Raw genomic sequence first — 57,671 nt, forward strand, 5'->3', positions numbered from 1 at the left:
GGCGAACTGGTCATGGTCGCCACCGGCCGCACTGCCGCACCGAAGACCGTCTACGCCTTCCCCGGCCAGGGCATTCAGCGCCCGGGCATGGGCCTCGACGCTCGCGCACGCTCCAAGGCCGCCCGCGACGTCTGGGAGCGCGCGGACAAGCACACTCGTAAGGCGCTCGGATTCTCGATTCTCGCTGTCGTGCGAGACAACCCGGTGACCGTCAAGGCCCGTGGTGTGGAGCACAGGCATCCCGACGGTGTCCTGCACCTGACTCAGTTCACCCAGGTGGCCATGGCCGTTCTCGGTGTTGCCCAGGTTGCCGAGCTGCGCGAATCCGGAACCTTCATCGAGGATTCCCTTCTGGCCGGTCACTCGGTCGGTGAGTACAACGCACTCGCTGCTGTCGCCGAGGTTTTCCCGCTCGAAGCACTTCTCGAGGTCGTCTTCCAGCGTGGCTCCGCCATGCACCAGCTCGTTCCCCGTGACGAAGCCGGACGCTCCGACTACCGCATGGCCGCTATTCGCCCGTCGCAGATCGGTGTTTCCGACGACGACGTGCAGGGCTTCGTCGCCGGTGTCGCCGAGACCTCCGGTGAGTTCCTCGAAATCGTCAACCTGAACCTGCGCGGCAGCCAGTACGCCATTGCCGGTTCGGTAGCCGGTCTCGACGCACTCGAGGTCGAAATCGATCGTCGCCGAGCAGAATTCGGTGGCAAGCGGGCATACATCCAGGTTCCCGGCATCGACGTGCCGTTCCACTCCACCGTCCTTCGCGGTGGCGTGGCGGACTTCCGCGTGTGCCTGCAGGACTTGCTCCCGCACGACATCGATCCGGACATCCTGATCGGCCGCTACATCCCGAACCTGGTTCCGAAGCCGTTCTCGCTGCGTCGTGACTTCGTTCAGGAAATCGCCGACCTGGTGCCGTCCGAGCCGCTGCAGGAAGTCCTCGCAGACTTCGACAGCTACGCAACGCGCACTCACGAGTTGTCCCGCATCATCCTGATCGAGCTGCTGGCTTGGCAGTTCGCCAGCCCGGTCCGTTGGATCGAGACGCAGGACCTGCTCTTCGGTGACGAGTCCGAAGGTGGACTCGGGGTCGAACGCTTCGTCGAGATCGGTCTCGGCGCTGCCCCGACCGTTGCAAACCTCGCGTCGCAGACCCTCAAGCTGCCGGGCCGCTTCGGCTACCCGGTCGAGGTTCTCAACGTCGAGCGCGAAGCCGCGATCGTCTACGGCACCGACGTCGACCCCGCTGTCGATGACGACGACGAGATCGAAGCGCCTGCCGCGCAGGCTGCTCCGGCCGCCGGGTGGACCGCGTCCGGACGACCTCACCTTCAAGGCGCCCGACGCCACGAAGGTCCTGATCAGCCTGTGGACCAAGCTCCGTCCCGATCAGGTCGGCCCCGCGGACACGATCGAGGCACTGTGCGACGGCGTTTCCTCGCGTCGCAACCAGCTTCTGGTCGACCTCGGCTCCGAGCTCTCCCTCGGTGCCATCGACGGGGCCGCAGACGCCGACATGGGCTCCCTGGGGGCAACCGTCGACAAGCTCGCCCGTACGTACAAGCCGTTCGGACCGGTGCTCTCCGATTCGATCAACGATCACCTGCGTAAGGTCTTCGGCCCCTCGGGCAAGCGTCCCGGCTACATCGCCGACCGCGTCAAGAAGGTCTGGGAACTGGGCGACGGCTGGGCACACCACGTCACCGCAGCAGTGGCTCTCGGTACCCGTGACGGCGCCAGCATCCGCGGCGGCGACCTCGGTGGCCTGAGCTCCGGCGCACTGGCCGACGCTGCAGCAGTGGACGCAGTCATCGACAGCGCAGTTGCCTCGGTCGGGTCTGCTCGCGGAGTCAGCGTCTCGTTGCCGGCTACCGGCGGCGGAAGCGGCGGAACCGTCGACGCAGCCGCTCTGGGTGAGTTCACCGAGAACATCACCGGTCGCAACGGCGTTCTGGCCTCGGCCGCACGCCTGGTACTCGAGCAGCTCGGACTGAACGAAGAAACGGCAGTCGCGACGGTCGAGGACACCGAACTGGTCGACCTGGTCTCGGCTGAACTCGGCTCCGACTGGCCGCGTCTGGTTGCTCCGGCATTCGACGCGCAGAAGGCCGTTCTGCTCGACGACCGCTGGGCAAGTGCGCGTGAGGATCTCGCTCGCATTTGGCTCGGTGACACCGCGTTGTCGGTCGAGAACTTCATCGGTGCCGGCTCCACCGTCGCCGCACAGGCAAAGTGGTGGGCCACCCGTGCAACCGACGAAGGCCGCACCGCACTCGCCGAGGTCTACACCCGCATCGCTGATGCGGCTGCTGCGGCAGAATCCGACGCACCCGAGTGGGCAGGCGAGGTCGCAGTAGTGACGGGCGCCAGCAAGGGTTCCATCGCGGCAGCGGTCACGGGCAAGCTCCTTGCCGGTGGCGCAACGGTATTCGTGACCACCTCGCGACTCGACGGTCAGCGTCTCGGCTTCTACCGCGACCTGTACCGCGAGAATGCTCGCGCCGGTGCCGCCCTCTGGGTGGTTCCCGCGAACATGGCGTCGTACACCGACGTCGACGCGCTGATCGACTGGATCGGCAACGAGGCCACCGAGAACGCAGGCGGCGCAAAGAAGCTCATCAAGCCGGCCATGACGCCGACGATGCTCTTCCCGTTCGCAGCTCCCCGTGTCGGCGGCGAACTCTCCGACGCCGGCGCTCGCGCCGAAATGGAAATGCGCGTGCTGCTCTGGTCGGTGGAGCGCCTCATCGGCGGTCTGTCGAAGATCGGTTACGACAGCGATGTCGACACGCACCTGCACGTGGTGCTGCCCGGTTCGCCGAACCGCGGAACGTTCGGCGGCGACGGTGCATACGGTGAGGCCAAGGCTTCGCTGATCGCCGTGGTCAACCGCTGGAAGGCCGAGCGCAACTGGGCCGAGCGGGTCACGTTGGCACACGCGGTCATCGGTTGGGTTCGCGGAACCGGACTCATGGGTCACAACGATCCGATCGTCGACGCGGTCGAAGCAGCGGGCGTCCGCACCTGGTCCACCCAGGAGATGGCGACCCAACTGCTGAAGACGGCAACCCGCGAGTCGCGGCGCGCTGCAGCAGAGGCCCCGCTCGAGGTCGACCTGACCGGCGGACTGTCCGAGGCCAACCTGGATCTGGGTGCTTTGGCCAAGGAAGCTGCCGAGGTTGCCGAGATCGCCGAAGCTGTCGACGAAGCAGTGGACGAGTCCAGCATCCTGGCGCTGCCCGCGCCGGCTCGCATCGACGACTCGGTCAAGGCTCCGAGCTGGCCCGAACTGGACGTCACCCCCGCGGACCTCGTGGTCATCGTGGGTGCCGGAGAGCTCGGACCCTACGGTTCCTCGCGTACCCGCTTCGAGATGGAGGTCGACGAGCAGCTCTCTGCCGCAGGCGTTCTCGAATTGGCGTGGAACACCGGACTCATCGTCTGGGAGAACGACCCCAAGCCGGGCTGGTACGACGTCGAATCCGGTGACCTGGTACCCGAGGCGGAAATCGCCGACAAGTACCACGACGCAGTCGTCGAGCGTTGCGGCATCCGTCGCTACGTCGACGAGGGCGCGATGATCGACAACACCGCTCCGCTGCTCACCTCCGTGTTCCTGGACAAGGATCTGAGCTTCGTGGTCGGCAGTGAGGCAGAGGCTCAGGCCTTCGTCGAATCCGATCCGGAGAACACGACGGCGACGGTTTCCGCCGAGTCCGGAGACTGGACGGTCACCCGCCGCGCAGGCACCGAGATCCGCGTCCCGCGCAAGATGAAGCTGACTCGTAGTGTGGGCGGTCAGATTCCGACCAACTTCGACGTCACCAAGTGGGGCATCCCCGCCGACATGGCAGATTCGGTCGACCGCGTCGGCCTCTGGAACATCGTCGCAACGGTGGACGCCTTCCTCACCGGCGGCTTCACTCCGAGCGAACTGCTCCGCTGGGTACACCCGAGCCTGGTCGCCAACACGCAGGGCACCGGCATGGGCGGCATGACCTCCATGAGGAGCCTGTACATCGACACGCTGCTCGGCGAGAACCGTCCGAACGACATCCTGCAGGAAGCGCTGCCGAACGTCATTGCAGCGCACGTCGTTCAGTCGTACGTCGGCGGTTACGGCGCGATGGTTCACCCCGTCGCCGCCTGCGCCACGGCAGCGGTATCCGTCGAAGAAGGCGTCGACAAGATCCGACTCGGCAAGGCGCAGTTGGTTGTTGCCGGCGGGTTCGACGATCTGAGCACGGAAGGCATCATCGGCTTCGGCGACATGTCGGCCACTGCCAAGACCGAGGACATGCATGCCAAGGGCATCGAGGATCGCCGCTTCTCGCGGGCCAACGATCGTCGCCGCGGCGGATTCGTCGAGTCGGCCGGTGGCGGAACGATTCTCCTCGCTCGCGGTGACCTGGCACTCGAGATGGGTCTTCCCGTCCTCGGTGTGGTCGCCTGGGCCGGATCGTTCGCCGACGGTGTCCACACCTCGATCCCGGCACCGGGACTCGGAGCACTGGGCGCCGGACGTGGGGGAGCGGATTCGCAGCTTGCACTCTCGCTCAACGCTCTCGGCGTGAGCGCCGACGACATCGCCGTGATCTCCAAGCACGACACCTCCACTGCCGCCAACGATCCCAACGAGGCGGAGCTGCACGAGCGCCTCGCCGGGGGATTGGGACGCAGTGAAGGCGCGCCGATGTTCGTGGTCTCGCAGAAGAGCCTGACCGGTCACGCCAAGGGTGGTGCCGCAGCCTTCCAGCTGATCGGGCTCTGCCAGGTACTGAGCCAGGGCATCGTCCCGCCGAACCGCAGCCTCGACTGCGTCGACGACAAGATGGCCGAGTTCGAGCACCTCGTGTGGGCACGTCAGCCGCTCAAGTTCGGTGAGCATCTTCCGCTGCGTGCCGGCCTGCTGACCAGCCTCGGCTTCGGTCACGTCTCCGGACTGATCGCAGTCGTGCACCCGCAGGCATTCGTCGAGTCGGTTCCGGCCGACAAGCGTGACGCCTATGTTGCTGCGGCCCAGCAGCGGACGATCGACGGTCAGCGTCGCCTCGCGAAGGCGATGTGCGGTGGCGACAGCCTCTACGAGCGCCCGGCGGATCGTCGCCTCGGTGCCGACGGAACGCCGGCCAAGGCGTCGCGTCAGCTCGAAGCGGACATGCTGCTGAGCGAGGACGCACGACTCGGCGCAGACCAGGTGTACCGCTCGAATCTGCCCGGCTGCAAGTAGTAGTCACGGTATGGGAGTTCTGGGTATCGGTTTCGACCTCGTGACGGTGTCGGAGTTCGCCGAGCAATTGAACAGGCCGGGAACGGCAATGCTCGACAACTTCACACCGGGCGAGCGTCGAGACGCCGTTACCCGGAGCACCGAACCGGCACGACATTTCGCCGCCCGGTGGGCTGCGAAGGAAGCAGTGATCAAGGCATGGTCAACTGCTCTCTTCGCCGGCCCACCGGTGCTGGGGGAAATGATCCACAATCAGATCGAGGTCGTCTCGGACGCCTGGGGGCGCCCCGGCATCCGGCTTCGCGGTGACGTGGCCAAACACCTGACCGGAGTGAAGATTCATATCTCGCTCACCCACGACGGGGACATGGCGGGCGCTTTCGCGGTCATCGAATCCGACCCGGAGTAGCACTGCCGGACACGAAAGAGCCGGTCTCCCAAGGGGAGACCGGCTCTTTGTCGCTCGACTAGTCCTTCGTGCGGGATTCCTTCTCGGCGACGAGGAGATACGCGATCATCAACCTTTTCAGTTCGGCGACGGCGTCGGCATGCGACTGACCGTCCTGAACCGAGAAATTGAGCATCGAATACACCACGTGGACAAGAACTTCCGCCATCATCAGGCGACGATCTCGCCGCGTACGAGGCGTCAACGGGCCGAGCATTTTCGCTACGGTCTCGGCGAACTGCTTTTCGTGAATGACTCCGGTTGCCCGCGTGGACGGCGTCGACTGCATCGCCAGCCAGACCTCGCGGCGCGACGGATCAGACGTCCACAGCCCGGCCATGTGATCGACGAAACTGTTCAGGAACCGCAACCAGTCGAGCGAGGGTACTTCGCCGCCGAACTGAGCAAGCTCGTGCTGGACCCCGACGAGGTCCTGGCGGTTCAATTCGCACACGATGACGTACTTGTTCGCGAAGAACTGGTAAAGCGTCCCAATCGGGACGTCAGCACGTGCCGCGACTTCTTCACAGGTGAACGATTCGAAACCGACATCGGTGAGGAGTTCCCGTGACGCAGCCAGGAGTGCGTCGAATTTACGCTGGCTGCGCTCTTGCGTCGGACGCTTGCGCGGCAGCAGTTCCTGCGGTTCTTCGAGGCTCTGGGGATTCTCCAGTGCTGGGTCGACTCGTCGCCGCGCGCGGTGACGAGTCGTGGGCTGCACGTCTTCCAGGCTATCGGTGTTTTCTGTCGAATTTGGGACTTGTGCATTATCCGGTGTCATCGGCCACCTACTTCGGCGGTCGTGATCGGTCGAAACGCACCGCGCAGGTGCGCGCACACGAGTCCCGATGCTGTTGCCACACCTCGATACTAGGTGACCAACTGTCCAGTAGCCGAAGAGGTTGCTGCGCGGTGTGGCGCAACGGCGATCCTGGCGCCTGCCTACGTCCGATTCGGGCAGACTGAGATTCTTCGGGCACACCGAGATTCGATGCCGAGGAGAGGGAGACGATGACGGAAGAACTGCGAACCGCGGTAGGTGAACTCATGCCGCGTGCCCGTGAGGATCTGAGTGCACTTGTGGCGATGAAGTCCGTTGCCGATGCACGGCAGTACCCGCCGGAAGAATGCGCGGCCGCTGCGCATTGGGTCCTGGAGGCATTCCGGGCTCAGGGTTTCGCCGATATCGAGGCGATCGAGACCTCCGACGGTTCGGCCGCGGTTGTCGGGCGTCGACCAGGCCCGGGCGGTGCTCCGACCGTTCTGCTGTACTGCCACTACGACGTTCAGCCGCCCGGAAACGAAGAGCTCTGGGGCTCCCCGCCTTTCACGCTCACCGAGCGCGACGGACGGTGGTACGGACGGGGCGCTTCCGACTGCAAGGGCAACGTCGTCATGCATCTGACAGCTCTGCGAGCGCTCGCCGCAGCCGGTGTGGATCCGAGCGTCCACCTGACGCTCGTCGCCGAAGGATCCGAGGAGATGGGCACTGGCGGTCTCGAGGATCTGGTGCGAGAGCGGCCCGAACTTTTTGCAGCCGACATGATCCTGATCGCCGATACCGGCAACACCGAAGTCGGGGAGCCGACGATCACGACGTCATTGCGCGGGATCGCGAACGTTGTGGTCCACGTGTCGACGCTCGAGGGTGAGATTCACTCCGGTGTCTTCGGTGGACCGGCGCCCGATGCGATCACCGCGCTGGTGCACATACTCTCGACGCTGCACGACAGCGCCGGAAACACCACTGTCGAAGGCTTGACCAACGACCAGGAGTGGGCGGGTGTCAGTTATGACGGCGATCAGTTCCGCTCCGACGCCGGGGTGCTCGAAGGGGTGCAGCTGACTGGTTCCGGTTCGGTCGCCGAGCAGGTGTGGGCTCGTCCGGCGCTGACCATCCTGGGTATCGACTGCCCGCCGGTCGTGGGTTCGGCGGCGGCGATCACGCCCCGCGCGTCGGCGCGCCTGAATCTTCGTGTCCCGCCTGGCACGGATCTGGCGCAGGCACAGAAGTTGTTGACGGACCACCTCCGCGCGGCGGCGCCGTGGGGCGTCCACATCGAGGTCGTTCCGGAATCGACGGGATCGCCGTTCTCGTCCTCGACGGAGGGTGCAGGTTTCGCGCAGCTGAAGTCCGCGCTCACCGATGCCTACGGCCGCGAAGTCGGATTTGCCGGCCAAGGGGGATCGATACCGCTGTGCAGTGCACTGGCCGAGCAGTTCCCCGACGCGGAGATCGCGTTGATCGGCGTCGAGGAACCGCAATGCCGCATTCATGCGCCCGACGAAAGCGTCGACCCGTCGGAGATCGAGAATCTCGCTTTCGCGGAGGCTCTGTTCTTGAGCCGGTACGGGAGTTAGACCGACAGATCGCGTCGTAGCTTGGCGACGTGGCCGGTGGCCCGGACGTTGTACTGGGCCACCTCGATCTTGCCTTCCTCGTCGACGAGGAACGTCGAGCGGATGACGCCCTGGACGGTCTTGCCGTACATCTTCTTCTCACCGAACGCGCCCCAGGCTTCGAGCGTCGCCTTCTCGGGATCGGAGAGCAGCGGGAAGGTCAACTCTTCGGTATCGCGGAACTTCGCGAGTTTTGCGGGCTTGTCCGGCGAGATTCCGATGACTTCGAGGCCGGCGCCGTTCAGCTCGGCGAGGCTGTCACGGAAGTCGCAGGCCTGCTTGGTGCACCCCGGGGTGCTGGCCGCCGGGTAGAAGTACACGATGACCTTGCGGCCGCGGTAATCGTGAAGGGAAACCTCGTTGCCATCGGCGTCTGGGAGCGTGAAATCCGGCGCGACGTCGCCGGCGGACAATCTACTGTTCTCGGTCACGGGAATCGAGGTTAGTCGAGAAATTGCGCGGCAGGTGGGCGCGAGGGCATTCTGCTCCTCTACGGTAGAGCGAAGTGTCGGCGCGCTGCGTCCGCACAGCAGACCCGCACACAGAGCAGCAGAACACAGACAAGTTGGAGGACACGTGCCCAGGGACACCGAGAGCATCGAACGCGAGATCGAGAAGGCGCGTAACCAGCTCGCGAGCACACTCGACGAACTGACGGTCCGCACCAACCCGAAGCGGCTGGTCGAGAACACCAAGAAGACGGTGCTCGCCAAGCTCAACGAGCCGGCAGTGAAGTACGCGCTGATCGCAGTCGGTTCAGTGGTGGGAATACTCGTGGTCCGGAAGATCATTCGCTGACCCGAGTTGTCGAAGACAGAACATGAAGAAGGCCCCCACCTGGTGAGGTGGGGGCCTTCTTGCAAGTGCGCCCACAGGGACTCGAACCCCGGACCCAGTGATTAAGAGTCACTTGCTCTACCAACTGAGCTATAGGCGCTCGCTCTTGCGAGACAGAACATTAGCCGACAGGCTCAGGAGTTTGCAAAACGCGTGTTCATCGTGGTGACGATGGTTACATCGCTTCCGGAATTCACGAGTGTGGAGGGTGCGAATCCGGCCAGCGGACGGTGCTTTCCAACTGCTGTGCGACGGCGAGAATGGTCGGTTCACCACCGCTGCGCCCGACCAGTTGGACGCTCAGGGGGAGTCCGCGTTCGGAGAACCCGGCGGGCACAGCGGCCGCCGGGTTGCCGCAGACATTCCAGATCGAACAGTAGGCGGCGATCGGCAACGCCTTGCGGACTGCTGACAGAAGGCCGGTTCCTTCGAGTTGTCCGATCGGGCGTGGCAGCGCGGGCGTGGTCGGCATCAGGACCAGGTCGAAGGTGTCGAAGACCTGGTTGACCGTCGCCGCGATTCGCTCACCTTTGCGGTAAGCGAATTTCCCGACGCGCGCGGGAGCGGCTATCCGGCCGATCGACGCGAGTGCTCGTGTGCGCTTCTCGAGTAACGCTGGATGATCGACGCGCAGTGCTTCGTCGCGGACGCCGCCGAGCACCTGGGGGAGAAATGCTGCAGTTGCGTCCGGGTACTCGGGATCGTGCTCTTCGACGTGATGTCCCAACGCGCTCAACATCTCTGCGATCGAATGCACCGCGGCAACGACCTCCGGGGACGGGCGGACGCCCCGGACCGGACTCCGGGTGGACACTGCAATGCGAAGCGGCCCGGGCGCCGACGCGGCTGACTCGGCAAAGCTGGTGCGGAGCGTTTCGGCTGTGTAGTCGTCGATCCCGGTGATACCGGTTATCACGTCGTACACGAGCGCGCTGTCCTCGACGGAACGAGTGAGAGGGCCTAGCGTGCCGAGTCCGCGCCAGAGGTTGCGGTTCGGCGCGGTGCTCACCCGACCGCGCTGCGGTTTGAGTCCGAACAACCCGCAGAACGCCGAAGGCAGTCGGATGGAACCGCCGCCGTCGCCGCCGATTGCCGCTGCGACCATGCCCGACGCGACGGCCGACGCAGATCCTCCGCTCGATCCGCCCGTTGATACGCCGGTGTCCCAAGGGTTTCTGGTGTAGCCGTTTGCAGCAGTCTCCGTGAAGGGCCAGATGCCGAACTCGGGCATCGTCGTCTTGCCGACGATCACCGCGCCGGCCTCGCGCAACCGCCGGACGACCTCTGAATCGGCCGATGCGATGCGAGTTGCTGCCGCACCGCCGTACGTCGTCGGCGTTCCGGCGACGTCGTTCTCGTCTTTGATCGCGATCGGGACTCCGTGCAGTGGGCCCAGGCTGTGGCCGTCGGCCTGGCGCTGATCGAGACGTGTCGCTTCGTCGAGCGCTTCGTCTGCGAGAACCCGCACAAAAGCATTGAGCGTCGAATCGAGGCGTTCGATACGGCGAAGTGTGTTCTCGGTGAGCTCGCGGGCCGATAATTCTCCGGACCGGATCAGAGCGGCCTGACCCGCAACCCCGGCAAATGCCAGCTCGCTGCCCGGTGTGGTTTCGCGCTCGGTCATCAATCCTCCAGGCCGTGGTTCCGATAACTGTGAAGTCTATTCACCACAACCTGTCCACCACGACACAAAGAAAAATCCCCACCTTCCGAAGAAGGTGGGGACCTTTGCAAGTGCGCCCACAGGGACTCGAACCCCGGACCCAGTGATTAAGAGTCACTTGCTCTACCAACTGAGCTATAGGCGCTCGCTCTTGCGAGACAGAACATTAGCCGAATCGCCGGTTCGGGAGCAAATCGCCAGGTGGAGGCGTCACCGCTGTAGTCCGATCGGAGGAAATCCGCTGAAAGCGGTAACAAAACGGACGGTTCGGAGCGATTGATACTTGAACGTTACTGACGGCGTGGGCTTTCATGACCGTTGGTAACGAGCGCGCCTGGCATCATTGGTGCAGCGCAGTCATACCGCAAGTCCCACTTGCCTTCCGGTAAGTGGGATTCGCATGTGACGCGGAAGTTAGTCGGAGAAATTGTGAAGCGGAGTCGAACGATGAGTCGTCAAAGGTGGGGTCTGTCCGTGCGCGGGGGGAACGGTCGAGCGTCGAAGGGCGCGGCGATGATCGCGGCGTCTCTCGGTGCTCTCGTTCTGATGACCGCGTGTACGTCGGGCGGCAAGGACGTCAGCACTGAAGGGTCGGCGCCGATCGATTCCAATCCGCTCACCGAACTCATCAAGCCGAAGCTCACCTCGACCGCTGCCGACGGCGCTGTCGGCTTTTCGCCGGGCGACCCGGTCAAGATCAACGTCGCTGACGGCGCTCTGTCCGACGTGACGATGGTCAATCAGGACGGCAAGGCAGTTGCCGGCGCGATTGCTGCCGACGGTGCGTCGTGGACGACCACCGAACCGCTCGGCTACAACCGCAAGTACAAAATCGAGGCCCGCGCATTCGGATTGGGTGGCGCCAGTACGACGGTCACGTCCTTCACCACCAGCGCGCCCGGCAACGTCACCAAGCCGTATGTCTTGCCCAACGAGGGTGACGTGGTCGGCATCGGTCAGCCCATCGCGGTGCAGTTCGACGAGAACATCCCCGATCGCAAGGCTGCCGAAGCTGCGATCACCGTCACCACGACTCCGGCCGTCGAAGGTGCGTTCTACTGGGTCAACAATCGTGAGGTCCGTTGGCGTCCGGAGAACTACTGGGCACCGGGCACCAAGGTCGACGTGAGCGTCAACGTGTACGGGCGCAATCTCGGCAAGGGAGTCTTCGGGCAGGAAGACGCGAAGAGTTCCTTCACCATCGGTGATGCCGTCATCGCCACGGCGGACGACAACACCAAGCAGGTCACTTTCCAGGTCAACGGTGAGACCGTCATGACCATGCCCACCTCCATGGGCAAGGACAGCACTCCCACCGACAACGGCGTCTACATCATCGGTGACCGCTTCGCGAACATGATCATGGACTCGTCCACGTACGGCGTCCCGGTCACCTCGGCGCAGGGTTACAAGACCCCCGTCGACTGGGCGACCCGAATGTCCTACAGCGGCATCTTCTTCCACTCGGCGCCGTGGTCGGTCGGGCAGCAGGGCTACTCCAACACCAGTCACGGCTGCCTCAACCTGAGCCCGTCCAACGCCAAGTGGGTCTACGACAACACCAAGCGTGGGGACATCGTCGTCGTCAAGAACACCGTCGGCGGCACTCTCTCCGGCACCGACGGCCTCGGTGACTGGAACATCCCCTGGAGCGTCTGGAAGACCGGCAACGCGGACGTCTGAGTGCGTTCCTGAAGCGCTGAACGCCAGAATGCCCCCGACCGTCCGGTTGGGGGCATTTCTGCATCTGCACACCTTTTGTGAGCGAAAGTGCCTCTCGGTCTATCTGAGGCGACGGGAGGTACGTTCGCTCGGTGTCAGCGTCGACCGAACGCGTCCACTCCGGTCATCTCAGCGGACAGTGTCCACAATCTGCGTGCGTCGGCGGGATCGGTAGCCCAAGGTTTCACTCCGCCGACGCTCATGTCATCAGTCTGCGCGACGTCCGCGATGTTGCAGTCCTGGAGGTACGCGCCGGAGTGATCGGCGAGTTTCGGTGCCGTCGCTGCCCACACCGTTGTAGCGGCGCCCTGGGAGGGAGTCTTGAACCCCGGCACGGCGTCGCCATTCGACGTCGTCCATCCGAGATCGTGTTTCTCTGATGCAGAGAAGTGACGTTGAAGGGGAGTGAGGATGCTCCCGGGATGGACGGAGAACGCACTGATACCGCGTGAAGCACCGGAGCTCGCCAGCTGTACAGCGAATAGAGCATTGGCAGTCTTGGCTTGACCGTACGCAAGCCAGCGGTCGTAACCGTTGCGGAAATGTATGTCATTCCAACGCACTCCCGACAGAAAATGTCCCGCCGACGAGACCGCTACGACGCGAGAGCCGTTTGCGGGCATGGCTGGCACAAGCAGGTTCACCAGTACAAAGTGCCCGAGGTGATTGATCGCGAATTGTGATTCCCATCCGGAGCCGACACGGAGTTCCGGGCAGGCCATGACCCCCGCATTGCAGATGATGATGTCCGGAGTGATCCGGGATTCGAGAATTTCTCGCGCACACGATCTGACACTGCTCGGGTCCGACAGGTCGCACGCTCGCACTTCGATACCCGGAAGGTCGGCCACCGCGCTCCGTGCCTGTTCTGGTCGGCGGGCAAGAACTACAACTCGCGCGCCGACCGAAGAAAGTGACTGCGAAACCTCATATCCCAGTCCGGAGTACCCGCCGGTGACCAAAACCGTAGTGCCTGTTAAATCTTGTCCGGCAAGTACGTCGTCGGCAGTGGAGACTCGGGAGTATCCGGTGTTGATTTTGCGCTGGATGGAATTCATGGCTGCGACCGTAAAATCTGGAGTGCACTCCAGGTCAAGGAAAGGTCGCCAGGCAATGCGCGAACTGTCAATCGGTGACGTCGCTGTCCAGACCGGAATCAGTATCGATTCCCTTCGATACTTCGAACGTGAGGAATTGCTCGTTCACGAGGTTGCGCGCTCGGCAGGTGGGCGTCGGGTGTACTCCGAAAGCGATGTCGCTTGGTTGAAGCTGTGTAATCGCTTCCGAGACTCGGGTATGCCGATCGCCACGATCCGCGAATTCGCCGCTCTGGTCAGGTCAGGTCCAGGAAACGAGAAGGAGCGGCTTTCACTTTTACAGTCGCATGAGGAGTTGATTCGATCCAGGATCTCTGCGCTGCAGGACAACCTGACCGTCATCCACGACAAGGTTTCGGCATACGAGCGACACGTTCGCGAGGGGACCGTCGCAGGCGTCTGGGAGCCGCAACCGTCGCCCGAGTGATCTCGGGTGGGTGATTTGCGGCCATTCCGGCCGCCCCGATGTGAGCGAAAGTGGCTTTCGGTCTATCTGAGGCGACCAGAGGTACGTTCGCTCAGCTCGGGCACGGGTTGCTCGGGAGCGCGCGATTTGTCGCGGTCGCCACCCCACCCACTTCGGGTGAACGTATCGCTGCCCCCGTCAGAGAAGGGGAGCGATACGTTCACCCGGCTGTGGAAGGGGAGATTGGGGCTGGCGCACAAACCAAAAGAACCCCCGAAAATGTCTTTCGACATCTTCGGGGGTTCCGCTTGGGTGAGCGACGGGACTCGAACCCGCGACAGCCAGGATCACAACCTGGTGCTCTACCAACTGAACTACGCCCACCATTGCCTCGGCCACCGGTTTGACCCGGCTGCTTTGACGAAAGAGATACTAGCGCGAAAGTCGGTCAGGAAGCCAATCGGCAGGTCAGGCGGGACCCAAGCCCTCTACGACGGCTGCAATCTCCGCGCTCGACGGTCCGGGCGCCGCGACGAATGCAGTGCCGCGGTAGTACTTGAGTTCGCGGATGGATTCCTTGATGTCGGCGAGTGCCCGGTGGGCGAGACCTTTTTCGGGCTGGCCGAAGTAGATTCGCGGGTACCAGCGGCGGGAGAGTTCTTTGATGGAGCTGACGTCGATCATCCGGTAGTGCAGGTATGTGTCCAGTGCCGTCATGTCCCGTGAGATGAATCCGCGGTCGGTGGCGATTGAATTGCCTGCCAAGGGAGCCGTACCGGCGACGGGAACATGCTTGCGGATGTACGCGAGCACCTCTTTCTCCGCCTCGGCGAGGGTGACCGTCGACTTACGAACCTCTTCGGTCAGTCCCGACTTCGCGTGCATCTTCTTCACGACGTCGGGCATTGCAGCCAACGCGTCGTCGTCGGCGTGGATGACGATGTCCACACCTTCGCCCAAGATGTTCAAGTCGCTGTCGGTCACCAGAGCCGCAATCTCGATGAGTTTGTCCGACTCGAGTCGCAGCCCGGTCATTTCACAATCGATCCATACCAATTTGTCCTGCACCAGGAACACAGTAGTGCGCGCGGGCGCGGGATAAGGTCTGCGGTGGAAACTCGACGTGTGTGAGACGGCGTTCGGGTGATGACAAGAACTTCGCCGCATTGCAACGAGGAGGGCTTTTCGATGACCGTGGATCCGAAGGACGGAGCAGCGCCGCTGACGCCGGCGGAGAAGGCGAAAGCTGCCAAGGCTGCCGCTGCCGAAGCCGCTCGGATTGCAGCTGAAGCCGCTGCAGCAGCTGAGGAAGCCGAGAAGGAAGCGGCTGCCGCTGAGGCCGAAGCATCGGCCGGAGCCACCCCCGCTGCTCAGGCGCCCTCGGGTGCTGCCGCTGAAATCGCGGCGGGCTATTCATCCGAGGGGCGGGGACTCGAGCTCGGCTCGGTGGTGATCGACGGTGTGGCAGATCCCACCGCGCGGGTGCGGATTCCGTTGGCGACGATCAACCGTCACGGTCTGATCGCCGGTGCGACGGGTACCGGCAAGACCAAGACGTTGCAGGGGATCGCCGAGCAGCTGTCCGCCGCGGGTGTGCCGGTTGTGATGGCCGACGTCAAGGGCGATCTCTCGGGTCTGTCGAAGGCGGGGGATCCGAGCGAGAAGATGAAGTCTCGCGCAGTCGAGACGGGCGACGATTCGTGGACTCCCGCTGGGATGCCAGTCGAGTTCTTGTCGTTGGGAACGGACGGAATCGGTATCCCGGTGCGCGCGACCATCACCAGTTTCGGGCCGATCCTGCTCAGTAAAGTGTTGGGCCTCAACGAGACCCAGGAGTCGACTCTAGGGCTGATCTTCCACTGGGCCGACACTCAGGGCCTGGCCCTGCTGGACCTCAAGGATCTGCGTTCGGTCATCGCGCACCTGACGAGCGCTGAGGGCAAGGCCGATCTGAAGGGTATCGGCGGAGTTTCCTCGGCGACGGCGGGAGTGATTCTGCGCGCGTTGGTCAACCTCGAAGCAGATGGCGGTGACACCTTCTTCGGCGAACCGGAACTCGAAACCGAGGATCTGCTGCGTGTCGTCGGCGGTGCCGGTGTGATCACGCTGTTCGAACTCGGTGCCCAGGCGGCGCGCCCGGCAATGTTCTCCACCTTCCTGATGTGGGTGCTCGCGGACCTGTTCCAGACGCTGCCCGAAGAGGGAGATCTGGACAAGCCGAAGCTCGTGTTCATCTTCGACGAGGCGCACCTTCTGTTCGCGGACGCGTCGAAGGCCTTCCTTCAGCAGGTGGAACAGACGGTCAAGCTCATTCGTTCCAAGGGCGTCGGCGTGTTCTTCTGCACACAACTTCCGACCGACATTCCGAATTCGGTGCTGTCACAGTTGGGTGCGCGGGTTCAGCACGCCCTGCGTGCCTTCACGCCCGACGATCAGAAAGCCCTCAACAAGACCGTCCGCACGTACCCGAAAACCGAGCACTACGACCTGGAAAAGGCACTGACTTCACTCGGCATCGGTGAAGCCATCGTGACCGTACTCTCGGAAAAGGGTGCGCCGACGCCGGTGGCCTGGACCAAGATTCGTCCTCCGAGGTCGCTGATGGACACCATCGGCAACGACGCGATCAAGGCGGCCGCGTCGTCGAGTCCGCTGAATCAGAAGTACGGCCAGACCATCGACCGCGAGTCGGCGTACGAGAAGCTGACGGCCAAGGTGGCCGGTGCTCCGACAGCGGATCAGTCCCTGGATCTTCCGTCGCTGCCCGATCTGCCGCCACCGCCGCCGGCCGAGCCGGAGGGCCCCAACATCGCCGAGCAGATCTTGGGCAACTCGGCTGTCAAGAGTTTCCTGCGCTCGGCGGCTTCGGCTGCGGGACGCGAGATTTCGCGAAACATCTTCGGCACCGGTAGTCGCCGCAGGCGCTGAGGCTCAGGCGCCCGCGAGGTCAGATGCCGACCTCGCGGGCCAGCAGGTCGTTGATCGATTCGCGCCTGATCAACGGCCGCGCAATCCCGCCCAGCACGGCGACGACCGGCGGCCGGCCGACGCTGTTGTAGGTGGAGGCCATGCTGTGGTGGTATGCGCCCGTACACGGCACTGCCAACAGGTCACCTTCATGTAGGTCGGCGGGAAGCCTTGCTCCGACGGCAATTTCGTCGCCCGATTCGCAGTGGCGCCCGGCGACGGTGACTTCCTGGAGCGGTGCGCGCGAATGTCGGTTCACCAGTTCGACGTCGTAGTGGCTGTCGTACAACGACACCCGAGGGTTGTCGCTCATCCCGCCGTCGACGGAGACGAAGGTTCGTCCCCCGCTGATCGACTTGATGTTCTGTACGCGATAGAGCGTGACTCCGGCCCGCGCAGCGATCGCTCGGCCAGGCTCGAGCACGATTTCGGGGCGAGGGAAGCGGTTTCGGGTGCACGCGTCGTCGAGAGTTTCGTCGATGACGTGAGCGAGGCGGGTCAGATCCAATTGGGCATCTCCCGGCACGTAGGCGATCCCATGGCCACCGCCGAGATCGAGTTCGGTGAGGATGATTCGATGCGAGCGTCGTATGTCGTCCATCTGTGCGATCATCGTCTCGATCGCGGGGCGGAAGAGTTCGGGATCGGTGATCTGGGAGCCGAGATGGCAATGCAGGCCGATGAGCTGCAGGTGCGTCGCGTTGGCGACGACGGATACCGTATGTTCCAGTTCTTCGGAAAACGCTGGTAGGCCGAACTTTTGGTCCACGATGCCCGTGGACACTGCCTTGTGTCCGTGTATGTCGATGCCGGGTGTGACTCTGACCAACACCTTCTGTCGGTGGGTGCACACCGACGCGAGCCGTACCGCTTCGCTGGGGGAGTCGAGGACGATCCGGCCGACACCCGCGTTGACCGCCGCCCTCAGTTCGGAAACCGATTTGGCATTGCCGTGCAGGATGATTCGGTGGGGGTCCACGCCCGCGGCAAGCGCGACGGCGAGTTCACCGGCGGAACAGACATCCACCCCGAGTCCCTCGTCGGAGACCCAGGTAGCCATCGCTCGAATCATCAGTGCCTTGCCGGCGTACACGATCTCCGAGTCGGGGAAGATCTCTCGATACGTGCGGCAGCGGTGCCGCACGTCCGCCTCGTCGACGACGTACGTCGGTGTGCCGTACTGGTCCGCGATCTCTTCGAGGGAGACGTCGCCGATGCAGACACGCCCGCTGTGGTCGTGGCGAGTACTGATGGGCCACAACGCAGGATCCATACGCGGTGTCATTGCGCCGCGTAGGGAGGGGAAGATTTCGAGTAGCGTCACGTCGATCTCCTGAAGGTGACCCGCCGTGTTGCGGGCTACTTTCAGATCTACTCCCGAAGATCACCGGTGGAGCGGATCTTGACGCTTACTTGACGCGCCGCCGAACGAGGTTGACGCGGCTCTGACGGCCTCGGCTTACTGTGCCTGTCGACTCACTGTGCTCGCCGCCGCCTCCATCCGAACCAACCGAGCACCGCGAGCAATGCCACCGCGGCGCCTCCGCCGATGACCGTCGATCGGTCGGCGGACACACCAACGGACGGAGTTCCGCCGGCACTCGGGGCGTAACCGGCGCCGTACACGGACTCGACCGCCGCTTGGATGTCGAACCCGGTTTCGGTAGCCGGCCCGCAGCTGTGCCCCTCGTGCTCGGCGTCGACGTCGTACGGCGCAGAAACGAACATCAGCTGCTCGGTGCCGAGCACGTAGCTTGTGCCACAACCGTTCCCGTTCGCGAGTGTCCCCACCGACGTCACCGATGCCAGATCGCCTTTGTAGACCCGGCTGACGTCGAACAGGTAGGTGTCCTCGAACCCGTCCGAAGTTTTCTCCGTCGGAGTCCCGAGGAAAACGGTGCTGGAGACGCTCACGGCTTCTTCCGGGGTAGCCGATGATGCGCACGAACATGCATTCGCTGCCGTGGGCAGCAGTAAGGGCAACCCTCCGTTCAAAAGAAGGATTGCCCCGACTGCCAGTGTTCTTCGCATCACCATTAACCGACTATACGGTCTGCTATGGCCTGCTCTGAGAAGTTTGAGTGAATCAGCCGCCGAGCTTCTTGTAGAACGTGCCCACGATCGGCGCAACGACGGCACGCGGGCTGTAACCGCCCGCGACGGACATCGCCTTGCTCAAGATGCCCGGTACGACGCGCATCTTGTTCTCGGCCAGGCCGTCGAGCGAGACCTTGGCGGTGTACTCGCTCGAGATCCAGAAGAAGTCCGGGACGAGCTTGTCGACGATCGACGCTTCGGCCGGGTCCGGGGTTTCGGTGCGTACGGGGCCTGGGGCGAGCAGGGTGACGTTCACTCCGGTGCCCTTGAGTTCACCTCGCAACGATTCCGCAAAGGTGTTCACGAACGCCTTGGTGGCGGCGTACGTCGCGTTGTTGGGGATCGGCATGTTGCCGGCCGCGGACCCGACCATCAGGATGGCTCCGGACTTGCGCGCGAGCATGCCGGGCAGCACGGCCAGCGTGAGATCGTGCACTGCAACGGCGTTGAGCTCGACCTGGTCGCGCTCGTAGGCCGGGTCCAGCTCGGCGATCGGCCCGAAGGTGGCGATACCGGCGTTGTTGCACAGGATGCTGATGTCGCGGCCACCGAGTTCCTCGACCAGAACGGCACGCGCCGCGCTGTCGGAGAGGTCCGATGCACGGACCTCCACCTCGACGCCGTGCGCGGCGCGAAGCTTCTCGGCGAGGGCCTCCATGACCTCGCCACGACGGGCAACGAGGATCAGGGAGTGTCCGCGTGATGCCAGATCAGCGGCCAGTGCCTCTCCGATGCCGGAGGAGGCGCCGGTCACTACGGCGCGGGCTGTGGTTGTGGGTGTCGGCAGGCTCACGATCAGTCAGCGTAGCCGGTCAGATCTTCGCGGCCAGTCGTGTGCCCTGTTCGATGGCACGCTTGGCGTCGAGTTCGCCAGCGACATCCGCGCCGCCGATGATGTGGGTCACCACACCCGCGACGGTCAATTCGTCCACGAGATCGCGAACCGACTCCTGCCCGGCGCAGATGACGATGGTGTCGACCTCGAGAAGTCGGGGCTTCTCGTGCTTCTCACCGAAGGTGATATGCAGGCCGGCGTCGTCGATGCGCTCGTAGTTGACGCCCGAGAGCTCGTGGACGCCCTTGTTCTTGAGGGCCGCCCGGTGGACCCAGCCGGTGGTCTTCGCGAGGCCGGCGCCGATGCGTCCTGGCTTGCGTTGGAGGAGGTAGACCTCCCGCTCGGAGAGTTCTGGTACCGGAGTGGTGAGAGCGCCCGGGGCCATTTCGGGTTCGGTGACGCCCCATTCCTGCTTCCACTCCTTGAGATGAAGAGTGGGGGAAGTGGGGTGCGTGAGGAATTCGCTCACATCGACGCCGATGCCGCCGGCGCCGATGACGGCGACGGACTTGCCGACGGGCTTGCCCTCTCGGACGACCTCGGCGTAGGTCAGCACCTTCGGGTTCTCGATGCCGGGGATCTTGGGAACCCGCGGCGTCACGCCGGTGGCAACCACGACTTCGTCGAAGGAGCCGATGAGATCTGCCGGTGCGACGCGGGTTTCGAGCTTGACTGTCACTCCGGCCACGTCCAGCATGCGGGTGTAGTAGCGAATGGTTTCGGCGAACTCTTCCTTACCCGGAATGAGCTGTGCGATCCCGAATTGCCCGCCGATCTTGTCCGAGGCCTCGAACAACGTGACCGAATGACCACGCTGAGCAAGGTTGAGTGCTGCGGAAAGTCCGGCGGGGCCGGCACCGACGACGGCGAGGTTCTTGGTCCGCCGGGTGGGGGAGAGGATCAACGTGGTCTCACGGCCCGCGCGCGGATTGAGCAGGCAGGAGACCTGCTTGTGAACGAAGGCGTGGTCGAGGCAGGCTTGGTTACAGGCAATGCACGTGTTGATCTCGTCGGACGCTCCGCGTTCTGCCTTGTTCACCCAGTCGGGATCGGCGAGCATCGGCCTGGCCATCGAAATCAACTGCGCGTCACCGCGGTTGAGGATCTCTTCGGCAGTCTCGGGCATGTTGATCCGATTCGAGGCGGCTACCGGAATGTCGACGTGCTTCTCGAGCTTGCTCGTGATGTCCACGAAGGCTGCTCGGGGAACCGAGGTGACGATGGTGGGCACCCGTGACTCGTGCCATCCGATGTCGGTGTTGATGATCGTGGCGCCGGCAGCTTCGACTTCCTTTGCCAACGAGACGATTTCATCCCAGGTCTGACCGCCCTCGACCAGGTCTGCCATCGACAACCGGAACACGATGATGAAGTTCGGGCCGACGGCCTTGCGTGTGCGTCGCACGATTTCGACTGCCATGCGTCGACGGTTCTCGGAACTGCCGCCCCACTGGTCGGTGCGCTTGTTCGTGCGCTCGCAGAGGAACTGGTTGATGAAGTAGCCCTCACCGCCCATGATTTCGACGCCGTCGTAACCCGCGGACTTGGCCAGACGCGCGCAGCGAACATAGTTCCGGATCTGCCAACGCACCCCACGGCCGGTCAGCTTGCGCGGACGGAACGGATTGATAGGCGCCTTGATCGACGACGCGGAGACACTGAACGGCTGGTAGCTGTAGCGGCCGGCGTGCAGGATCTGCATGGCGATCTTTCCACCCGCGTCGTGAACCGCCTTGGTGATCCGGCGGTGACGGCGCGCTTCGATGCGGTTGGTCAGCTTGGCACCGAAGGGCAAGAGCCAACCGGTGCGGTTGGGCGCGTAGCCGCCGGTGATGATCAAGCCGGCTCCGCCACGGGCACGTTCGGCGAAGTACTCGGCCAAGCGGTCGGTGTCCTTCGCGCGATCTTCGAGGCCGGTGTGGATCGATCCCATGACGACGCGGTTCTTCAGCGTCGTGAATCCGAGGTCGAGCGGTTCGAGCAGGCGGGGAAACTGTGTATCCGTCATGACTGAAGATGTCCTTCCGTGGCGTACTCGCCGGTGTCTTCGGTGGCGGGCTCGCCAGTGTCTTCGGTGGCGTACTCGCCAGTGGGCAATGCGTCCAGAACTTCCTGGCACCAGTCGGTGAATCCTTCTTCGACGCGGATGCCGCCGCGAAGTACGAGGTACTGGTGCAGTGAAGAGCCGGAAAGCGCTGCTGGATTGGGGAAGTCACGCTTTTCGATGAGTCGGTAGACGTCGAGGCGGGCGGCGTGGCCGTCGCGGTGGCGAGCGACTTCGCGTCGTAGAGCGGGGAGATCGGCGTGCGCAGCGGCCCTGATCTTGATGGCCAACTCGTTGCGCAGGTGGTTCGGTTCGGACGGCTCTGCGATCCATCGGGTCAGTTCGGCGCGGCCGGCATCGCTGACGCGGTACATCTTCTTGTCCGGTCGGCCGTCCTGCGCGATGGCCTCCACCTCCACCCAGCCTGCCTCGTCCATTCGCTTGAGGACTCGGTAGATCTGCTGGTGCGTCGCGCTGTGGAAGAAGCCGATCGACTTGTCGAACCGGCGTGTGAGGTCGTATCCCGACGCATCCTGTTCGGAAAGGGAGACGAGCAACGCATGTTCGAGTGCCATGGAAAAAGTATCTATGCACTCAGGTGCGTATGCAACTAAGTGCGTACTAACTCGGGTGCATAGAGCGTCTTGTATGTCGACTTCGGAGAGAGGCGCCGAGTCGCCCGCGCGCAGTTAGGCTTCGCCGTATGAGCGCCGAGTCCACGAGCACGCAGGCAGAGCCACCCGCAGGCATCGGCGGTGCGGCCACGAAGAGTCAAGTGTTCGCATGGGGGCTGTGGGATTGGGGATCGGCCGCATTCAACGCAGTGATCCTCACGTTCGTCTTCTCGGTCTATCTCACCGACGCGGTCGGTGACGACCTTCCCGGCACGATTTCGGCAACTACGTGGCTCAGCTGGGCACTCGGAATCGCCGGCTTCTTCATCGCGATTCTCGCTCCGATCACCGGACAACGTTTCGATGCGTCGGGTAAACGTAAACTCTCGCTCGCGATACTGACCGGCATCACCGTGCTCTCGATGGCGGGCCTCTACTTCGTCGAGGACAACTACCGCTATCTGTGGCTCGGATTGGTTCTGCTCGCAATCGGTTCGGTGATCTTCGAGCTTGCCGGCGTTCCCTACAACGCCATGATGCGGCAGGTGTCGACACCGGAGAATCTGGGACGAGTCTCCGGCTTCGGCTGGGCCATGGGATATTTCGGCGGAATCGTGCTGCTGTTGCTGTGCTACTTCGGGTTCATCGTCGGCGACGGTGACACTCGGGGATTCCTCGGATTGACCACCGACGGCGGCATGAACATCCGGATGGTGGCACTGCTGGCTGCAGTGTGGTTCGCGGTCTTCGCGATTCCGGTGTTCTTCAAGGTTCCCGAGTTGCCCAGCCCCGCGGTCGATCCGGGAGCGTCCAAGGCCGGGTTCCTCGACTCCTATCGGGTGTTGTGGCGCGATCTGCGCGAACTCTGGAACGTCGACAGGCGCACGATCTGGTACCTGATCGCGAGCGCACTCTTTCGTGACGGTCTGGCGGGCGTGTTCACCTTCGGGGCCGTGCTGGCTGTCAACGTCTACGGAATCAGCGCTGCCGACGTCCTACTGTTCGGTGTCGCGGCCAACGTGATTTCCGCAATCGGTGCATTGGTGGCCGGACGCTTCGACGATCGGATCGGACCGAAACAGGTCATCACCGTCTCGCTGGCGTCGATGATCGTGGTCGGCGCGATCCTGATCGCGGTGTCAGGGCCGGTGATGTTCTGGATCTTCGGTCTCGCGCTCTGCCTCTTCGTCGGGCCCGCTCAGTCGTCGGCACGAACCTTCTTGGCGCGCATCACCCCGCCTGGGCGTGAAGGTCAGATGTTCGGCCTGTATGCGACCACAGGCCGAGCAGTGTCGTTTCTGGCGCCGACACTGTTCGGCCTGTTCGCTTGGCTCTTCGGTGCAGACCGTGCCGGCATCATCGGACTGCTGGTGGTTCTCGGCGTCGGTCTTGCCGCATTGTCGATGGTGAAGGCGCCGGAAGGGGACAGTGCGCTTCCCGTCAATCCTTGAAGTAGACCAACTGGTGTGTCGTAGCGAGCAATGCGCCGTCACTGCCCCAAATTTCGGCCGACTGATCGAAGTACCCGTTGCCGAACCGTTGGGTCCGCGCGGTTCCCAGCACGGAATTGTCTGCCTGTTCGGTCAGCGTCTGAGCGTCGGCGTGGAAGTAGATGGTCATGGAGACCGTCCCAGCCGGTGCCATCTTGCCTCGGCGCAAGAAAACTCGTGGGAAGAAGACATCGCACAGTGCAGTCAGCGACGTGAAGTCGAGAGCGCGAGCCGGCCGATCGCGCACCCAGAGCGTCGTAGTCGAGTCGGGATGCTCGCCCGACTCCAGGTCGGGGATTGCACCTTCGACAAAGCGCATCTCGTAGTTCTGTGCCCAGGCGATGAACTCGGGGAACGGCAGCAGCGCAACGTCTTCGGCCGACGGAACCTCCGGCATCGTGATTTCGGTCGACGACCAGGTTTCACGCCTGGTACCGAACACTGCCGTCGCGGTAGTGGCGACGGTTCCGTCCTGAGAAAGTTCGATGGACCAGTGTTGCGTCGAGCGGTTGGTGCGCACCGGCCGGGCGGAGGTCTCGAAGGCGCCCTCGGTGATCGGACCGGCAAAGTTGACGGTCAACGACAGCGGATCGCCGAGGCGTTCGGGGTGCTTCAGTACAGATTCGAGCAACGTGGCAGCGGTGACGCCGCCGAACGGCCCGACCATGTTGTTGTACGCCGGATTGGTCTCGCCGGTCGACAAGCCGGCGGTGAGTGGCGTCAATCCGACAGCAGCGTCGAAAGGATGGGGTGGTGCAACGGTCTCGGTCATCGCAGAACTCCTGGTGATGGAATCAATTCGGCTCTATGTATGACAACATACATAGAGCCGAATTCGTCGCGGCGATCAGGATCCTGCACGTGCGAGGATCGCCTCGGCCAACTCTTCGGCTCGCTCTTCCGGAATCCAGTGACTTCCGCCGTCGAGCACGACGAACTCGTAGGGGGCGTCCACGAATTCGCCACAGCGTTCTGCGCCTGCGCGGCCGAGCGCTGTGTCGCCGGTGCTCCAGACGTACGTAGTCGGCACAGTGGTGCGATCGATGTCGCCGAAGTCGCGGGTCATCGCGCGGTACCAGTTCAAGGCGCCGGTCAGCGCGCCCTCCCCGCTCAGGACACGAATGTGCTCGTCGGCGAATTCAGGATCGATCTGGCCGTCGAACATGGCACGCAGCCGGCGAAAGTTGTCCTCCGACAACACTTCCTCGGCTTTTCCCTCCTGTCGGAGAAGTCCGATGTAGGACGAGCGTTGTTTCTGGTCCTCGTCCTCGCGGAGTGCCCAGCCGAAGGCGGTGGGGTGGGGGACCGAGATCGCGGTCAGACTGCGGATCCGGTTCGGATGGCGACCGGCGACCTGCCAGGCGACCGCCGAACCCCAGTCGTGGCCGACCAGATGCGCGTCGGACAGGCCGAGTGCGTCGAGCAATCCGACGACGTCGGCTACCAGATGCTCGATCTTGTAGGCATCCACCCCTTCGGGGCGCGCGCCGGCGGAGTAACCGCGCTGATTCGGTGCGATAACGCGGTAGCCCGCTGCGGTGAGCAGTGGTGTGACCTTGCCCCAGGATGCGGCGCTCTCCGGGAAGCCGTGCAGCGCTACCAGCGGAATGCCGTCGTCCGGGCCCGAGATCAGTACGTCGAAGGTGAGGTCGCCAACGGGGATTTCGTATGTACTCGTGGAAGACATGACTCTTACCGTACGTCGAAAAGGTGAACCCGAGGTCAGTTTCGAGGTGGATTCCAGGTGGCCATTCCGAGCATGATGACTCGCAGTTGCTTCTCGGCTCGTGTGATGACGGCGGCTTCGTCGCGATACCCGGCCGTCCCGGCGTCCAGCAGTTCGACGACAGCGCTGAACATCGTCGAGACGATCAGGTCGGCAGCCATTTCCAGATCGTCCGACGACCAGCTTTCCAGTCCGGCAATTCTGGAGAGGTCGATGGTCAGTTCGCTGACGAACAACCGCATTTCGGTGGCTATCGCACGTCGTACCTCACTGACGCCGCTGTAGCGTTCGCGGCAGAGGAAGCGAAACTGTCGCTCGTGTGTATGCACTTGTCGCACAAGGATGCCCAGTGACGTAGCGGCGTCCTTGGTGCTGGGATTACGCCTTGCGTCGCGCAGCATCTGGCGCAACATGCGCATGCTCTCTTCGACGAGGACGACACCGACGTCCTCCAGTGAAGCGAAGTGGCGGTAGAACGCCGTCGGAACGATCCCGGCTTCCCTGGCTACCTCTCGCAGGCTGATTCCGGCGAAGCCGCGATCGGCCGAGAGGTCCATGGCAGTGTCCAGGAGTGCTTGGCGTGTGCGTTCCTTCTTTGCGGCACGACTTTCCGGCTCCCTGTTGTCGGGTTCCCTGCGCTCTGGGTTCACCGGTCCGGCCTTCGTCACGACGTCGAGTGTAGGTACAGGCATTCCGGCTCCTTTCGGCAACTCGTGTAACTCGGATCACATTCTTGTTGACATGTACTTGTGTGCACCTGTCACACTATCTTCGGTGAACATTTGTACACTGAATTCACGCAGTCGGGGGAAGCTAGCCCAGCAATCGATACACCCGGCAATCGAAGTACGAGGAGGGTCATGACAATCGCATCTGCTCCTGAGAACACGACACCGAAGTCCACACCTCGGCGCGGGCTGTCCTTGGTGGGACTGATCGAAGCCATGGCCGCTCCACATCAGATCGATCGGTACCTCGAGTTGGTCAACCCGATGGCGACCGTTCGTGACATCCGCGCGCAGGTTGTCGCCGTCGACCATCCGACGGCTGACTCCGTCACTCTCACGCTGCGCCCGACTCGCCAGTGGCGCGGTTTTCAGGCGGGCCAGTTCGTGCAGTTGGGCGTGGTGATCGACGGTGTTCGTCACACTCGCTGCTACTCGCCGGCCGGGGGCGCGTCTACGCGCAGCGGGCTGATCGAGCTCACCGTCAAAGCGCATCCGGGTGGCTTGGTGTCGCAGTATCTGTACGCCAACGCAGCGCCCGGGCTCGTTGTCAGCCTCTCGCAGGCAGACGGGGTGTTCTCCCTTCCCGTCGACCGCCCGCGTCGGGTGTTGTTGATCAGTGGCGGCAGTGGAATCACCCCGGTCATGTCGATGCTTCGGACGCTGGTGGAGGAGCAGCACTCGGGCGAGATCGTGTTCGTGCATTACGCGAACACCGATGCCGACGTGGCGTACACGCGCGCGCTGAAGACCATCGCCGAGCAGAACCCGAACGTGAAACTGGTACTCGTGTACACCGAAAGCGGTGGAGGTGACCTCGAAGGTTTCTTCGATCGCGGGCACCTCGACGCGGTGGCTCCTTGGATCGCCGATCCGGACACGATCGACGCTCAGGCTTATCTCTGCGGACCTCCCGGACTGATGCGGGGAGTGCGTGAGGTGTTCCGTGAGGTCGACGTCGAGCACTTGCTCAACACCGAGGAGTTCGCGCCGGCGGTGGCCGAGCCGGGGGAGGCCGGCGGCGAGGTGTCATTCACCAAAAGTGGGGTGGCGGCCGAGAACTCCGGCGAAACACTTCTCGAACAAGCAGAAGCTGCGGGCCTCAATCCCGAGTACGGATGCCGGATGGGAATCTGCTTCTCCTGCACCTCCGTCAAGAAGGCGGGCCGTACCCGAAACGTGCGCACCGGTGAGACAGACGACGAGCCGGACAAGAAGATCCAGCTGTGCGTCAGTGCTCCCGTCGGCGACGTCACCGTCGACATCTGAAGTCCCATTTTCCACACGACTGTCTGGAGACCGACATGTTTGGACTTTCACTTCCCACCCTCCCGTTCCTCGGCAACGGTTCCGATGCGAAGGACGACGCTCCCGTCGTCCTGACGTACGAGCAGGTCGAGGAGATCGGCCGCGAGTTGGACGCATTGCGCGATCGCACCGTCGCCTCGCTCGGGGCGGAGGATCGGGAGTACATCTACAAGATCATCAAGGCTCAGCGCGGGTTCGAGGTCGCAGGTCGCGGCTTGATGTACCTCGGCTTCCTGCCTCCGGTGTGGCTCGCGGCAGTCGGTGCATTGAGCGTGTCCAAGATCCTCGACAACATGGAGATCGGCCACAACGTCATGCACGGTCAGTACGACTGGATGCGTGAACCAGGGCTCAATTCCGAAGTCTTCGAATGGGATACGGTGTGCCCGGCCGACCAGTGGCGTCACTCGCACAACTACATGCATCACACGTACACCAATATTCTCGGCAAAGACCGTGACATCGGATACGGCATCCTGCGTATCGACGACGCGCAGAAGTGGAACCCCTATTACCTCGGTAATCCGGTCTGGGCCTTCGCCTTGATGGTGCTCTTCGAGTGGGGCGTGATGATGCACGATCTCGAGATCGAGAACGTCATCCAGGGCAAACGCAAGTGGCACGACGTCAAGCCGCTCCTGAAGGGCTGGTGGAACAAGGCGGGCAAGCAGGTCCTCAAGGACTACGTCATCTTCCCGGTTCTCACGGGGCCGCTGTTCGTGACCACTCTCGCGGGGAATGTCACCGCCAACCTGGTCCGGAACGTGTGGACGTACTCGATCATCTTCTGTGGCCATTTCCCCACCGGTGTCCAGAGTTTCACCGAGGACGAGACGGCCGACGAGACTCGCGGGCAGTGGTACGTGCGTCAGATGCTCGGCAGCGCCAACATCGAGGGAAGCCCGCTCTTCCACATCATGTCCGGCAACCTCTCGCACCAGATCGAGCACCACCTGTTCCCGGACCTGCCTGCGCATCGTTATCCGGAACTCGCTCCCCAGGTGAAAGAATTGTGTGGGAAGTACGGTTTGCCGTACAACACTGGTGGGTTCTTCAAGCAGATCGGTTCGGTATGGGGCAAGATCTTCAAGCTCGCTCTTCCGCCCGGTTTGGTCAAGTCGACGACCCCTCCCGGTGTTATCGTCGAGCGCCAGCGAACTGCAGCCTGAGAGGCACACACTGATGGTCGGGAAATTCGAACGCCGCAAGGACACGGTCCAGGAACTGACCGAAAGTGCAGCCAACCACGTGGGCTCGATCGCGATGATCATCGCCGGGGCCGTTCGAGACGTGACGCGCGAGATCGGCGACTGGGTGTCCGACGGAATCGAGATGCGTGAAGCAGCGAAAAAGGCTGCAGCTGACGATCGTTCGGAGTCCGTGACCATCGAGCACGACGACAGCGATCCACCTGAAGACTGGCGTTGATTCACCGCGGCGGACGGCCTGATCGCGCAACCGCGAGCCGTCTCGCCTGAACGACCACGTTGCCCTCCGTCACAGATGACGGAGGGCAACGCGGGTTTCGTGGACTGCCTCGGCGGCCGAAGACGCGGATCGAACGCCGATCACAAGTGAGGTCCTAAGCAGCGCTGCCGAGGCTCGCCGAGTCGAAGCTGCCGAGCCCGGTGCTACCGAGACCGCTGCTACCGACTCCGCCCAGTGCGAGTGCATTGCTGCTGCCCGCGCTCAGTAGCTGGACGATGATGTTGATGACGATGGGGTCGCCGGTGAGCGGAATTGTAGGCACAGGGGGACCTGCTTTCTGTTTCGAGATGTGGTGAGAAGGTGAGCGGCGACGGGATCGTCGACGTGGTCAGGCGGGCTGTTTCAGCCACTTCCGGTGCTGCCGAGCGACACGATGGAGCCGTTGCCGAAGCCGAGTGCTCGGGAGAGTGAGCCGAAGTCGATGACCAGGCTGCCCAGGGTGTGCTGGTTTATCACGGTGGTTCCTGTCTGTGCCGCGACTGTGTGATGCGAGCGGGTAAGTCGATCAGGGAGCAGGCGTCGTGGGAGTTTCGCCGCCGCCGCCAATCGGAGAGTTGTCGGTGTAGAGGAAACTGCTGCCGGCGTTGAACATCTGTAGGACGGTGTTCAAAACGACGGCCAAAGCGCCTGTGGTTGGTGCGGCGATCATGTGCTTGCTCCTGGTTTCAGCGGTGGCGACGTGGTGGTCACCGTGGTCACCGCCATCACAGTGTCAGGCGGCTTGGAGCGGGGCCCGTGCGAGAGATTCTCTCGCACAGGGCCCGAGATTCGTCCTAGGAGACGCCGCCGCCATCCGTCGAGCCCGTGCCGGTGCTGCCCGCGTTGAAGAGCTGCAGGATGGTGTCGAAGAAGGCACCGAGGAGAGCGTTATCCTGGCCGTTGATCATGTGTTTCCCCTTAATTGTTACTGGTTTGCGCGGTGATTCGCACCACACTTTTATAGCCCGGTTCGGAGCGGAAAAGTGGGGTCCAGGCGCCACACGTGGACAGCTAATAGCGAGGATGTGAGTGTTCACATTTTCGCTGGACGATTGTCCACATCAGTGCTTGCGAAGGTCAGCGAGATCATGGCAGCGCGCAGTTTGAGCAGTTCAGAGGGCAGGGCCGGATCCAATCCGGTCAGGGTTGCGATGCGCTTGATTCGATTGTCGACGGTGTTGGTGTGCAGGCCGAGCGCCGACGCGGTGCGCTGACGATGCTGGCCGTTGGCGAGATGTATGGACAATGTCTGCAGCAGTTCCGGATTGCCGTCGAGTGGCTTGAGAAGATTGATCAAGCTGTCGCGGCCTGCGCCACCCCGAGTGAGTTGATACTCGAGCGCGAGGTCTTCCATTCGGTAGGACCGCGCCGGCAGTCTCAGGCGCCGCACGAGTTGCGCCAATTCGTGAGTGGTTGCTTGGGCGGCGGCGATATCTCGTACCGCGGCGTTCTCGGCGATTGCTGTGATCTCCACCCCGACCGTCGCGCGTGCGCGTTGGATGACCTCGCACACTGTTCCCCAGTCGGGCGTGCCCTCGATCAGCACCAGACCACGTTGCGGTGCAGGAGCTTCGAGCAGTGCCGACCCGAAGTGGGCCGCGATTTTCGATTGAGCGACGGAGAGGTCACGGTAGGCCTGTATGCGCTGGTGGTTGCCGTTGCGTGCTCCCGGGCGGATGGGCGGCAGGTTCACCAGGAGCCGCAGGACGAGATAGCGGGGTGCGAGTTCAACGCCCATCTGCAACGCAAGCTGGGTGGGATCGTCGCCGTCCAGCATGGCCTTCACGAGGGCGCCGGCGGAGTATTCCCCGAGTTGGGAACCGGCTGGAAGAGCCGAGAGATAGCTGATCGAGATGAACGAGTGAAGCCGCTGCGCAAGTGCGAACAAGAACTCGTTGAGATCCCCGAGATTGGCGGAGTCCTCGGCGTCGGCCCGGCTGAGGATGAGGGTGCGAAAAGTGCTGATGCCCTCGTTGGTCAAGTTGAGGATCGCGCTGAGTGGCACGCCTTTCAATGCTTGTTGGACGGTCATCGTGTGAATGCCGTCCAACTCTTGGTCGGTGGGAAGTTTGCGGTGATCCAATAGCTGGATCCCCACTTGGAGCCCCTGCACGATCACCGCAATCAGTTCCCGACGTACTGCCTCCGTTTGGAGGGAAGTCAACGTCGGGTTGGCACGGGACAGGTGATCTACGAGATCGCTTGCCAGTGGGATGACGTCGTTGACCGCTGTGGAGGCGGGCTTGCCTCCCAACATGAGCGGTCCCGGGTTGTTCAGCAGCGCTGGGGACATGGGTGGCCTCCTCTAGACAGGTGCGTCGCCTGGCACAGGCACCCGGAGGCTCGGCGCGTTACGAAGCGGGGTACACGCTGAGGCCTTGTTCGGGGGCATACTCGCCGCTGAAATTTGCGGATCGAATTGCGCCAGGCGTTGTGATTTCTACCACATGAACGATCGTCCAACTGTGAAATGGACAAATGTGAAGATAAGTCCATATGCCCCACGCGCTGCGGACCTAAACAATCGTCCACTTACGGTGTTTTTCGACGTCAGAGCGGAAAACGGTTTCGGAGGACACCACGAGTTCCGTCTGGGATCATTGCCGCGCCTACGGTGCTCGTCGCGGGCGATTTGCTCGGAGCAAGCTCGAGGGCCCTGGGTCCTCGCGGACCCAGGGCCCTCGAGGCCTAGGTATTGATTCGACCAGTCCGATGTACGGGAACCGGTCCAGGGTGAAATCACCCTTTTTGTACTGCTGTCTGTGGTGCGGAAATCTCTAGATGACGCCCAGTGAAATCATGGCGTCGGCCACCTTCACGAAGCCGGCAATGTTCGCGCCGTGCACGTAGTCGCCGGGCTTTCCGTACTCGGCAGCGGTGTTGATGGTGCGCTTGTGGATGCCGCGCATGATTCCGGCGAGACGCTCGTCGGTGTACTCGAAGCTCCAGGAATCACGCGAAGCATTCTGCTGCATTTCGAGAGCGGAGGTTGCAACGCCACCGGCGTTGGCCGCCTTGCCGGGTGCGAAGGCTACGTTCGCGTCACGGAAGAGCTGGATGCCACCGGGGGTGGTGGGCATGTTCGCGCCTTCGGCAACGGCCTGAACGCCGTTGGCGATCAAGGTCTTTGCGGCATCTTCGTCGAGCTCGTTCTGAGTCGCGCAGGGGAGTGCGACGTCGCACGGCACGTCCCAGATGGAACCGTCGGCGATGAACTCGGCATGCGGAACTGCGTCGGCGTACTCGCTGATGCGGCCGCGGCGAACTTCCTTGATCTCCTTGAGGAGGTCGAGATCGATGCCCTTCTTGTCCACGATGTATCCCGAGGAATCCGAGCAGGCGATCGCGACGCCGCCGAGCTGGTGGATCTTCTGGATTGCGTAGATGGCGACATTGCCGGATCCGGAGATCACGACGTTCTTGCCTTCGAGGCCTTCACCCTTCGCCTTGAGCATTTCGGCGACGAAGTACGCGACGCCGTAGCCGGTGGCCTCGGTGCGAACCTGCGATCCGCCCCAGGTGATGCCCTTGCCGGTGAGGACGCCCGACTCGTACGTGTTGGTCAGCCGCTTGTACTGACCGAACAGGTAGCCGATCTCGCGACCGCCGACGCCGATGTCGCCGGCCGGAACGTCGGTGTATTCACCGATGTGACGCTGCAGTTCGGTCATGAAGGACTGACAGAAGCGCATGACCTCTGCGTCGGAGCGGCCCTTGGGATCGAAGTCCGAGCCACCCTTGCCGCCGCCGATGGGCAGGCCGGTGAGTGAGTTCTTGAAGATCTGCTCGAAGCCGAGGAACTTCACGATGCCCAGGTTGACGCTGGGGTGGAAGCGCAGGCCGCCCTTGTAGGGGCCGAGTGCACTGTTGTACTGCACGCGGAAGCCACGGTTGACGTGAACGTTGCCCTGGTCGTCGGTCCACGGCACGCGGAAGATGATCTGGCGTTCCGGCTCGCAGAGCCGCTCGATGAGTCCGGCGTCGGCGTAGCGGGGGTGGCGTTCGAGCACTACGTGAAGAGACTCGAAGACCTCTGCGGCGGCCTGATGGAACTCGGGCTCTCCTGCATTGCGAACCAAAACCTGATCGTAAATCTGCGCTACGCGGTCACGTACGGACACCGCTCACCTACCTCGTTGTGAGAACTCTTTTACATTTCCGTTACATACTAGGCGCCTTTATTGCTGTATCGGACAACTGTCCTGTGAAGGTGAAATCGGACACAGCTGTCACTTGTGTCAGTTGAACGGGCGATTTATAACAATTTGCTCAGCTTTCACTCTCTTAACACATTCCAAATGGTTTGCTTCTGCGGTCGGGGATCACTGTGCCTGTGGTCCGAACGAGTCGAAATGATCAGAGGGGCTGCACGTGCGTAATAAACACTCCATGTCGGCGATGTTGTCGATAGGCGTCGTCACGATTGCCGCGACGATTGCCGCAGCACCGTCTGCGTCGGCGATCGGTGGACCGTGCGGTTCGGGAGGAAGTGGTTCCGCCGGATCGATGACGGGTTCGCTCGGCTCGCTGACCGGATCGCTCGGCAGTGGATCCGCCGGTACCGGCTCCCTCGCCAACGCGCTGCCTTGGATCACCGGCGCCCCCAACGGTGCTCTGCCGGTGCTGACCGGCCGGACCAAGGCGATCGAAATGGTCACTGGCCCAGGCAGTCCCAACAACACCATCGAGCGGTTCAACGTGTCGGGTACCGACCTCGGAATCATGTGGGACAACGGTCTTTCGGGGCCGGATCACGACGTGCTGATGGCATTCGGCGACACGGTGGGCGACTGCGACACCCCGGGTGACGACTGGCGCAGCAACGTATTGTTCCGCAGCAACGACACCGCCATTGCCGACGGGATGAAGATCGACAGTTCTCCTTTGGACGGCCCCAATCATTCCAAGGAGATCATTCCGGGATTCGGCATTCCGGGTGAGTTCACCACCATCCCGACCGCTGGAATCTCTTACGGTGGTGTGCAGTACATCAGATTCATGTCCGTTCGGTCGTGGGACGAACCTGGAGCCTGGACCACCAACTACTCGGCTCTGGCCTTCTCCACGGACAACGGTGAGAACTGGGAACTCGATCCGGCGACAGTTCGCGCCAATACCGAAGGACTTGGCATTCCGGGGATTCCGGCAGTATCGCCGATCAATTCCAACTTCCAGCAGAGCGCCTTCCTCGACGGTCGGGACGGCTACATTTACGAATACGGAACTCCCTCAGGTCGTTTCGGTAAGGCGATCCTGGCGCGAGTGGCCGGCGCCGACATCAGAAATCTCGGCGCCTACGAATACTGGGACGGCTCCGGTTGGAGTCCGCGAGATACCGATGCCGTTCAGGTCATCAAGGCACCGGTCAGTGAACTCGCAGTGCAGTGGAACGACTACCTGAACAAGTACGTTGCCATGTACACCAGTGCCGAGGGCAACCTGGTGATCCGTCAGGCCGACCAACCGCAAGGCCCGTGGAGTGGTACGCAGACCCTGTTGAGTGGAATCACGTTGCCCGCGTTGTACGGCGGATTCATGCACCCGTGGGCGAGCGGACAGTTCCTCGAATTCGTCGCCACCACGTGGGACCGTTACAACGTCATCTACATGCGGACCGATTTGAACGGACTCCAGATGGCGTCGTCGGATTCGCGCGATCGTCCTGACCCCGCGACCACCGGTGAGGCTCGCGTACTCGAAGTCACGATGCCGGAAGACCGCTAGCCGAGCAAGATTCGACAACTATGGCCTGCAACTCGATCGAGTTGCAGGCCATAGTTCTGTGGGTAGTGATATTCGGGTGATACTCAGAGAATGAAGAGCATTTCCTGATACGTCGGGAGTGGCCAGTGATCGTCGGCGACGATGGTTTCGAGGAAGTCGGCCGCTGCACGTACCTCTGCCATGGCGGGCAGGAGTGCGTCCTGTGCGTGCTTGGCCTGATCGAATGGCGACTCGCCGGCGTCGGTGTCGATTGCTGCGCGCAGGGCCGCGAGCGCTGTGCGCAGAGCCGCAACGGGCGCCGACACTTCTTCGAGCGGTGCTGAATCCGGTTCGAGGCCGGCAGACTTCAGTGCGACGAAGTTCTGCGCAACTTCCGTCTGGTGGCGCACTGCGGCCGGAAGAATCAGCGTCGTACCGATTTCGGCGGCCAGGCGTGCCTCGACGCCGATGCTCAGTGCGTACTGTTCGAGTCCGACCTCGTAGCGGCTGTGCATCTCCCGGTGGTTGAAGACCTTGTACTTCTCGAAGAGTTCCATCGAGGATTCGGTGATCAGTTCAGGAAGGGCGTCCAGCGTGGTGCGAAGGTTCGGCAGGCCGCGAGACTCGGCCTCGATCTGCCAGTTCTCCGAGTAACCGTCGCCGTTGAAGACAACCGCACCGTGGTTGGTGATGATCTCGGTGAGCAGATTCTGGACGGCGGTGTCGAAATCGGCGCCGTCGGCGACCGCGGCCTCAAGTTCGGTGGCCATGTAGTCCAAGGCCTCGGCCATGATCGTGTTGATGGTGACCATCGGGCCGTTGACTGTTTGCAGCGATCCTGGCGCGCGGAACTCGAAACGGTTGCCGGTGAAGGCAAATGGGCTCGTACGGTTGCGATCGCCCGGGTCGGTCGGTAGGACGGGAAGGGTATCGGCGCCGATCATCATGGTGCCCTTGTCCTTCGACGATGTCGCGGCGCCCTTGGCGATCTGCTCGAAGACGTCGGCCAGTTGATCGCCGAGGAAGATCGAAATGATGGCCGGGGGAGCCTCGTTGGCACCGAGGCGGTGATCGTTGGTTGCCGATGCGACCGACGCGCGCAGGAGGCCCGCGTATTTGTGGACGGCCCGGATGACTGCGGCGCAGAATACGAGGAACTGGGCATTGTCATGCGGATTGTCGCCGGGGACAAGCAAACTGCCGAGTTCGGAGTTGCCCAGCGAGAAGTTGACGTGCTTGCCGGAGCCGTTGACACCGTCGAACGGCTTCTCGTGGAACAGACATTCCATGCCGTGCTTCTTGGCGATTGTCTTGAAAGTGGTCATCAGCAACTGCTGGTGGTCCGCGGCGATGTTGCCTCGCTCGAACATCGGGGCGATTTCGAACTGGCCGGGCGCAACCTCGTTGTGCCGCGTCTTGGCGGGGATACCGAGTTTGAAAAGTTCCCGCTCGGTGTCCATCATGAATCCGAGCACACGTTCCGGGATCGCCCCGAAGTAGTGGTCGTCGAACTCCTGGCCCTTGGGCGGCTTTGCGCCGAAGAGTGTTCGGCCGGCGTTGAGGAGGTCGGGGCGGGCGAGGAAGAAGTGTCGATCGATCAGGAAGTACTCCTGCTCGGGTCCGCAGAACGACACGATGTGCTCGGGATCGGTATGACCGAACAACTTAAGGATTCGTTCGGCGTGGAAACCCATTGCCTGTTGTGAACGCAGCAGGGGAGTCTTGTGGTCGAGCGCTTCGCCGGTCATCGAAACGAACACGGTCGGGATACACAGTGTGTTGCCGTTGGGGTTTTCGAGAACGTAGGCCGGGCTCGTGACATCCCAGCCGGTGTATCCGCGAGCCTCGAACGTGTTGCGCAGCCCGCCGTTCGGGAAACTCGAAGCGTCGGGTTCACCTTGGATCAAGGTCTTGCCGGCGAACTCCGCCAGTGCACTGCCGTCGCCGACCGGCTCGAGGAAGCTGTCGTGCTTCTCGGCGGTCAACCCGGTAAGCGGATAGAAGACGTGGGCGTAGTGGGTTGCGCCTTTCTCCAACGCCCAGTCCTTCATCGCGGATGCGACCGCGTCGGCGACCATGGGATCGAGCGGTTTGCCTTGCTCGATCGTCGCCATCACCGATTTGTAGACAAGCTTGGGCAGTCGCTTCTGCATGACCACCTTGTTGAAGACGTTGGCTCCGAACACCTCTCCGGGTGTCTCGTCGGTCGTGAAACTGACCACCGGAGGTGTGTAGGCCTCGACGTCCTTGATCGCTTGCAAGCGAACTGCATTTCCACTCATGTGCTTACCCCTCGCCCGGGCCCAGGGCTGCGCTGCTGATTGCGAGCCCGACTTCGGCAAACCCTACGAACCTCCGGTATCGGGGGTGTTTCGTAGATATTGCGCCTGTCCGCAAACTTCGAGTCACAACGGAAATGTCGATCTGTCGGAGGTCTACGGCAGACTTCGAGCCGACGGGCTATTGCAGGACAGTCGAATCGGAGAGTCTTTGTGATCAGGGTGTTGGTGCCAACAACGGTGGAGCAGGGCGATCTCGCGGAAGTGCTTCGGTTGTACGACGAACTTGTCACCGAGACCCGAAAAGAGGTCGGCTGCATCAACTACGAGTTACTGCAGCGCACCGAAAATCCCTGCGAGCTCGTGTTGGCGGAAGAATGGGAATCTCAGGAGCACCTCGACGCCCACACCCATACCGAGCACTTCGTCAGGTTGGTTGAGGCGCTGGACAAGCTCGAGACGGCAGCGCCGGCGCAGATCTTCACGAAGGTTCTGTAGCGGCGGAGGCAGGTTTCAGTGCTCGCTAAGGCGTCGAACAAACATTCCGGAGAGCCCCGAGCGTCAACGAGGCGACCCGTTCCGACACACGCGGAAACTGGTTTGCATCGACACGCCAGAATCATCGTAGATCCGTCGAGTCCGATGTAGGACAGCACCTTCGGGCTCCAGCCGGGCGTTGTGCAGGTGTCGGCCGACCTGCACGGGCGCTCTATACGGTGACGTCGGAGTAGGGCATATGCTCTGACACCCAAGGAAATACGAATTCCATGAGTAGCAGCACCACCGCGACCACGAGAACGATCGCCAGCAGGGCCTTCACTGGTCGGGGGCCGGGGAGCGCTCCCCAGAGGTATCCGTACATTCATTGCTCCTGGAATGCCGCGGGAATGGTGCCCGAAGTCTTCGAGATTGTTTCGACGAGAACCGCGTGGACGATCAAGCGTTCGCTGTTCGAGTAGAGCGGATGGCACGTGGTCAGTGTCAACATACTTTCCAGCGTGGCGTCGGGCTCGGCCCAAGGGCTTCCGGGCAGCGGGTTGACGACCGCAACATCCCCGGGCACGGTGATGCGCCGCCCGAGGAGATGGACGTAGTCGCCTTCGGAAACACGATCGGCTTGCTCGGGATTCAAGCAGGCTTTCGCCGCAGCGCGACGTTCGGGCGAGGCCTGGTCGAGTGGGAGCAACCGGTACGTCATCCATTGGAACTCGGTCTCCACGACGACGGCATCGCATGCATCGAGTCGATCCAGGTGCTGGAAGACTGCGCCGGAACCATTGCGGTGCCCGGCGAGCGCGAAGTTTCCGGCTTCGCCGGGCATCTGCGAGTCCGGGTAGTGGCCGGGGCCGGCCCGCAGGTCCTCGTTGCGTGTGCCCTCGACGATTGCGTACGCGGCGCCGAGTGTGGGGAAATGCACGCGCGCGAATCCCTCGCCGAGCACAGGGATCAGCGGGGACACCGGCTGACCATCGATCACTCCTGAGGCTTCGGGGACTTCGGCCCAGGATTCCTCCAGACTGTTGTTGAGCTCGTCCTGCAGCCGCCCCGAGACGATATTGGTCCAGAACGCCTCATAGATGACGAACAGCAGGATGACGACCCCGGCCGTGAGGAGCAGTTCGCCGATCACCTGGCCTGCGCCCGGCCGACGACGCCCTGAAACTTCGGTATCGCTCACGGACCGGGGTCTCCTCTCCACAGATCTACCGAGATAGCTGATGTGTCGAATTGGTGCCGTATCGAACTAGCTGCCCGCGTCGATCGTGGCGCTCCCGGTACCGCCGAGGAGATCGTAAAGGAGTACGGACAGGCGACCGAGGCCGTCGATCGCGGCAGAACCAGTGGTCTCGATGCCTTCGATGACGATCGGGAACGGGAGGAATGACATGGTGTTTCTCCTTCGAGGGGTGGGCCGCGGCGGCGGCCGCGAGATAGATGCGTCGTGACGGTGAAACAGGGCGGGTGCGACCAGGTGTATGTTGCACCCGCCCTGTTTCGGTATTTCTGGTTGGGAGTTACTCCTGGCCGGGTGCGCGCTTGCGGTTACGCAGGGTGAGCCATGCGCCACCGCCGATCAGTGCCAGCGCCAGACCGGCGAGCCAGATGACGTTCGCGCCGGTTACCGGCAGGGACGAGGACTGGTCCGGTTTGGCCTGAGCAGGATTTCCCGGAGCAGGTGTGCCCGGAGCACCGTTGTGTCCACCACCGTTGTTGCCGGGAGTGTTGTTGCCGGGAGTCGACACGTCAGTGCCTGGTCCTCCGGGTACTTCAGAGCCCGGCCATGTCGGGATTTCCCACGGCGGCAGCGGGATCGGGATCGGGATGATGATCAGCCCATTGCTGCTGGTTTTGTTCTCGAGTCCCAGGACCACCGACTTGTTTGCTTCGCCGGTGAGCTTGACGGAAGTTGCGGTCGGTTCGCCGTCGATCTTCGAGACATCCGCCTTGCCTTCCTTGACGCCCCAGATCACTTCACCCCACTTGACGTTGGTGACGTCGGTGTGAGCACCGGTTTCTGTGAAAGTGATGTCGGTGTTCAGCGGGAACTGGACCCGGCCGTCGATGACGGCTGCGTCGCACTGGGCGGTCGGAGTGACCGAAGCGCCCGGCTTGACATCGAGAACACAAGACCGCGCCTCATTGTCGATGTCCGTCCACGTAGCCGTGACCTGGAAGATCGTGGATCCGTCTTTGGCTACCTGGCTGCCCTTGGGGCCGGTCACGATCTTGTCGATATCCACCTCGGTGGTCGGGATCGGGCGGTTGTGGATCTCCACCACAGCCTTCTCACCCGCCACCGCCTTGACGGTGTCGCGGTAATCGGCGTCACCGGCATCCGCGGAGACGTAGTAGTACGGCCGCGCCCAGTCGATACCGGCCAGTGGCTTGGGGTCGACCTCGGAGAAGGTGATCACGGTGTTCCGCGGCACAACCTCGTCGGACGTCCAGCTCCAGTCGTTTGCGGCATCGAGGGTGATGGTCTGGCCCACTGCCGGGAAATCAGTTCCAGCGGGGAGTGCCGGATCGATCCCGTCGATACGGACCTCGAACGTCGCGCTGTCAGGCAGGTCGGCCTCGGGTGCGCGGACGGGGTTGCCGTCAGCGTCGAGGATGAACTTCGTGAATTCGACCGATCCGAATTTCCACAGCGCCTCGTTCGACAGCGTGATCAGTCGACCGTCGGTCGGGTCGTCGGAGACTATGCCCGTCGCGGTGCCGTCGAGGTTCGAATGCAGCCACGATTCGCCTTCCGGGCTGGTGCCCCAGGAGATCGTGCCCCACTCGACTCCGTCGACATCGGGACGGCCGGTCTCAGTGAAGGTCACCTCGGTGCCGACAGGGAGGTCGACGCCGAGCGGTGTGGTCTGTCCCTGCTTGACGCTCAGCACCTGGGTGCGGTACTCCACACCGTCGCGCCAACGCGCCTCGACCGTGAACTCCACGTCGTCGCCGACGGCCTCGGCGGCCTCACCGCCGACCTGCTTTGCGATGCGCAGAGTGCCGTCGTTGACGTCGACGAAGTTCGACACCTCGATCTTGCGCAGATCCTTGCCGATGGTCACCACGGCTGCGTTGTCCGGACTGATCCTGACATTCCCGGAGTATGCGGGCACGCCATAGGCGAGACCGTCACCGTTTGCCGGAACCAGCTCTGTCAGTGTGACTTCGGTGCCGCCCGGCAGGTTCTCGCCGAACGGAACCGCGGTGCCGTCGGACGGAAGAGACAGCGTCTTGCTCTGCGGGTTGTCGTCCGTATCGAGCCAGGTGGCAATCACGTCGAAGCTCGCCGGTACGGCCTTGTCGGACGCCTTCGGGCCCGTGAGCTTTTTGCTCACTTCGAAGGTGCCTTGCGTGATCGTGGCCTCGTTGGTGACGGAGACCGTGTTCGCCGACGCGTCGGTGCCGATGGTGAGCGTCTTCGGGCTGATCACCGGCAGCGACCACGTCACGAGGTCGGTGTTCGTCGGTTGGACCTCGGTGAAGGTGACTTTCGCTCCGATGGGCAATTTGCCCAGGTCGTAGTGCTGACCGTCCTTCAGGGTGAATTGACGCAGCTCGTTGCCGGCGGCGTCGTCACCGAAGGCGATCTCTGCGTTGACGACGAAAGCCTCGAGCCCCGTGCGCGCTCCGTCACCGATGACGGATTTGGTGATCCTCGCCGATCCCAGGCTCGCTTTGTTGAGCAGTGTGACACCGACATTGCTCTTCGGCGTGATGGTCACCAGCGCCTCGGTGCGGTCCCCGTTGAGCGTCACACCCTCCGACGGGCGGAACGTCCCTCTCTCGAAGTACACACCGTCAACGGTCGGGAGGTTGATCTCGGACAGGCGGATCTGCCAGCCGGTTCCGCGGGGGTTGATCCCACTGACGGGTGTCCCGTCAGCCTTCACCTTGATCTCGTAGGAGCTCACCGGGGCGTCGGTCGCTGGATCTTGCCCGGGGGGCGAACTCCTCGACTTTCACAGTGAACTCGGTGTCTTCCGGGAATTTCTCGGAGAAGGGAGCGATCTCCTTCAGAAGCGAGAACGAGCCCCGCGACACACCTTGGCCGGTGCCGCCGCCGCCCCATTCCTGCTTGACGCTCTTCGACAGCGTCTGCTTGCCGGCATAGGTGAGGGTGTTGGAGTATTCCGTGTCGCGCTGGTCCAGTCCGCCGCTGCTGGTGCACAGGGTGTAGCTGACGAGGTACTTCGTCTGACGGCTGTAACCGTCCGCGTCCCGAGGGAGGGTGAGATCGAAACCGCCGTCGGCGCGCGCCACCGAGGTGGCGTCGGTTATATCGCGTTTCTTGTTGCCGTCGAAGAAGTCTTGCGCGACGACCTTGAGATTGAGGTTGCTCTTGAGATCGCCGCCGATTTCACACACCGTCATGTTCGGTGAGAACCTGTCGTTGATGACCGCCGGTTCCGTAAGGCCCTCGAGATCGTGTCCGGAGATTTCCACGGTCCAATTGAGGGTGGTGCCTGCCGGCTGCTCCACACCGCCGATCGTCTGCGACGTGGTGTTGATCGCGCCGTTCTTGCCGCTCGTGAACCCAGGTCCCTCAGTCTTTCCCGTGATCGACGTCTTGTTGACGACCGCCGAGTTGGTGAGATGGTCCTCGGAGTCCGGCACCTCGGTGGTGGTCAGGCAGGTCCGGTACGTGAAGTAGTAATACTGTTCTTCGTTGAATGTGTCCGGGTTATCCACAGTGATCGCCGCGGTGAAGGTACTCGCGCCGGCTACTGCGCCGATGGGAGCAATGGTGAATCCTGCGGCAGGAGTGCGGTAGTTGGGTTCGTTCTCCCGCCCTGGGAGGTAGTCAGACTTCTCGATGACTACCTGCACGCCCGAGGCACAGACCGCATGGGGGCCGCCGAAGGTGTCGGTGATGTCGATCTTGTGGTTGTTGGCGGCAATGTCGGTGCCCGGAACCACAATCGTCCAGACGGCTTCCATATTGCGCTTACCGCCGTCGAGGTAGCCGCCCTTCCAGGGCTCGGTCTGCGGCGCGTAGTCCTGTCCCACGCCATCCGAAGCCACCGTGTTGTCACCGATCGTCACGGAGTTGGTGTACTGAGTCCCCTTGAGATCCACAACGCCGCTGGTCGTGCATGAGGTGTACTCGATGCGGTAGAGCTTGCTGCCCTCGAAGGGCCCGCCGTTGTTGATGTTGATCGTGACCTGATCACCCGCGTCGGGTTGGGTGACGGTGACGCCGCCAGGGGTCTCTTTGAGATCGCCCGGGCGACCGGACCACAGCTTCGCGTTGAGCAGGCTGCCCGCACACACCTTCATGTTGTCGGAGAGCTCGTCGCTCAGGGTCACCGAACCGGTGTTGCCTGTGTCCAACTTGGCCAGATCTGCGCCGGGGATGTCGATGGTCCACCGCACTGACTGCTTGTTGTCCTGGAGTTTGCCGGACTTCGTCGACTCGCCGATTACGCGGCCGTCGGTGATGCCGCCCGTGCCGGGCAGGTCGACCTGCGTGACCTTGTTGTTGATCGTGAAATCCACAGTCTCTGACGTGGTGTACTCGACTGCCTTCGTGTAGACGAAGAAATCGCCCTTCACCTCGTCCGGCCGATCCGCCACAGCGTCGGAGAGCACGCAGGTCATGAGATTGGTGGAAGCAGCCAGATCGCATGTGCCCCAAACCGTCCCATCGTCGCCCTCCAGCGCGATCGTCGGGTTGGACTGAAGCTTCAGCTCGCCAGGGAATTCAATGGTGAACTGGTCGCCCGGCTGCGGACTCGCGCTTGACGCGTCCCAAATGCCCTTCACCGTGACGGAGTCCCCGACCGTGATCTGCTGGTCGTTCTTCCCTTCGACCTGGACGTCGGTGATTTTCACATCGATGCCGGGATTGACTCCGCGTGCGGCCAGTCGCTGCGCCGCCACAGGAGTCGTCGACGAGGACGCCGTCGTGATCGGCGGTTTCGCAGAAGTGGGTGACTCCGACGTGGAAGGAGGCGGTGCCGTCGTCTTCAGTGGCGCCTCCGTCGTAGTCGCGGGCGGCTTCGGTGTGGTCGGAACTATTGTGGTCGGAACTATGGTGGTCGAGGTCCCGACGTCATCGGCCGAGGCAACCTGGACGAAAGAGAACGACGATACGACCAGCGCCAGGACCGCAACGATCATCCCCAAAGCTGCCCACCGAGACACCACCCCCTCCCCGGCACGGCGTGGGAAGACACGGTTACGCATGACGAACACCTTTCGTTCAGAACACATGATTTAGGCCCCGTTTCCGGGGCCGTCGAATAGGGAAACGGGACCTTTGAGCCGCTCTGGAGCCTGGTTGCGAGCGTTGGTGATTCTCAGGCGACCTATTGCGGAGCCGAACAGTTGGTAATCGGACCTGGTTGGCGCCAGCGCAGACCGACGGCCGGCTCTGGGTAGGCCAGGAAATTCCAAGAAAAATCGACCGCCGGTATTACCTAACGCGACGACCTACGAGGTACTAAAGGCTGCGGCCGAGGATCTTTCCTGCGCGATTCATTGCAGTTCGAGCATGAGCACCATCCCGGATAGCAAAAGCAACAGTGCGATGGCTCCGAGGGGGGGAGTCTTCGTGCTACGTGCTTCGCTGCCGTGACGGTTTTCATGAAATTCCTTTCTTTGGCACAACGTAAAGAAATGTGCGCGGGGCCGTTCGCGAGAAGATGCAAATTCCGCGCAAACAACGCAGAAGGCGCAAACCGGGCGATGCGCAATCAGGAATCTAACACGAGCAAATCGCATAGCTGGACACGCCATGGACGTGCGTCCATGCAAGAAAAACTGCGCTTACCTGGGTATATCTATCTTCCGTTGATTTCTTTCAAGTTAACTGGCTGGTTCATCACAATTCGATCTCGACCATCGTTTGCATGCCTGCCTTTGCCCTTGCCGACAATCGGTGAGCGGCCGAGCCGAGTCGGCGCTGCTGTACCGAATGAGCCTTTATGCAGTTCACTGCCCCTTGTTTGCTGTCGGAACGACAAGGTGTGGAGCGAATTATCTGTGCACACACGCTCGATATAAATGCAAATCATTTTTCTGTGTGTAGGAGGAGGGTGAATTAGGGGGTGAATTCAGTCGCGGGTCATCGAAACCCCTGTTCTGAAATGATCCAGAGATAGGGGTCACATTAGATTCGTTTTTCTTAGCAGATTGGATTCCGGCCTCAGTTAACTGTCGATAATGCTTCGGGGGCCGACATGGCATTTCGAGACGAAGAATCGCCTAGCTTTTCGTAGAAGGCCTTCGGTACGCTTACGTCAGTCCAGCTGATCACGCGCCGCAGCGACTTTGGGCGGCGCTCTTGTGCGCACGGATGAGGCACTGTCTGGGATGTGTGTGGATCTCGGAAAATGCCACGTCGGAGGCTTCTTCGAAGATCTCGAGACCTCGCAAGTTCAGGTCGTTCTCGCGCGCCTCGGCACGATGAACTGGCTTACTTTTCAAGCGCTTTCGATGCCCGGAGTCAAATGGTGACGGTCGTTGCGTAGTTGCTGACGGTGGATGCGACCGGTTCGATCGGCGTGCAGTCGCCACATCCGAGCAACCGCACCGAGTGGCCGCGAGGTCCCTCAGCCGGTACTTTTCGCAGCTCTCTGGACACTTCGCGAAATCGGACCTTCGAATCGAGTTCTCGCGCAACCATTCTGACGCAGCTTGTGTCAATGGCGCTACACCCACGGCTGCCCGCAAGGTTTGACTGCCCCGGCTGCTGTGACGCCTTGGGATCCGGAGCGCAGAGATTCTGTGACAGTCGCGGCCGCTCCGCGTAGCGTGTTGCATGCGACTCAGCCGCCATTGGTGGACTCTTGCCTACCGACTCGTCGTCGTAGAACTTCGTGAGACGACCTTGTCGCAGGGAAGGGCTACAACGATTGGTCGGGCCCGGTCAACGAGGCGGGACCGGTAGTCGGTTGGTGTGCGCCGGTGAACCGCTCGACGACGGATACAACGACGATCGCGAGTGCCAGGATTCCAACGGTCCGGGCGAGTGACTTCAGGGTCTTCGGAAGTGCCTTCTTCATGCGAGGCAGATTACTGCGGACGGCACGCAATTTGTGGGCTAGGTTTCGATCCGAATCAGACTGTTCTGCCCAGTGGCCGCTCGTCCACGCAGTGTGACTATCCGTGAATCAAATCTTGTGGTGCCCCCGGCAGGATTCGAACCTGCGACCAAGAGATTAGAAGGCTCTTGCTCTATCCCCTGAGCTACGGAGGCGCGTGGAACATCATACTCGAGGGTTCGGGATGTGACGCGCGCCGCCCAACTCCGACGCGTTGTCGTAGTCGGTTCGCGAAGGTCCTACCCTTGAGGTATGGCTACACCCGACCTCGCGCCGACAGATTCCCCACCGGAGTCCACACAGCACAGCGGTGCACCCGCTTCTTCGACCGCGATATTCGTGGTCAGTGGACTCATCGCAGGGCTCACCGCAGCCATCGTGGTGGGATTCTCCGCGTCGCAGGCACTGACTCTTCTAGGTATCCCGGATCCAGGCCCGATCACCACGTACGGCCTGCCCGCGATGCGGGCACTGGGGGAGATCGCCGCGGTTATTGCGATCGGGTCACTGCTGCTGGCCGCGTTCTTCGTGCCGCCGCAGAAGTCGGGCGTCCTCGACGTCGACGGCTATCGGGCAGTCCGAACTGCATCGCACGCCGCGATCGTGTGGGCGATCTGTTCGTTCATGATGGTGCCTCTGACGCTCTCTGACACGTCGGGTCAGCCGTTTGCCGAAGCGATCAAACCGGCGAACCTGTGGTCGGGACTCGATCAGGTCGAGATCGCCGGCGCTTGGCGTTGGACGGCGATCATCGCGGTTGTTCTGGCGATCCTGGCCCGACTGACACTGCGCTGGTGGTGGACTCCGCTCCTGCTGCTGGTCGGTCTCCTCGGACTGATGCCGCTTGCTCTCACCGGTCACTCGTCTTCGGGCGGCTCGCATGACATCGCTACCAATAGTCTGATCCTGCACCTCGTGGCGGCTTCGCTCTGGGCCGGCGGGTTGTTCGCGCTACTGGCACACGCGCGCCGCGGCGGCGATTACACCGACGTAGCAGCCCGACGCTTTTCGACGGTCGCATCCATCTGCTTCGTCGTCATGGGATTCAGCGGCGTCATCAACGCGATTGTCCGTCTGCCTCTCGACGACGTATTCACCACGACATATGGACGATTGATCGTCGCGAAAACAGTTGCACTGATCATCCTCGGGTTCTTCGGTTGGGCTCAGCGGAGTCGGGCGCTACCGGCGCTGGCGGAGAATCCGAAGAGTCGCTCTGCCCTGATTCGATTTGCCGGCGCTGAAGGCATCGTGATGGCGGCAACCATCGGCCTCGCGATCGGCCTCGGTCGTACCCCGCCGCCCCCGCCGCTGTCGATTCCCTCGATCCCCGAGGTCGAACTCGGTTACAACCTTCCGGACCCGCCGTCGTTCATGGCCTTCGTGACGGACTGGCGATTCGACCTCATGTTCGGCACCGCCGCCGTTGCTGCGGCGATTCTGTACGGCATCGGCCTTCGCAAGCTGGCCAAGCGTGGGGATTCCTGGCCTGTCGGCCGAACCATCGCCTGGATGAGCGGTTGTGCGGTGCTCCTGATCGCCACGTCGTCGGGCGTCGGCAAATACGCACCGGCAGTCTTCAGCGTTCACATGGGTGCGCACATGGCGCTGTCGATGTTGGGACCAGTCCTGCTGGTTCTGGGTGCGCCGATCACTTTGGCTCTGCGGGCCCTGGATCCGGCAGGCAAGGACGGCGTGCCCGGCATTCGCGAGTGGATTCTGACCGCGCTGCACAGCCCGTTCTCGCGATTCATCACTCACCCGATCGTGGCGGCAGTTCTCTTCGTCGGCGGTTTCTACGCGCTGTATCTCGGCGGAATCTACGGTGCGACGGTCGACTCGCACAGCGCTCACCTGCTGATGAACCTGCACTTCATCCTCAGCGGCTATCTCTTCTACTGGGTGGCGATCGGAATCGACCCGTCACCACGCCAATTGCAGCCGGTGACCAAGCTGGCAATGGTCTTCGGCTCGCTTCCGTTCCACGCCTTCTTCGGCGTGGCATTGATGAGCACCACCGCCGTCATGGGCGGCGCGTACTTCCGTTCGCTCGGCCTCGGCTGGAACAACGACCTGATCGGCGATCAGCAGCTGGGCGGCAGCATCGCGTGGGCGACCGGCGAGATCCCGCTCATGGTGGTCATGCTCGCGCTACTGGTTCAGTGGTCGCGCAGCGATGGCAGGACAGCGCGGCGAACCGACCGTGCGGCCGAGCGCGACCACGACGCCGACCTCGCCGCGCACAACGCGATGTTCGCCGAATTGGCCAGGCGAGACCGCGAAGGGTGGAAACCCCGTGAGGCTGCTGACGCGGAGACTGCAAGCGAGGACTCTGCGGACGAGACACCCAGCGAGAAGAAATCCGACGAATCCTCCACTAGCACTTAGCTCCGACACTGCCCGGGCCGTTTGGCTCGGGCAGTGCTGTTTCTCCACAGCTGTTCCACCGATGCACAGGTGGAAATCGAAGATCCCGAGCCACGCGTTTGTCGTTCCACAATCGAAACTGCCGACGCAATGATCGGCCCCGCGGCAGTTGGCGGGTTCTGGAGTTCGAAGGGGGATCGGACATGTACGAAACGCATGCAACGGTTGTCGGAACCGTCATCACCAATCCGGTGAAGCGGCAGACCACCAATGGCGAAGAGGTGCTGAGCTTTCGGATGGCGAGCAACACGCGTCGCAAAGACACGGTGACCGGAGAGTGGACGGACGGAGCGACCCTCTATCTCACGGTCAGCTGCTGGCGGCGGTTGGTCACCGGCGTCGGCGCATCCATCATGAAGGGTGATCCGGTCATGGTGGCGGGGGAGTTGCGCACCAACGAGTACACAACCAAAGAGGGTGTGCCTCGTTCCGATCTCGAGCTACGGGCGACTGCGGTAGGCGCGGACCTTGCTCGTTGCATCTCGAAGATCGAGCGTCAGAGCAAGCCGACGTCGGCGGAGAATGTCGAGGACGCAATCGACACCGTCGCTGCGTGAGGACTCAGACCGAAGGTTTCGGGCAGTCGCGGGGCCGCGAGTCGTGCCCCGCGTCCACTCGCTCGAGAAGTTCGGTGAGAGTTGCTCGCTCCGATTCGTCGAGGTCGTCGAACACATCCGAAGATTCGCGTCGTTGAGCTTTTGCGACGTCGGCAGCGAGGGTAGCGCCGGCGTCGGTGAGCTCGAGTAACACGGCTCGCCGATCGTTCGGATCGGGAGTGCGGCGCACCCATCCGGCCTCTTCGAGGGAATCCACGACGTCGGTCGCCGACCGCGGAACGATGCGCAGTCGCTCGGCAAGAAACCCGAGTCGAACCGGCTCGCCCACTCGGGTCAGTACTCGCAGCGCTCGGCTTTGCGACGGCGAGAGACCGAATGGTTCCAGCGCTGCCACCTGACGTCGGCGGATGAGCCGTGCCACGGACATCACGACGTCGGTGAGTTCGCGCTCTCGGGAATGCATGGCGTCAGTCTAGCGTTGTTGGTGTCAGCCTCATAGTGAGGTAACCTCATCAATATGAAACTAGGGTGAGAAAGCCTCCAGGAGGTAGAACGTGAAACCAGATCGCATGCGAAACATCGAACGATCCGCTGTCGAGATCACTCCGGCGGAATCCGTACCGGCAAAACGCGTACTCGGACTGTTCGCGCCGTATCGAACTCAGATCGCCATCGTCACCGCGGTCATCACACTCAGCGCGATCGTGGCGCTGGGCAGCCCGCTGCTCCTACGCGAAATGCTCGACAAGGCGATCCCGGACAAGAACCTCGGACTCGTGAGCGTTCTGGCCATCGGCATGATCGCTATTGCCGTGATCACGAGCTGTCTCGGCGTGGCGCAGACCTGGATGTCCAACAGCATCGGCCAGAAACTGATGCACCAACTGCGCGTGCGGGTCTACTCGCATCTGCAGAATCAGTCGCTCGGATTCTTCGCTCGAACCCGAACCGGAGAAGTTCAGTCGCGTATTGCCAACGACATCGGCGGTATGCAGTCGGTGGTCACCAACACGGCAACATCCATCGCGCAGAATGCAACGACCGTGGCAGCCACCATTGTTGCTCTGTTCCTTCTGGATTGGCGGCTTGCCATCTTCTCGCTGGCGATCTTGCCGGTGTTCATCCGTATCGCACGCAAGATCGGTGACGAGCGCCGCAAGATCTCTGGTAAGCGGCAGAAGCTACTCAGTGATCTGTCGGTCCAGGTGGAGGAATCTCTCTCCGTCAGTGGCATTCTCCTCGGCAAGACGACCGGCGCGAAGTCGGCTCTGACGGATCGATTCACCGAGCGTTCAGCGGAAGTCGCAGACGTCGAACTCCGAGCCATGATGGCCGGCAAGTGGCGCATGGCGACCATGTCGATCACCTTCGCAGCCATGCCTGCACTGGTCTACTGGTTTGCCGGTTTCACTCTCGATCACGGCAACACCATCACCGTCGGCACCCTCGTCGCATTCACCACGTTGCAAACACAATTGTTCCGCCCCACCATGATGCTGCTCAACACGGGCGTCGAGGTGCAGAGCTCGATGGCACTGTTCAGTCGCGTGTTCGAGTACCTGGATCTGCCGATCGACATCGCGGATCCGGAAGAGTCGAAGAGCTTCGACCGCACCAAGATGTCCGGCGAACTTCGGTTCGACCACGTCGACTTCTCGTATCCAGGAACCGACAGCAAGACCCTCGACAACATCGACCTCACGGTCCCGGCCGGCGGAACCTTGGCGCTTGTCGGCTCCACGGGTTCGGGCAAGACCACTCTCGGATACTTGGCCGCACGTCTGTACGACCCGACTGCGGGATCGGTGAGAATCGACGACGTCGATCTGCGGGACCTCGATCTGGCGACGGTCTCCGACCTGGTAGGTGTGGTGTCGCAGGAGACGTATCTCTTCCACACGACGATTCGTGAGAACCTTCGGTTCGCGAAACCCGACGCCACGGACGCCGAGATCGAGCAGGCAGCGCGCATCGCGCAGATCCACGAGTTCATTTCCGGTCTCGACGACGGGTACGACACCATGGTCGGCGAGCGCGGCTACCGATTCTCCGGCGGTGAGAAACAGCGCATAGCGATCGCGCGCACAGTCCTGCGGAATCCGCCGATCCTCGTCCTCGACGAGGCGACGAGCGCCTTGGACAATCGCACTGAACGTGCGTTGCAGGACGCGCTCGACGAGCTGATGGTCGGACGCACCACTCTTGTTGTGGCGCACCGACTCTCCACGGTTCGAGATGCGGATCTCATCGCGGTCCTCGACCAGGGCGTGGTTGTGGAAAAGGGCACCCACGACGAACTGGTGAAGCAAGGCGGGCGGTACGCGCAGCTGCTTGCGGCTTCGGGTAGCGACGCGGTCGAACTGCCTGCGGAATTGCAGACTGTGTGACAGTGCATCCATCGCGTTGGCGAGTCACCGAGCACCGACCAGAGGTGGCATGGATGTTCGTCCAGGCCACCTCCGCGTGGTTGTACGTCGTGCCGACGGGAACGGGAACGATTCCGATCTATCGCGGGTCCTGTCGGCGGTCAGCTGCGTGGCGCGCCGCGATGTATCCGAAAACCATCGCCGGCCCGATGGTCGCGCCTGCCCCGGCGTAGTCGTTGCCCATGACCGCGGACGAGGTGTTGCCCGTCGCGTAGAGACCTGCAATCGGTTCACCGGAACTGTGCATGACCTGTGCATGTTTGTTGTAGACGAGCCCGCCTTTCGTTCCCAGATCGCCGGTTCGTAGTCGAATCGCGTAGTACGGACCTTCGTCGATCATGTCCATCGAGGGGACTGGCAATGTCGGGTCCCCGTAGTAGTTGTCGTACGCACTTTTTCCACGCTCGAAGTCTTCGTCTACACCGTTGTGCGCAAACCTGTTGTATCGATGCACAGTGAGAGCTAATTGTTTCTTCGGAAGTCCGAGGCGGCCGGCCAACTCGTCGAGCGTGTCGCCGGTGTAGAGGAGTTCGTTGTCGAACCAGGATTTCGGGAACTTCTGCCCCGGCATGATCGCTCCGATCTGATAGCGACTTTTGGCCTTCGCGTCGAAGATGAACCACGCTGGGTCGTGACCCCCGGCAATCTGGTTGTGGACGAATGTCACGTAGGGAGCGGATTCATTGGTGAACCGAACTCCGTTCTGGTTCACGATGATCGATCGGGGAACCGACCGTTCGGAGACCAATCCGTGCATGATCCCGTCAGGTCTCTTGAACGAGGGCATCCACCACGCGTCATCCATCAGGTCAACTGAGGCACCGATTTGTTGTCCCGCGCGGATGCCGTCTCCAGTGTTGTCGACTGAACCGAGGCTGTAGTTGGCGCTGGCGTTTTCCGGGAGATATTGCCGACGCATCTCGTCGCTCTGTTCGAAACCGCCGCAGGCGAGCAGTACGCCTTTGGAAGCTCGGATTCTGACAGTGCGGCCGCTGCGCTCGGCCACCACACCCACCACGCAATCATCGTCGTCGGTGATCAGCGATTCCATCGCAGTGTTCAGCCAAAGCGGAACGCCGGCTTGTTTGATCGCCAGGCGCAGACGGCCGACCAGGGCCTGCCCGAGTGTCTCCATGTGCCTTCTGGTCAGAACACTCTTCGCTGCACGCCACCCGGTTGCCAGCGCGGCACGTCGCCCTGCCCAGGTACGCATGACCATGTTCAGTTTCACGAACTCTTTGGATGTGATGTACAGACCGGCGGGAGTCGGAAGTGCGCCGGGGCGCAGACCGGACTCGTCGGTGCCGAGCATTTTCAGGTCGAAAGGAAGCGGTTCGATGGTACGTCCACGTGGGCGACCGCCCGGCTTCTCCGGGTGATAGTCCGAATAGCCCGTACACCATTGGAATCGCATGAGCGGGCTGGTCTTCTCGAGGAACTCGAACACGCGTGGACCTTCGTCGACGAATGCGTCGATGTTGTCCTCGGGAACTCCATCACCAACGACAGCTCGCATGTACGCCCGGACGTCGTCACGGCTGTCCGAGAGCCCTTCGCGGATGAGAGTTGGATTGTTGGGCACCCAGATGTTGCCGCCCGACAGCGCGGTGGTGCCGCCATAAACGTCTGCTTTTTCGATGACGAGGGTGTTCAGACCATTGGCGGCGGCTGCCAACGCCGCGGTCAACCCACCGGCACCGCTGCCGACTACGAGGAAGTCCACTTCGTGATCGAAGGACACTTCCCTTGATTTTGACGCGCGAGGCATTTGCCTCTCCTATTCAATTGGTTGAGGTTTTCTCTTCACGGGCCGCAGCCCGAAGCGGTTGACCGAGGTCAACCATGCGCTCGAGTGGACGAAGGCTGATGATTCAGCAATACAACGGCTTTCGCGGGCCTCGAACACCGATCGCCGTCAGCGGTGCTTGCGCAACTCGTGGCGTGCGACGCTCCTGATATGCACTTCGTCTGGTCCATCGGCGATACCGAGGATCCGGGCACTCGCCCACATTCTCGCGATCGGGAAGTCGTCGGTGACACCGCCACCCCCGTGGCACTGGATCGATCGATTCAGGACGTTGCGCGCCACACGAGGACCGATGACTTTGACTGCCGCGATCTCGATCTGAGCGCCCTTGGCTCCGACCTGGTCGATGATCCATGCTGTCTTCAGCACCAGAAGGCGGGCCTGCTCGATTTCCATTCGCGATTCGGCGATCCAGGTCCGGACAACTCCCTGATCCGAGATCGGCCCGCCAAAAGCGTTACGAGACTGGGCACGTCGAACCATCAAGTCCAATCCGCGCTCCGCCATGCCGATACAGCGCATGGCGTGGTGAATTCTGCCCGGACCCAGGCGCGCCTGTGCGATGGCGAACCCGTCTCCTTCGGACGCAAGCATATTTGTTGCCGGTACTCGAACGTTATCGAACCGAATTTCACAGTGGCCGTGTTGGTCGTGGTATCCGAATATCGGTAAACTGCGCACGATTTCGACTCCAGCGGTGGCGACGGGCACCAAGATCATCGATTGCTGCTTGTGGGGCTCTGCCTCGGCATTCGTCTTCCCCATGACTACCAGAATTTCGCACCGTGGGTCTGCTGCACCGGTCGTCCACCATTTTCGACCGTTCACGATGTATTCGTCGCCGTCCCGAACAATCGACGTCATGATGTTTCGGGCATCGGAGGACGCAACATCGGGTTCAGTCATGGAGAAGCCCGAACGCATTGTGCCGTCGAGCAGTGGTTGAAGCCATCGCTCCTTCTGCTCGCGGGTTCCCACCAAGTGCAGGATCTCCATGTTTCCGGTATCGGGCGCCGCGCAGTTGAGGGCTTCGGGGGCAATGTAGGGCGAGCGTCCCGTCACCTCGGCGATGTGGGCGTAGTCGAGGTGAGACAGTCGTGAGAGCGCCGGCATGAACAGATTCCACATGCCCTGGCGTCTCGCTTCCAACTTCAGCGACTCGACTACGGGTGGCAAGACGTGACTGCGAGGTCCTGCGGCCTCGAGTTGTTCGGAGTAAACCGACTCAGCTGGGTAGACGTGTTCGTCCATGAATGCTTCTAGACGCGCGATGATTTCGCGCGCAGCGGGGCTCGGAGCTAAGTCCATTGACGGCACCTTTTGTCGTGAATTGTCATTCGGGGTTGGTTGAGAGGATGACTTTGCCCAGCGCTCGTCGACTCATGACTTCCTCGAGTGCGGTAGGAGCATTGATCAGCGGGTGGATGCTGTTCACATGAGGAGACAGAGCGCCACCGTCGTACATGTCGAAGAGCGCTCGCATGTTGTCCGCGTTGCACTCCGGATTACGCTTCGCCCATGCGCCCCAGAGAACTCCATGTAGCGCCCCGCCAACGACGAGGAGGCGATTCATGCCGATCTTCGGAATCTGCCCCGAAGCGTAGCCAACCGTCAAATATCTTCCTGCGGTGGATAATGCGCGCACCGCTGTAGCGGCGTGATCTCCACCGACCGGGTCGTACACCACGTCTACACCGGACGGTGCGACCTGTGCGACTCGTTCGCGAAGGTTGCCCGTTGTGTAGTTGATCAACTCGTCTGCTCCATGTTGCTTACAGACCTCGAGTTTCGCTTCGGAGGACGCCGCCGCCACCACGCGTGCACCCAATGCTTTGCCGATCTCGATTGCGGTGAGCCCGACGCCCCCGGAGGCACCCAGGACGAGCAATGTCTCTCCTGGTCGGATCGCAGCTCGGTCGACGAGTGCGTGGTAGGACGTTCCGTAGGTAACCACGAATCCGGCAGCGTCGGAGAAACTCATGGAATCAGGGATGACAAAGACCTTGTCACTGGTGACCGCCACGAGTTCCGCGTATCCGCCCATGCCGCAGAAGGCCATGACTCGCACCCCCGGGGTGACCCCTTGGACGTCCGAGCCGACACTGTGCACTACACCCGCGACTTCCGACCCTGGAATGAAGGGGAGTGGGGGTTTAGTTTGATACGTTCCGGCGACGATCAACCCGTCGGGAAAATTGACACCCGCCGCCTTGACCGAGACGAGAACTTGGTTCGGTGTCGGCGTGGGATCGTCAATTTCTTTGAACTGCAGTTGATTCGGCAACCCCAGCTGGGTACATACGTGCGCCTTCACGGCCGCTCCGACGGTACGAGGGGCGTCCGCACGAAGGTTGCCCACGCCTTGACCGCCAATCCGCCGGTCTGCCGCGTGCAGGCGAGTTCGACGTCGATCTTGTCACCTTCGTCGTCCGCATAGGTTCGTTCGACAAGCGCTGAGCATGTCAGAGTGTCATCGGGCCAAACCTGTTCGAGGAACCGAACTCGTATCGCTCGGATGTTCTCTGCACCCAGCCAATCGGTGGCGAAGGTGGCCAGGAGCCCAGCTTGGAACATCCCGACCGAAAACGGACTCGGGTACCCCGCCGCCTCGGCGAAAACCTGGTCGTGATGAATCGGATTCATGTCTCCCGACGCACCTTGGTACCTGACGAAATCGGTGCGGGATACCGGACCGACAACCCACGGGGTCGGGACTGACACTGTGTTGATCAAGATTCCTCCACAGTCGGTCGAGCAGTTTCCACTCCGGTCATAGTTGCCCGAGCAATGAGATTTCCCTGTTCGTCTTCGAAATCCGTTGTCATCACGGCAAAAGTCATCTCGCCGCCCTTCCGTCCCTGCTTCGTGTAGATGTCGACGATCCGCGAAGTGCAGTTCAGACGAGTACCTGCGCGGGGAGGTGGACCGAAGAACTCGTACTTCTGTTCGGCATGGAGTCCGCGTTTGCCGTCGAGCTCTACCTTCCGCCACGGATCCGAGCCCTCTGTCTGCCAGAGGAGGGTCGTGGTGAGAAACGTCGGGGGCACTACCGGGAACTCGTCTTCGACATAGTTCCGATTGCTCGAATACGTGGCAACGGCGAACTCACGAATCTTGCCGCGCTCGATGTCCATACGGAACGGGGTGCCCGTGATACCTAGTGACTCTTTGTCGACCACAGCTTCTCCTTCAGACCCCATGGGTGGCTATGCATGTTGGCTACTTACCGAAACGACTTCGCCCGTCATGTACGACGAGTAGTCGCTTGCAAGAAAGACCATGACGTTTGCGACCTCCCACGGCTGTGCCGCACGACCGAAAGCCTCACTCTTGCTGAGCTGTTCGAGCAGTTCGTCGCTGGTCACCTTGGCAAGGTGAGGATGCATCGCGATGCTCGGTGCAACCGCGTTGACCCGGATTCCGTGCGGTGCCACGTCGAGGGCAGAGCATCGTGTGAGCGCCATGACGCCGGCTTTCGCTGCGGCGTAGTGCGACTGCCCTTCCTGCGCACGCCAGCCGATGACCGACGCGTTGTTGACGATCACCCCCGACCCTCGTGGAATCATGACTCTCAACACTGATCGTGTGGTGCGGAAAGTGCTCGTCAGGGTCACATCGAGTACCGAACACCACTGCTCGTCGGTCATACTTTGAATGCTCGCCGTCCCGCCGAGGCCTGCGTTGTTGATGAGGACGTCGATGGATCCATACTCGGCAACCACCCGATCGACCATTGCGTCGATCTGCTGATTGTCCGTGACATCGCAAGGAACAGTGAGTGGGCGGGTGCCGAACTCGGACTCGACGCGGTCGGCGGCCGCGATCAATCTGCGCTCATGCCGGTCACTGATCGCCAGTCGGGCACCTTCGGCAGCAAAGCGTTGTGCCGCTGCGAATCCGATTCCAGTTCCCGCTGCTGCTGTCACCAGAACGGATTTGCCTTCAGCAAGGCCGTGTCCCGGACCAGGGATCGGCGCAGTCGTCTCAGACAATTTCACTCATCGCCTCTGTCAACTCTTCCACCGTCCATCGCGAGTCTCTGGCGATGGTCTTTCCGTACTGCCACCCGAGAAACTGGCGGACTTCGCCGCCTTTGGCGTAAAACACCTGACCAGTGGCGGGGCACTTCTCGGTGAGCAGATAGGCCACAACTGGCGAGACGTTGCCTGGATGATAGGTGTCGAATGTACTCGGATCGTCAGGTGCTGCAACAAGTTCCTTGATACCGGGAACATTCTCGGTCATCCGTGTCCTGGCCACAGGCGTAATTGCGTTGACTCGCACACCGTATCGGGCGACCTCCTGTGCGAGGATCGTTGTCAACGCTGCGATCCCGGCCTTCGCGGCGCCGTAGTTGCTCTGACCGACGGCACCGAGCAGCCCGGAGGTGCTCGATACGTTCACGATCGACGCCGCGACGGTTTCGCCCGACTTCGAACGCTCGCGCCAGTAGTTGCCGAATACAGTGCAGGGCGCGAATGTAGCGCGTAGTTGTCCCGAGATCACGTCGTCCCAATCGGCCTCGGGCATGTTCAGAAACATTCGATCACGCAGGATGCCGGCATTGTTGACCAGGCCGTCGACCGAGCCGAATGCCTCGAGGGCCAGGTCCAGGAGTTCGCTCGCGCCGTCGATCGTCGTGACGTCCGCGACACTGGCAACTGCGATTCCTCCGGCCGCGACGATTTCGTCGACGACCGATGCCGCAATACTGATGTCGTTTCCGTGCCCGTCCGGTCCGGCGCCGGTGTCGTCGACAACCACTTTTGCGCCTTCGGCCGCAAGTAGCAGGGCGTGCTCCCGGCCCAAACCACGACCGGCGCCGGTTACTATGATTACTCGATCTTTCA

General features: G+C 62.3%; 47 protein-coding genes, 4 tRNA genes and 1 pseudogene (1 of these 52 only partly in view). 16 read left to right on the plus strand and 36 right to left on the minus strand.

The window, feature by feature from the left end; all coding sequences use genetic code 11:
- Both YH3_RS22750 and YH3_RS22755 read left to right on the plus strand, forming a co-directional pair.
- Nucleotides 1-5,230, plus strand: a pseudogene (locus tag YH3_RS22750) (acyltransferase domain-containing protein); the annotation flags it as partial.
- A gap of 10 nt (nt 5,231-5,240) precedes the next feature.
- Complete coding sequence (locus tag YH3_RS22755; RefSeq protein WP_042446143.1) at nt 5,241-5,639, plus strand: holo-ACP synthase; 399 nt, start codon at nt 5,241-5,243, stop codon at nt 5,637-5,639.
- 58 nt (nt 5,640-5,697) lie between these two features.
- Here the strand turns inward: YH3_RS22755 and YH3_RS22760 are convergent, their stop codons facing one another.
- Nucleotides 5,698-6,399: a TetR family transcriptional regulator gene (locus YH3_RS22760; RefSeq protein WP_003945379.1), complete on the minus strand. Its 702-nt coding sequence runs from the start codon at nt 6,397-6,399 to the stop codon at nt 5,698-5,700.
- A 290-nt stretch (nt 6,400-6,689) separates the two neighbouring features.
- Here YH3_RS22760 and YH3_RS22765 point away from each other — a divergent pair, with 290 nt between their 5' ends.
- The gene (locus YH3_RS22765) at nt 6,690-8,039 is read left to right on the plus strand and encodes a dipeptidase (protein ID WP_064444090.1); all 1,350 of its coding nucleotides are present in this window, start codon (nt 6,690-6,692) and stop codon (nt 8,037-8,039) included.
- On the opposite strand, the gene bcp is transcribed toward YH3_RS22765, so the two are convergent.
- A complete protein-coding gene (bcp, locus tag YH3_RS22770) occupies nt 8,036-8,509 on the minus strand; it encodes a thioredoxin-dependent thiol peroxidase (protein ID WP_007733290.1) in 474 nt (157 codons plus the stop codon). The genes YH3_RS22765 and bcp overlap by 4 nt on opposite strands.
- A gap of 145 nt (nt 8,510-8,654) precedes the next feature.
- Between bcp and YH3_RS22775 the strand changes: the two genes are divergently transcribed.
- Entirely contained in the window at nt 8,655-8,876 is a 222-nt protein-coding gene (locus YH3_RS22775; protein ID WP_007733292.1) for a DUF3618 domain-containing protein, read from the plus strand.
- 66 nt (nt 8,877-8,942) lie between these two features.
- Here YH3_RS22775 and YH3_RS22780 read toward each other — a convergent pair.
- From YH3_RS22780 to YH3_RS22790, 3 genes are all read right to left on the minus strand, one after another.
- A tRNA-Lys gene (locus YH3_RS22780) sits at nt 8,943-9,015 on the minus strand.
- 93 nt (nt 9,016-9,108) lie between these two features.
- Entirely contained in the window at nt 9,109-10,539 is a 1,431-nt protein-coding gene (locus YH3_RS22785) for an amidase (protein WP_064444091.1), read from the minus strand.
- A gap of 111 nt (nt 10,540-10,650) precedes the next feature.
- Nucleotides 10,651-10,723, minus strand: a tRNA-Lys gene (locus YH3_RS22790).
- Nucleotides 10,724-11,091: 368 nt separating this feature from the next.
- Here YH3_RS22790 and YH3_RS22795 point away from each other — a divergent pair.
- The gene (locus YH3_RS22795) at nt 11,092-12,261 is read left to right on the plus strand and encodes an Ig-like domain-containing protein (RefSeq protein ID WP_125052658.1); all 1,170 of its coding nucleotides are present in this window, start codon (nt 11,092-11,094) and stop codon (nt 12,259-12,261) included.
- Nucleotides 12,262-12,395: 134 nt separating this feature from the next.
- On the opposite strand, the gene YH3_RS22800 is transcribed toward YH3_RS22795, so the two are convergent.
- A complete protein-coding gene (locus YH3_RS22800) occupies nt 12,396-13,358 on the minus strand; it encodes an oxidoreductase (protein ID WP_064444092.1) in 963 nt (320 codons plus the stop codon).
- Between the two features lie 55 nt (nt 13,359-13,413).
- Here YH3_RS22800 and YH3_RS22805 point away from each other — a divergent pair, with 55 nt between their 5' ends.
- Nucleotides 13,414-13,824 carry a MerR family transcriptional regulator gene (locus YH3_RS22805; protein WP_003945340.1) on the plus strand — a complete coding sequence of 137 codons (411 nt, stop codon included), beginning with the start codon at nt 13,414-13,416 and terminating at the stop codon, nt 13,822-13,824.
- Nucleotides 13,825-14,114: 290 nt separating this feature from the next.
- Here the strand turns inward: YH3_RS22805 and YH3_RS22810 are convergent.
- Both YH3_RS22810 and orn read right to left on the minus strand, forming a co-directional pair.
- Nucleotides 14,115-14,187 (minus strand) — tRNA-His (locus tag YH3_RS22810).
- An 84-nt stretch (nt 14,188-14,271) separates the two neighbouring features.
- Nucleotides 14,272-14,871 (minus strand): oligoribonuclease, encoded by a 600-nt coding sequence (gene orn / locus YH3_RS22815; protein WP_024487359.1) that lies wholly within the window; start codon nt 14,869-14,871, stop codon nt 14,272-14,274.
- Between the two features lie 120 nt (nt 14,872-14,991).
- On the opposite strand from orn, the gene YH3_RS22820 reads away from it, so the two are divergent.
- Nucleotides 14,992-16,731, plus strand: coding sequence for a helicase HerA-like domain-containing protein (locus tag YH3_RS22820; RefSeq protein ID WP_064444093.1), 1,740 nt, complete (start codon nt 14,992-14,994; stop codon nt 16,729-16,731).
- A 19-nt stretch (nt 16,732-16,750) separates the two neighbouring features.
- On the opposite strand, the gene lysA is transcribed toward YH3_RS22820, so the two are convergent.
- The 5 genes from lysA to YH3_RS22845 form a co-directional block, all read right to left on the minus strand.
- Nucleotides 16,751-18,094 (minus strand): diaminopimelate decarboxylase, encoded by a 1,344-nt coding sequence (lysA, locus tag YH3_RS22825; RefSeq protein WP_064444094.1) that lies wholly within the window; start codon nt 18,092-18,094, stop codon nt 16,751-16,753.
- Between the two features lie 152 nt (nt 18,095-18,246).
- Nucleotides 18,247-18,684, minus strand: coding sequence for a hypothetical protein (locus YH3_RS22830; RefSeq protein ID WP_063316250.1), 438 nt, complete (start codon nt 18,682-18,684; stop codon nt 18,247-18,249).
- 172 nt (nt 18,685-18,856) lie between these two features.
- Nucleotides 18,857-19,660 carry a mycolate reductase gene (gene cmrA, locus YH3_RS22835; RefSeq protein WP_007733327.1) on the minus strand — a complete coding sequence of 268 codons (804 nt, stop codon included), beginning with the start codon at nt 19,658-19,660 and terminating at the stop codon, nt 18,857-18,859.
- 19 nt (nt 19,661-19,679) lie between these two features.
- Nucleotides 19,680-21,710 carry an NADPH-dependent 2,4-dienoyl-CoA reductase gene (locus YH3_RS22840; protein ID WP_030537591.1) on the minus strand — a complete coding sequence of 677 codons (2,031 nt, stop codon included), beginning with the start codon at nt 21,708-21,710 and terminating at the stop codon, nt 19,680-19,682.
- Nucleotides 21,707-22,321 carry a PadR family transcriptional regulator gene (locus tag YH3_RS22845; RefSeq protein WP_064444095.1) on the minus strand — a complete coding sequence of 205 codons (615 nt, stop codon included), beginning with the start codon at nt 22,319-22,321 and terminating at the stop codon, nt 21,707-21,709. The genes YH3_RS22840 and YH3_RS22845 overlap by 4 nt, the downstream gene beginning before the upstream one ends.
- A 128-nt stretch (nt 22,322-22,449) precedes the next feature.
- Here YH3_RS22845 and YH3_RS22850 point away from each other — a divergent pair, with 128 nt between their 5' ends.
- A complete protein-coding gene (locus YH3_RS22850) occupies nt 22,450-23,811 on the plus strand; it encodes an MFS transporter (RefSeq protein WP_007733331.1) in 1,362 nt (453 codons plus the stop codon).
- On the opposite strand, the gene YH3_RS22855 is transcribed toward YH3_RS22850, so the two are convergent.
- The 3 genes from YH3_RS22855 to YH3_RS22865 form a co-directional block, all read right to left on the minus strand.
- Nucleotides 23,801-24,622, minus strand: a complete 822-nt coding sequence (locus YH3_RS22855) for an acyl-CoA thioesterase II (protein WP_054826998.1) — start codon at nt 24,620-24,622, stop codon at nt 23,801-23,803. The two genes, YH3_RS22850 and YH3_RS22855, sit on opposite strands and share 11 nt — an antisense overlap.
- 75 nt (nt 24,623-24,697) lie before the next feature.
- Nucleotides 24,698-25,537 carry an alpha/beta fold hydrolase gene (locus YH3_RS22860; RefSeq protein WP_003945355.1) on the minus strand — a complete coding sequence of 280 codons (840 nt, stop codon included), beginning with the start codon at nt 25,535-25,537 and terminating at the stop codon, nt 24,698-24,700.
- A 35-nt stretch (nt 25,538-25,572) separates the two neighbouring features.
- Nucleotides 25,573-26,268: a TetR family transcriptional regulator gene (locus YH3_RS22865; RefSeq protein WP_003945327.1), complete on the minus strand. Its 696-nt coding sequence runs from the start codon at nt 26,266-26,268 to the stop codon at nt 25,573-25,575.
- A gap of 168 nt (nt 26,269-26,436) precedes the next feature.
- Between YH3_RS22865 and YH3_RS22870 the strand changes: the two genes are divergently transcribed.
- The 3 genes from YH3_RS22870 to YH3_RS22880 are packed head-to-tail and all read left to right on the plus strand — an operon-like array spanning nt 26,437 to nt 29,037.
- Nucleotides 26,437-27,570, plus strand: a complete 1,134-nt coding sequence (locus YH3_RS22870; RefSeq protein ID WP_050656813.1) for a ferredoxin reductase — start codon at nt 26,437-26,439, stop codon at nt 27,568-27,570.
- Between the two features lie 35 nt (nt 27,571-27,605).
- Nucleotides 27,606-28,778 carry an acyl-CoA desaturase gene (locus tag YH3_RS22875; RefSeq protein WP_003945297.1) on the plus strand — a complete coding sequence of 391 codons (1,173 nt, stop codon included), beginning with the start codon at nt 27,606-27,608 and terminating at the stop codon, nt 28,776-28,778.
- Between the two features lie 13 nt (nt 28,779-28,791).
- A complete protein-coding gene (locus YH3_RS22880; RefSeq protein ID WP_003945295.1) occupies nt 28,792-29,037 on the plus strand; it encodes a hypothetical protein in 246 nt (81 codons plus the stop codon).
- Nucleotides 29,038-29,191: 154 nt separating this feature from the next.
- Here the strand turns inward: YH3_RS22880 and YH3_RS36150 are convergent, their stop codons facing one another.
- The 4 genes from YH3_RS36150 to gdhA all read right to left on the minus strand — a co-directional run bounded on the left by YH3_RS36150 (nt 29,192) and on the right by gdhA (nt 33,197).
- Nucleotides 29,192-29,359, minus strand: coding sequence for a hypothetical protein (locus tag YH3_RS36150; protein WP_003945367.1), 168 nt, complete (start codon nt 29,357-29,359; stop codon nt 29,192-29,194).
- A gap of 243 nt (nt 29,360-29,602) precedes the next feature.
- Complete coding sequence (locus tag YH3_RS36155) at nt 29,603-29,746, minus strand: hypothetical protein (RefSeq protein WP_003945326.1); 144 nt, start codon at nt 29,744-29,746, stop codon at nt 29,603-29,605.
- A 363-nt stretch (nt 29,747-30,109) separates the two neighbouring features.
- Nucleotides 30,110-31,369, minus strand: a complete 1,260-nt coding sequence (locus tag YH3_RS22885; protein ID WP_003945374.1) for a CdaR family transcriptional regulator — start codon at nt 31,367-31,369, stop codon at nt 30,110-30,112.
- Nucleotides 31,370-31,853: 484 nt separating this feature from the next.
- A complete protein-coding gene (gene gdhA / locus YH3_RS22890) occupies nt 31,854-33,197 on the minus strand; it encodes an NADP-specific glutamate dehydrogenase (protein WP_003945368.1) in 1,344 nt (447 codons plus the stop codon).
- Between the two features lie 268 nt (nt 33,198-33,465).
- Between gdhA and YH3_RS22895 the strand changes: the two genes are divergently transcribed.
- Nucleotides 33,466-34,800: a DUF4185 domain-containing protein gene (locus tag YH3_RS22895; protein WP_007733338.1), complete on the plus strand. Its 1,335-nt coding sequence runs from the start codon at nt 33,466-33,468 to the stop codon at nt 34,798-34,800.
- 83 nt (nt 34,801-34,883) lie between these two features.
- Here the strand turns inward: YH3_RS22895 and YH3_RS22900 are convergent, their stop codons facing one another.
- Nucleotides 34,884-37,061 (minus strand): glutamine synthetase III, encoded by a 2,178-nt coding sequence (locus tag YH3_RS22900; RefSeq protein ID WP_003945365.1) that lies wholly within the window; start codon nt 37,059-37,061, stop codon nt 34,884-34,886.
- Nucleotides 37,062-37,286: 225 nt separating this feature from the next.
- On the opposite strand from YH3_RS22900, the gene YH3_RS22905 reads away from it, so the two are divergent.
- Nucleotides 37,287-37,556: a putative quinol monooxygenase gene (locus YH3_RS22905; protein ID WP_238592681.1), complete on the plus strand. Its 270-nt coding sequence runs from the start codon at nt 37,287-37,289 to the stop codon at nt 37,554-37,556.
- Nucleotides 37,557-37,767: 211 nt separating this feature from the next.
- Here the strand turns inward: YH3_RS22905 and YH3_RS36160 are convergent, their stop codons facing one another.
- The 7 genes from YH3_RS36160 to YH3_RS22930 all read right to left on the minus strand — a co-directional run bounded on the left by YH3_RS36160 (nt 37,768) and on the right by YH3_RS22930 (nt 45,759).
- A complete protein-coding gene (locus YH3_RS36160) occupies nt 37,768-37,920 on the minus strand; it encodes a hypothetical protein (protein WP_003945315.1) in 153 nt (50 codons plus the stop codon).
- Complete coding sequence (locus YH3_RS22910) at nt 37,921-38,736, minus strand: class E sortase (RefSeq protein ID WP_007733340.1); 816 nt, start codon at nt 38,734-38,736, stop codon at nt 37,921-37,923.
- Nucleotides 38,737-38,802: 66 nt separating this feature from the next.
- On the minus strand, nt 38,803-38,946 hold the full coding sequence (locus YH3_RS36165; RefSeq protein ID WP_007733341.1) for a hypothetical protein: 144 nt from the start codon (nt 38,944-38,946) through the stop codon (nt 38,803-38,805).
- Nucleotides 38,947-39,073: 127 nt separating this feature from the next.
- Complete coding sequence (locus YH3_RS36810; RefSeq protein WP_238592682.1) at nt 39,074-41,470, minus strand: DUF5979 domain-containing protein; 2,397 nt, start codon at nt 41,468-41,470, stop codon at nt 39,074-39,076.
- A complete protein-coding gene (locus tag YH3_RS36815) occupies nt 41,439-43,745 on the minus strand; it encodes an Ig-like domain-containing protein (protein ID WP_238592683.1) in 2,307 nt (768 codons plus the stop codon). Before YH3_RS36815 ends, YH3_RS36810 begins: the two co-directional genes overlap by 32 nt.
- Nucleotides 43,746-45,406: 1,661 nt before the next feature.
- Entirely contained in the window at nt 45,407-45,565 is a 159-nt protein-coding gene (locus YH3_RS36170) for a hypothetical protein (protein ID WP_003945304.1), read from the minus strand.
- 118 nt (nt 45,566-45,683) lie between these two features.
- Nucleotides 45,684-45,759 (minus strand) — tRNA-Arg (locus YH3_RS22930).
- Between the two features lie 97 nt (nt 45,760-45,856).
- Here YH3_RS22930 and YH3_RS22935 point away from each other — a divergent pair.
- Both YH3_RS22935 and ssb read left to right on the plus strand, forming a co-directional pair.
- Entirely contained in the window at nt 45,857-47,992 is a 2,136-nt protein-coding gene (locus YH3_RS22935; protein ID WP_007733346.1) for a cytochrome c oxidase assembly protein, read from the plus strand.
- Nucleotides 47,993-48,174: 182 nt separating this feature from the next.
- Complete coding sequence (gene ssb, locus YH3_RS22940) at nt 48,175-48,588, plus strand: single-stranded DNA-binding protein (protein WP_064113153.1); 414 nt, start codon at nt 48,175-48,177, stop codon at nt 48,586-48,588.
- 4 nt (nt 48,589-48,592) lie between these two features.
- Here ssb and YH3_RS22945 read toward each other — a convergent pair whose 3' ends face one another.
- On the minus strand, nt 48,593-49,051 hold the full coding sequence (locus YH3_RS22945) for a MarR family winged helix-turn-helix transcriptional regulator (protein WP_003945320.1): 459 nt from the start codon (nt 49,049-49,051) through the stop codon (nt 48,593-48,595).
- Between the two features lie 106 nt (nt 49,052-49,157).
- Here YH3_RS22945 and YH3_RS22950 point away from each other — a divergent pair, with 106 nt between their 5' ends.
- On the plus strand, nt 49,158-50,975 hold the full coding sequence (locus YH3_RS22950; protein WP_007733348.1) for an ABC transporter ATP-binding protein: 1,818 nt from the start codon (nt 49,158-49,160) through the stop codon (nt 50,973-50,975).
- 118 nt (nt 50,976-51,093) lie between these two features.
- On the opposite strand, the gene YH3_RS22955 is transcribed toward YH3_RS22950, so the two are convergent.
- The 7 genes from YH3_RS22955 to YH3_RS22985 all read right to left on the minus strand — a co-directional run.
- On the minus strand, nt 51,094-52,782 hold the full coding sequence (locus tag YH3_RS22955; RefSeq protein WP_058227167.1) for an FAD-dependent oxidoreductase: 1,689 nt from the start codon (nt 52,780-52,782) through the stop codon (nt 51,094-51,096).
- Between the two features lie 147 nt (nt 52,783-52,929).
- On the minus strand, nt 52,930-54,129 hold the full coding sequence (locus YH3_RS22960; protein ID WP_064444097.1) for an acyl-CoA dehydrogenase family protein: 1,200 nt from the start codon (nt 54,127-54,129) through the stop codon (nt 52,930-52,932).
- A 25-nt stretch (nt 54,130-54,154) separates the two neighbouring features.
- Nucleotides 54,155-55,135: an NADPH:quinone oxidoreductase family protein gene (locus YH3_RS22965; protein WP_064444262.1), complete on the minus strand. Its 981-nt coding sequence runs from the start codon at nt 55,133-55,135 to the stop codon at nt 54,155-54,157.
- The gene (locus YH3_RS22970; protein ID WP_007733354.1) at nt 55,132-55,554 is read right to left on the minus strand and encodes a MaoC/PaaZ C-terminal domain-containing protein; all 423 of its coding nucleotides are present in this window, start codon (nt 55,552-55,554) and stop codon (nt 55,132-55,134) included. Before YH3_RS22970 ends, YH3_RS22965 begins: the two co-directional genes overlap by 4 nt.
- Entirely contained in the window at nt 55,551-56,000 is a 450-nt protein-coding gene (locus YH3_RS22975) for a MaoC family dehydratase N-terminal domain-containing protein (protein WP_003945322.1), read from the minus strand. The genes YH3_RS22970 and YH3_RS22975 overlap by 4 nt, the downstream gene beginning before the upstream one ends.
- Before the next feature lie 27 nt (nt 56,001-56,027).
- Nucleotides 56,028-56,813 carry an SDR family oxidoreductase gene (locus tag YH3_RS22980; RefSeq protein ID WP_371595297.1) on the minus strand — a complete coding sequence of 262 codons (786 nt, stop codon included), beginning with the start codon at nt 56,811-56,813 and terminating at the stop codon, nt 56,028-56,030.
- Nucleotides 56,806-57,671, minus strand: the 3' portion of a protein-coding gene (locus YH3_RS22985) for an SDR family NAD(P)-dependent oxidoreductase (RefSeq protein ID WP_030537576.1). The gene runs 10 nt beyond the window's last position; 866 of the gene's 876 nt are visible here — the last part of the coding sequence; its start codon lies beyond the right edge, outside the window; its stop codon occupies nt 56,806-56,808. Before YH3_RS22985 ends, YH3_RS22980 begins: the two co-directional genes overlap by 8 nt.

The organism is Rhodococcus sp. YH3-3 (assembly GCF_001653035.1).
Lineage (GTDB): Bacteria > Actinomycetota > Actinomycetes > Mycobacteriales > Mycobacteriaceae > Rhodococcus_F > Rhodococcus_F qingshengii.

Excerpts from the sequence above, each read along its gene's own strand:
- YH3_RS36170 (WP_003945304.1), bottom strand. The coding sequence starts at position 45,565 with ATGAAGAAGGCACTTCCGAAGACCCTGAAGTCACTCGCCCGGACCGTT.
- YH3_RS22875 (WP_003945297.1), top strand. The coding sequence starts at position 27,606 with ATGTTTGGACTTTCACTTCCCACCCTCCCGTTCCTCGGCAACGGTTCC.
- YH3_RS22945 (WP_003945320.1), bottom strand. The coding sequence starts at position 49,051 with ATGCATTCCCGAGAGCGCGAACTCACCGACGTCGTGATGTCCGTGGCA.
- YH3_RS22865 (WP_003945327.1), bottom strand. The coding sequence starts at position 26,268 with ATGCCTGTACCTACACTCGACGTCGTGACGAAGGCCGGACCGGTGAAC.
- ssb (WP_064113153.1), top strand. The coding sequence starts at position 48,175 with ATGTACGAAACGCATGCAACGGTTGTCGGAACCGTCATCACCAATCCG.
- YH3_RS22935 (WP_007733346.1), top strand. The coding sequence starts at position 45,857 with ATGGCTACACCCGACCTCGCGCCGACAGATTCCCCACCGGAGTCCACA.
- YH3_RS22880 (WP_003945295.1), top strand. The coding sequence starts at position 28,792 with ATGGTCGGGAAATTCGAACGCCGCAAGGACACGGTCCAGGAACTGACC.
- YH3_RS22900 (WP_003945365.1), bottom strand. The coding sequence starts at position 37,061 with ATGAGTGGAAATGCAGTTCGCTTGCAAGCGATCAAGGACGTCGAGGCC.
- YH3_RS22785 (WP_064444091.1), bottom strand. The coding sequence starts at position 10,539 with ATGACCGAGCGCGAAACCACACCGGGCAGCGAGCTGGCATTTGCCGGG.
- YH3_RS36815 (WP_238592683.1), bottom strand. The coding sequence starts at position 43,745 with ATGCGTAACCGTGTCTTCCCACGCCGTGCCGGGGAGGGGGTGGTGTCT.
- YH3_RS22805 (WP_003945340.1), top strand. The coding sequence starts at position 13,414 with ATGCGCGAACTGTCAATCGGTGACGTCGCTGTCCAGACCGGAATCAGT.
- YH3_RS22860 (WP_003945355.1), bottom strand. The coding sequence starts at position 25,537 with ATGTCTTCCACGAGTACATACGAAATCCCCGTTGGCGACCTCACCTTC.
- YH3_RS22885 (WP_003945374.1), bottom strand. The coding sequence starts at position 31,369 with ATGTCCCCAGCGCTGCTGAACAACCCGGGACCGCTCATGTTGGGAGGC.
- YH3_RS36160 (WP_003945315.1), bottom strand. The coding sequence starts at position 37,920 with ATGTACGGATACCTCTGGGGAGCGCTCCCCGGCCCCCGACCAGTGAAG.
- YH3_RS22800 (WP_064444092.1), bottom strand. The coding sequence starts at position 13,358 with ATGAATTCCATCCAGCGCAAAATCAACACCGGATACTCCCGAGTCTCC.
- YH3_RS22845 (WP_064444095.1), bottom strand. The coding sequence starts at position 22,321 with ATGGCACTCGAACATGCGTTGCTCGTCTCCCTTTCCGAACAGGATGCG.
- YH3_RS22895 (WP_007733338.1), top strand. The coding sequence starts at position 33,466 with ATGTCGGCGATGTTGTCGATAGGCGTCGTCACGATTGCCGCGACGATT.
- YH3_RS36155 (WP_003945326.1), bottom strand. The coding sequence starts at position 29,746 with ATGATCGCCGCACCAACCACAGGCGCTTTGGCCGTCGTTTTGAACACC.
- YH3_RS22950 (WP_007733348.1), top strand. The coding sequence starts at position 49,158 with ATGCGAAACATCGAACGATCCGCTGTCGAGATCACTCCGGCGGAATCC.
- YH3_RS22855 (WP_054826998.1), bottom strand. The coding sequence starts at position 24,622 with ATGACCGAGACCGTTGCACCACCCCATCCTTTCGACGCTGCTGTCGGA.
- YH3_RS22850 (WP_007733331.1), top strand. The coding sequence starts at position 22,450 with ATGAGCGCCGAGTCCACGAGCACGCAGGCAGAGCCACCCGCAGGCATC.
- YH3_RS22960 (WP_064444097.1), bottom strand. The coding sequence starts at position 54,129 with ATGGACTTAGCTCCGAGCCCCGCTGCGCGCGAAATCATCGCGCGTCTA.
- YH3_RS22840 (WP_030537591.1), bottom strand. The coding sequence starts at position 21,710 with ATGACGGATACACAGTTTCCCCGCCTGCTCGAACCGCTCGACCTCGGA.
- YH3_RS22870 (WP_050656813.1), top strand. The coding sequence starts at position 26,437 with ATGACAATCGCATCTGCTCCTGAGAACACGACACCGAAGTCCACACCT.
- YH3_RS22765 (WP_064444090.1), top strand. The coding sequence starts at position 6,690 with ATGACGGAAGAACTGCGAACCGCGGTAGGTGAACTCATGCCGCGTGCC.
- YH3_RS22820 (WP_064444093.1), top strand. The coding sequence starts at position 14,992 with ATGACCGTGGATCCGAAGGACGGAGCAGCGCCGCTGACGCCGGCGGAG.
- YH3_RS22755 (WP_042446143.1), top strand. The coding sequence starts at position 5,241 with ATGGGAGTTCTGGGTATCGGTTTCGACCTCGTGACGGTGTCGGAGTTC.
- YH3_RS22955 (WP_058227167.1), bottom strand. The coding sequence starts at position 52,782 with ATGCCTCGCGCGTCAAAATCAAGGGAAGTGTCCTTCGATCACGAAGTG.
- YH3_RS22795 (WP_125052658.1), top strand. The coding sequence starts at position 11,092 with ATGATCGCGGCGTCTCTCGGTGCTCTCGTTCTGATGACCGCGTGTACG.
- YH3_RS36165 (WP_007733341.1), bottom strand. The coding sequence starts at position 38,946 with ATGTCATTCCTCCCGTTCCCGATCGTCATCGAAGGCATCGAGACCACT.